The sequence below is a fragment of the Streptomyces sp. NPDC016851 genome (genome assembly GCF_055562795.1).
On sequence record NZ_JBVHEP010000004.1, the window covers coordinates 278,814 to 335,399 of the forward strand.

Consider the following 56,586-nt stretch of genomic DNA (forward strand, 5'->3'; position numbering starts at 1 on the left):
CCCTGCGGGGGGGGGCGGGCGCCCCCCGCCCCCCCCGCCCCCCCCCCCGCGCCCCCCCCCCCCCCCCCCCCCCCCCCCCCCCCCCCCCCCGGGGGGGGGGCCCCCCCGCTTCCATGTCAGCTCCCCGGCCCGAACCGCCGCACCCCCGAGGGCGTCACCACCGCGTGCACCGGCCGGTCGTGCGGCTCCCCGGGGACGTGCTCGACGACCTCCGAGTCGTACAACAGCACCACCAGCGCCGGACGCGCACCCGCCCGCTCCAGCCGCGCCAGCACACGGTCGTAGGAGCCTCCGCCGCGTCCCAGCCGCATCCCGCGCGCGTCGACCGCCAGCCCCGGCAGCAGCACGGCGTCGGCGGTGGTCACGGCGTCCGGCCCGAGGCGCTCGCCGGCGGGCTCGAAGAGAGCCATCCTGCCGCCGTGTTGGACGCGCGCGAGCGAGCCCTCACCCTCGTAGACGCCCCAGTCCAGGTCGTTGTCGGGCAGCAGGACCGGCAGCAGGACGCGTACGCCCCGGGCGCGCAACGCGTCCAGGAGCGCGAGCGTCCCCGGTTCGCTCCCCACGGAGACGTACGCCGCCACCGTCCCGGCCCGCGCCAACTCGGGCAGCTCCAGCGCCCGCCGGGCCAGCGCGGCCGACGTTTCCCGCAGGTCATCCGCCGTCAACCTGTTCCTCACCGCGAGGAGATCGAGCCGCAAACTCCGCTTGTCAGGCTCGCCCGGACGTCCGATGTGACTCAAAGGTTGCTCCCGTACCGTTGCAATACGCTCATATGAGCGCCTATGAACCGGAGCCGCAGATTCCATGCAAAGGCACCGGATATGGTGGCGGGCATGACTCAGTCGCACCCTCGGATCAGCAAGGCTGTCATTCCAGCAGCAGGCCTCGGTACCCGGTTCCTGCCGGCCACGAAGGCCACTCCCAAGGAGATGCTGCCGGTCGTCGACAAGCCGGCGATCCAGTACGTGGTCGAGGAGGCCGTCGCCGCGGGTCTCGACGACGTCCTCATGGTGACGGGCCGCAACAAGCGCCCCCTCGAGGACCACTTCGACCGCAACTACGAGCTGGAGTCGGCGCTTCAGAAGAAGGGCGACGCCAGCCGCCTCGCCAAGGTGCAGGAGTCCAGCGACCTCGCGACGATGCACTACGTCCGCCAGGGCGACCCCAAGGGCCTCGGACACGCCGTCCTGTGCGCCGCCCCGCACGTGGGTGACGAGCCCTTCGCCGTCCTCCTCGGCGACGACCTCATCGACCCCCGCGACCCCCTGCTCCAGCGCATGGTCGAGGTCCAGGAGCAGCGCGGCGGCAGCGTCATCGCGCTCATGGAGGTCGCCCCGGAGCAGATCCACCTCTACGGCTGCGCGGCCGTCGAGACCACCGAGGACAGCGATGTCGTCCAGGTCAGCGGCCTGGTCGAGAAGCCGGACCCGGCCGACGCCCCGTCGAACTACGCGATCATCGGCCGCTACGTCCTCGACCCGCACATCTTCGACATACTGCGCAAGACCCAGCCGGGCCGCGGCGGCGAGATCCAGCTCACGGACGCCCTCCAGCAGCTCGCCGAAGACGAGAAGATCGGCGGCCCGGTGCACGGCGTCGTCTTCAAGGGCCGCCGCTATGACACCGGCGACCGCGGCGACTACCTGCGTGCCATTGTCCGACTCGCGTGCGAACGTGAAGACCTGGGCCCGGACTTCCGGACCTGGCTTCGCAGTTACGTAGCCGAGGAGATGTAAGACGTTGAGCAGCGCCGCGACCCGCGTCACCGGCCAGGACCACTCCGGCCCCGACCACCTGTGGTCGGTGGAGGAGCACCTGGAGGACATCCTCGCCACCGTCCGCCCCCTGGAACCCATCGAGCTGCAGCTGCTCGACGCCCAGGGCTGCGTCCTCGTCGAGGACGTCACGGTGCCGGTGTCCCTGCCGCCCTTCGACAACAGCTCGATGGACGGCTACGCGGTACGGGTCGCGGACGTGTCGGGCGCGAGCGAGGAGTTCCCGGCGGCCCTGGAGGTCGTCGGGGACGTCGCCGCGGGCCAGGCCGAGCTGCTCCACGTGGGCCCCGGCCAGGCCGCCCGCATCATGACCGGCGCCCCGCTGCCGCCCGGCGCCGAGACGGTCGTGCCCGTCGAGTGGACCGACGGCGGGCTCGGCGAGGGCCCGGTGCGCGGCATGCGCGCCCGCAGCCTCGGCCCCGAGGGTGCCACGGGGCACGTGCAGGTGTACCGCCCGGCCGAGGCCCGCGCGCACGTGCGCGCGAAAGGCAGTGACGTGAAGGCCGGCGACCGCGCCCTGGAGGCCGGCACGATCCTCGGCCCGCCCCAGATCGCCCTGCTCGCCGCGATCGGCCGCGGCACGGTCCGGGTGCGCCCGCGCCCGCGCGTGGTGGTGCTCTCCACCGGCAGCGAACTCGTCCAGCCCGACACGGAACTGGGCGCCGGTCAGATCTACGACTCCAACAGCTTCGCCCTCACCGCCGCCGCCCGCGACGCCGGTGCCATCGCCTACCGCGTGGGCGCCGTCGCCGACGACGCCGAGACGCTGCGCTCCACCATCGAGGACCAGCTGGTCCGCGCCGACCTGGTGGTCACCACGGGCGGTGTGAGCGTCGGGGCGTACGACGTCGTCAAGGAGGCCCTGTCCCACGTCGCCGACGCGGACGAGGCGGGCAGCGGCATCGACTTCCGCAAGCTCGCCATGCAGCCCGGCAAACCCCAGGGCTTCGGCTCCATCGGCCCCGACCACACCCCGCTGCTGGCGCTGCCCGGCAACCCGGTGTCGTCGTACGTCTCCTTCGAACTGTTCGTCCGCCCCGCCATCCGCGCCCTGATGGGCCTGGAGGACGTCCACCGGCCCACGACCCGGGCGACCCTGACCGCCGAGAAGGCGCTGACCTCGCCGAAGGGCCGCCGCCAGTTCCTGCGCGGCACGTACGCCGACGGGCGGGTCACCCCGGTCGGCGGCGCCGGATCCCACCTGATCGCGGCCCTCGCCCACGCCGACGCGCTCATCGTCGTCCCCGAGGACACCGAGTCCGTCGAGCCCGGCACCGAGGTCGAGGTGGTCCTGCTCGGCTGAGAGGCGCTGGTTGGGGGTACCGTGTCGCGCACAGCAGGCCCGGACCGGGAGCGCCACACAGCATGAGCATGCAGGACCCCCCTACGCAGGACCGCCTGACGCACATCGACGAGGCGGGTGCCGCCCGCATGGTCGACGTGTCCGAGAAGGACGTGACCGCCCGCACCGCCCGTGCCAGCGGACGCGTCCTCGTCTCCCCCCGCGTGATCGAACTGCTGCGCGGCGAGGGCGTCCCCAAGGGCGACGCCCTCGCGACCGCGCGGATCGCCGGGATCATGGGCGCCAAACGCACCCCGGACCTGATCCCGCTCTGTCACCCCTTGTCGGTGTCCGGTGTGAAACTGGACCTGTCGGTCGCGGACGACGCGGTGGAGATCCTGGCCACCGTGAAGACGACGGACCGCACGGGCGTCGAGATGGAGGCCCTCACCGCGGTCTCCGTCGCCGCGCTCACCGTGATCGACATGGTCAAGGCGGTCGACAAGGGAGCGGTCATCACGGACGTACGGGTGGAGGAGAAGACGGGCGGCAAGTCGGGCGACTGGAGCCGGGCATGACCTACCGCGCTCTCGTCGTCACGGCCTCCAACCGGGCCGCCGCCGGGATCTACGAGGACAAGGGCGGCCCGCTGATCGCGCATGGCCTCAGGGGCTTCGGCTTCGAGGTCGACGGCCCCCAGGTGGTCCCCGACGGCGACCCCGTGGAGGCGGCCCTGCGCGCCGGTGTCGAGACCGGCTACGACGTCATCGTCACCACCGGCGGCACGGGCATCTCGCCCACCGACCGCACCCCCGAGGCGACCCGCCGCGTGATCGACCACGAGGTGCCGGGCATCGCCGAGGCCATCCGGGCCTTCGGCCGGGAGAAGGTGCCGACGGCGGCGCTCTCCCGGGGCCTGGCCGGAGTGGCGGGCGGCACGCTGATCGTCAACCTGCCGGGCTCCAGCGGCGGCGTGAAGGACGGACTGGCGGTCCTGGAGCCGCTGCTGGTCCACGCCGTCGAGCAGCTCCGCGGCGGTGACCACCCCAGACCCGGCAGTGGGGGTGCGAGCTGAACAGCCCATCCTGGCCCGTCGAGCTGGTGGACGGCGACGTCGTCCTCAGGCCGATAAAGCTGCGCGACCAGCGGGCGTGGCGCGAGGTCAACCGGCGCAACCGCGACTGGCTGCGCCCCTGGGAGGCGACCATTCCGCCGCCCACGCCCGGCGGGCCATTGGCGCACCGCCCGACCTTCCGCCAGATGGTCCGCCACCTGAGGTCGGAGGCGAACGCGGGCCGGATGCTGCCCTTCGTCATCGAGTACCAGGGGCGGCTGGTGGGACAGTTGACCGTGGCCGGAATCACCTGGGGCTCGATGTGCTCCGGGCATGTCGGCTACTGGGTGGACGAGGCGGTGGCCGGCCGGGGCGTGATGCCGACGGCGGTGGCGCTCGCCGTGGACCACTGTTTCCGCACGGTCGGGCTGCACCGCATCGAGGTCTGCATTCGCCCCGAGAACGGGCCGAGCCGTCGGGTCGTGGAGAAACTCGGATTCCGCGAGGAGGGGCTCAGGCCGCGTTATCTCCACATCGACGGGGCCTGGCGCGACCACCTCGTCTTCGCGCTCACGGCGGAAGAGGTGCCGGACGGGTTGCTGAGGCGCTGGCACCGGGCACGATCGCAGAGTAATCCGGGAATCCCGCACCACCCCGGAAATTGAATATGTGTTCGAAATTGATCGGCCGGTGACCGTCTTGGGGCATTGAATTCCCGGCCTGGGCGGTCTGCTGATCGCATCGGTCACAAAAAAAGTTCGAAATATCAGCCAGATCGTGCGACACACCGGCTCAATTGGCAGATGGCCTCACGCAAACCCCTCTACCGTGTGAGGCGTGAGCAGCAGCGGCCTCATCTACGCAGTCATTGTCGGGGCCTGGGCCGCCTACTTGGTGCCGATGTGGCTCCGTAGGCAGGACGAGCTGAACGAGGCCCGTCCGACGGAACGCTTCAGCACCGCCATCCGGCTTCTGTCCGGAAAGGCGGCCATGGAGCGCCGGTACGCCAAGGACCTGCGGGCGCGCTCCGCCGACGAGGGGGAGCAGGGCGCCGGCGACCTGGACGCCGTCACCGACTCGGTGGACGTCCGGGCCTTCGCCGTGTCCAAGACGCGTCCGCAGACCCAGGCGCCCGTACCGTCACCCGCCCCCGAGCAGCCGGCCCGCCCGGCACCCGGACCGCACCCGGCGAGCGCCGAACGCGGCCGGGGCCAGGTGCCCGCCGACCGGCGCGGCGCGACCCCCCGGGCGAACAACCAGGCGAGCCAGGCGAACCAGGCGGCCGCAGCGCGGGCCCGGCGCTCGAAGGTGCTCGCGCGCCGTCGGCGCACGACCACCATGCTGTTCCTCGCCTTCACCCTGGGCGCGATCGTCGCCGCGGTCGGGGGCCTGGCCTTCCTGTGGGCGCCCGGTGTGCCCGCCGTCATGCTCAGCGTGTACATCGCGTACCTGCGCTCCCAGGAGCGCCGCCGCTTCACGTACCAGATGGACCGCCGCCGGGCCGAGGCCGCGGCCCAGCGGCTGCGCGAGCGCCAGCGGCAGCCCCGCCGGCACGCCGCCACCGACGAAGAGGCCGACGAACCGGAGGCGGGACCCGAGCCGGCGACCGACCCCGGCCTGTCGGCCCTCGCGGCGGACCGGCGCGCACTCGTCGAGCAGACCGACCACGCCGAGTGGGTCGACCAGCAGCGCGAGCGGCAGCGGCGGCCGGGGCAGGGCGACAGCTGGGAGCCGGTGCCGGTGCCCCTGCCGACCTATGTGACCGCACCCGTCGCGCCCCGGGCCACCAACGACGTGGACCTCGCGGCGCCCGACACCTGGAGCTCGGCGCGGTCGAGCACCGTCACCCCCGATCACGAGGACGCCCCGGCCCCCGCCGACAGCGCGGCCCCCGGCGACGCGGAGGCCTGCACGGAGGAGAGGGCGGACGGCGGCGGCCGCAGTGACGCCCGCCGCGCGGCCTCTGCACGGCGGGCCCGGGAGCGCGGGCGTACCCCGCTGTTCGACCAGTACGAGGACGGGGACCGGCCCCGGGCCGCCAACGAGTAGCCCCGCGAAGCCGCAGGTGACCGCCCCTCGGGAACGGATTTCCAAGCAGGCCGATCGGGGTGCTAAAGTTTCACTCGTTGCAAGGGCCTGTGGCGCAGTCCGGTAGCGCACCTCGTTCGCATCGAGGGGGCCAGGGGTTCAAATCCCCTCAGGTCCACGCAGCTCAGAGCCCCGGTCGGGATCCCCGACCGGGGCTCTGACGTATGCGCACTACTTCTTGAACCGGCTTCCGTTAGGGAAGCGTGTACCCGGCTCGAGAAGGAGTGGAGTGAGCGTGGCTTCTCAACAGGCTCGGCAGTTCCTGGACCATATGCACGAGACCGTCTGGCAGGGCATGGGCCTGATGCCGAGACCGCGCTCGGCCGAGGACGACGCTGAGGCCGCGCGGCTCATCGACGAGTTGCTGCGGATGCGGACCGGGCTGGTCAGCCCCGAGCAGATCGAGAAGCTGCGCGCCGGTCTCCACGAGAACGAGAAGCAACTGCGCGCCATGACCGTGAGCAAGTACGAGAACGCGCGCACGTTACAGAGCCTGCACAAGATGGCCGACAGCGTCGAGCGGGCCGGCCGCGCCCTCGGTTTCCCGGTTCCGCAGCGTCCGCTGCTCGGCACTCTGCCCACCGGCCGGGTGAACGTGATGACCATGCTCGTGCCCGGCACCGGCGAACACCTGGTGCTGTTCGAGTCGGAGTTCTCCGGGTTCGCCTACCTGTCGGCGAAGGCCGTGGCGGAGGTGACGCCGTTCCGGCGGACCCCGGAGGGCGGGGCGGCCTTCGAGCTCGAACCCGACAAGGTCCGCGAACGGCTCGCACGCCACCCGGAGTCGGCCCGGCGGTTCGGCGAGCTGGTGCGCGCGTACCTGGAGACGGGCGTGCCGTTCAACGCGCCCCAGTACCTGCAGGACCCGGTGCGCAACACCTGGGCCGAAATGCTCTGCCGCTCCATGCAGTTGTTCGCGCTCGGCCACGAGTACGGGCACATCCTGAAGGGCCATCTCGGGCAGCAGCGCCCGGCGGCCTGGCTGGGCGGTTCCGAGTCGGGCGACGACCCGGAGGAGCTGGCCTGGAGCAACCAGGAGGAGATCGAGGCGGACGCCCAGGGCGTCTCGCTGTCGGTGGCAGCCGGGCAGTCCGAGGGTCACGACCTCCCGATCGGCTTTCTGGGGGCCGACTTCTACTTCACCATGACGCACGTCCTGGAGCGCGCCATCAGCGTGCTGCGCCATGGCCACGAGAACGTGAGCGAAGATGCCACGACGCATCCGCCGTCGGTGCTGCGGCGCATGATCCTGCGCCATGTGGTGAGCCGTCACCGCACACCGCAGGTCGACGCCGCGATCGGGCTCGGGGAGAACATGGAGCAGGTCGTCGAGATGCTCTGGCGTGACCTGCGGCCACGCCTTGTCGACGCGCACCGGGCCGGAGTGCGGCCCCTTCAGCGCTGGCAGGACTGACCACGCGTCACGCGGTGGGCCCGTACCAGACCACGCCCACCGAGGCGACGATGAGCGCGAGGGTGACGAAGGTCAAGGCGATCGCCACCCGCAGGTCCCGGACGGTGCGGTGGACGCGGGCGCGTTCGGCGGCCACCAGGTCGGTGAGCCGCTGGACGGTCTGCTCCTCCTTCGGGATGCCGAACGCCGAGCGGGAGGACAGGAAGGCACCCACGCACGCCGTGACGACCGCCAGCAGCAGGAGGACGCCGACGAGCACGCGGGCTCCCTGGGCGAGGCCGACGATCGAGTCCCGGCCCCGGACGACCGAGACCGCGGTGACGAGGGTGAGCATGGCGGCCAGTGCCGTACGCCAGTTGGACGCCACCTCCCGCACCGCACGCAACTCCTCGGCGGTTCGGGCGCGCACGGCCTCGGACAGCGTGTGGTCCTCGGACGGCTCGGCCGGGCCGGGTGTGACGCGCACGCCCATCGGTCAGCCACCCCACTCGACGTGCAGGGACCAGGACGCGCCGCAGCCGGTCACGCCCTCGGGCGAGCCCGGATGCGGAACGCCGCAGCAGCACGAGGCGAAGACGTCGTGCGAGCCGTTCGCCCCGGCCGCGCGGCGGGCGGCGCCGCGGAGCAGGGCGGCGATGCCGGGGCGCAGAGGGTCGTCGCGGTTGATCGCGCGGTAGCTGACGAGGGATTCGGCGTGGGCGAAGGAGTGGCGGCAGCGGGGGCAGGTCGCGGCGACGAGGATGAGCTCGGGGGCCGTCTCGTCGGGCTCGACCCGCACGGTCGCGGAAGCCGCCATGTCCGCGTTCCACTCGGCGCGGCTTTCCACGGCGTACTCGAGCACCTCGTCGGCCACGACTTCCCCCTCGCGCATCGACAACCGGACCAGGTTAGCGATCCGGAGGGAGGGGGATCGGCGACCCGGGGAAGTGTCTACAGCGTCTTCGCGAAGCAGCGGCTCGACTCGTAGTGCCGGTAGTAGCCGAACTTGGCGCACGGCTCGTAGCCGCTGGACGTGTACAGGGCTATGGCCTCCGGCTGCTTGAGGCCGGTCTCCAGGACCATGCGGATGCGGCCGGCCGCGCGGGCGTCCTCCTCCAGGGCGGCCAGGATGCGGCGGGCGATGCCCCGGCCGCGCATCTGCTCGATCACGTACATGCGCTTGACCTCGGCGTCGCCGTCCAGGTTGCCTTCGTCGTTCGTGTCCTGGGAGCGCCAGGCGCCCGAGGCGACGGGGGTGCCGAACTCGTCGTACGCGATCAGGTAGATGCCGTTCGGCGGCTCGAAGTCCGATGCGGCCATGACCGTCGCGTCGCCGTCGTCCCCGTAGCGGACGGCGTACTCGGCCTGGACCTCGTCGTTCAGCTTCATGGCGTCGGGGTGGTCGAAGGAGACCCGGCGTATCTGCATGACGGCTACCGTATTCGATCCGGAACTGGACCTCGTCCAGTGTGCCGGTATCGTGCCGGGGTGCTCACTGTGACCTCTGTGAATGTGAATGGGCTGCGTGCCGCCGCGAAGAAGGGCTTCGTGGAGTGGCTCGCGCGGACCGACGCCGACGTGCTGTGTCTCCAGGAGGTGCGGGCCGAGCCGGAACAACTGCCCGGGACCGTCCGGGACCCCGAGGGCTGGCACGTGGTGCACGCGCCGGCCGCCGCGAAGGGGCGGGCCGGGGTGTCCCTCTACAGCCGGCGTGAGCCCGACCGGGTCCAGGTCGGGTTCGGGTCGTCCGAGTTCGACGGCAGCGGGCGGTACGTGGAGGCCGATCTGCCGGGGGTCACGGTCGCTTCCCTGTATCTGCCCTCGGGTGAGGTCGGGACCGAGCGGCAGGACGAGAAGGAGCGCTTCATGGGCGAGTTCCTCGCCCATCTGAAGGGGCTCCGGGAGCGGGCCGCCGCCGAGGGGCGCGAGGTGCTGGTCTGCGGCGACTGGAACATCGCCCACCAGCGGGCCGACCTGAAGAACTGGCGCGGCAACACCAAGAGCTCCGGGTTCCTGCCCGAGGAGCGGGAGTGGCTGTCCCGGGTCTTCGATCCCGCGGACGGCGGGTACGTCGACGTCGTGCGCGCCCTGCACCCGGACACCGAGGGGCCGTACTCGTGGTGGTCGTACCGCGGGCGGGCCTTCGACAACGACACCGGCTGGCGGATCGACTATCACGTGGCCACCCCGGGTCTCGCCGGCCGGGCGGTCAAGGGGTTCGTGGAGCGGGCCGCCACGCACGCGGAGCGGTGGTCCGACCACGCGCCGGTGACCGTGGTGTACGACCGTCAGGGCACCGCCTAGGACCTGCGCATCCTGCGGTCCATCGCCAGGGACAGCTCCGCCTCCACCACGCTCCGGGCCAGCGGGCGCAGGCGGGGCAGGTCGTCCTCGGAGGCGTGGCGCAGGACCAGGCCGGTGAAGAGTTCGGCGAGGGCGTCGGCGTGGGTGCGGACCTGTTTGGCCGCGCCGAGGACCTCCGCGAGGGGGATGCCCTCGCGGACCAGGGCCGAGGAGACGTCCAGGAGGCGGCGGCTGATGTGGACGATCTCGTCGCCGTCGGTGCCGAGGTAGCCGAGCTCCATCGCGGCGGCGAGGTTCTCGGGGGTGGCCTCGCCCGCGAAGTGGTCGGCGAGTTCCTCGGGGGTGAGGTGGACCGGCTCCTCCTCGGTGGGGGCGCCGACGCCGAGCAGGTCACCGACGTCCCGGCCGTGGTCGAAGGCCTCCGCCAGCTCCGCGATGCCGCTGAGGGTGTGGCCGCGTTCCAGCAGGGCCGTGATCGTGCGCAGCCGGTTGAGGTGATGGTCGTCGTACCAGGCGATACGGCCTTCCCGGCGAGGCGGCGGGATCAGCTTGCGTTCGCGGTAGAAGCGCAGGGTGCGCACCGTGATCCCGGCCAGGCGGGCCAGCTCTTCCATGCGGTATTCACGCTTCTCGGCCACCTGGGCACCTTAAGGCGTACCGACGGTAACTTTCCTCGGCCGCCCCCTACCCATCAGTACGCGACTGTCCTACTCTCCCATTGCGCCAGTGTTCACTGGCATGGTTCTCGTGGTGTGTGGAGGTGTCGGCATGGGCGAACGCGAACACGAACGCGAGCATGTGCGGGTCGCTGTGGTCGGGTCCGGGTTCGGCGGGCTGGGGGCCGCCGTGCGGCTGCGCCGCGAGGGCGTCACCGACTTCGTCGTGCTGGAGCGGGCTAGCAGTGTCGGCGGGACCTGGCGGGACAACAGCTACCCGGGGTGCGCCTGTGACGTGCCGTCGCATCTGTACTCGTTCTCCTTCGCGCCCAATCCCGACTGGCCGCGCACCTTCTCGGGGCAGGAGCACATCCGCGCCTACCTGGAGCACGTGACGGACACCTTCCGGCTGCGGCCGCACATCCGCTTCGACTCGGAGGTGAAGCGGATGACGTGGAACGCCGAGCGGCTGTGCTGGGACATCGAGACCAGCAGCGGGAGTCTGTCGGCGGATGTCGTGGTGTCCGCCACCGGGCCGCTGTCCGATCCGAAGGTGCCGGACATCCAGGGACTGGACTCCTTTCCCGGCAAGGTCTTCCACTCGGCCCGCTGGGACCACGACTACGACCTGCGCGGCAAGCGCGTCGCGATGGTGGGGACGGGGGCCTCGGCCATCCAGATCGTGCCGGCCATCCAGCGCGAGGTGTCGCGGCTCACGCTCTTCCAGCGCACCCCGCCGTGGGTGATGCCCCGCGTCGACCGGGCCATCAGCGACGCCGAGCGGTGGCTCCACCGGCAGCTGCCCATCACCTCGCAGCTGCGCCGCGGACTGCTGTGGGGCATCCGGGAGTTGCAGGTCCAGGCGTTCACCAAGCGGCCGAACGAACTCGGCTTCGTCGAGCAGCTGGCCAAGCGCAACATGGCCCGCGCCATCAAGGACCCGGCGCTGCGGGCGAAGCTCACCCCCGACTACCGCATCGGCTGCAAGCGGATCCTGCTGTCCAGCGAGTACTACCCGGCGCTCGCGCAGCCGAACGTGGACGTCGTCGCGAGCGGGCTCACCGAAGTCCGCGGATCGACCCTCGTCGCCGCCGACGGCAGCGAGGCCGAGGTGGACGCGATCGTCTTCGGCACCGGGTTCCACGTCACCGACATGCCCATCGCCGACCGGGTCGTGGGCGCCGACGGGCGGACCCTGGCCGAGACCTGGAAGGGCGGCATGGAGGCCCTGCGCGGTGCCTCCGCCGCCGGCTTCCCCAACTGGATGACGATCATCGGGCCCAACACCGGCCTCGGGAACTCCTCGATGATCCTCATGATCGAGTCCCAGCTGAACTACCTCGCCGACTTCGTCCGCCAGCTCGACGTCCTCGGCGGCAGGGTCGCCCTCGACGCCCGGCCGAGCGCGGTGAGCGCCTGGAACCACCGGGTGCAGGAGCGCATGAAGCGGACCGTGTGGAACACCGGCGGCTGCACCAGCTGGTACCTCGACGCGAGCGGCCGCAACACCACCATCTGGCCCGGCACGACAGCCGAGTTCCGGCGGGCGACGCGGCGGGTGGACCTCGCGGAGTACGACGTCCTGCGGGCCCCCGTGACGACCACCGAGAAGGCTGCCGAGCAGAAGGCCGGGGTGGACGCGTGAGCCGCCTCCTGTCCGCCGACTCCGGGCCCTACGCCCCGCCCGCCCCCGCGCGCGAACTGACCGCCGTCTCCGCCGACGGCGCCCGGCTGCACGTCGAGATCCACGGGCCCGAGACAGCCCCCGCCGTCGTCCTCGCCCACGGCTGGACCTGCTCCACCGCCTTCTGGGCGGCCCAGATACGCGACCTCGCCGCCGACCACCGGGTCATCGCCTACGACCAGCGCGGCCACGGACGCAGCCCCGCGAGCCCCGCCTGCACCACCGACGCCCTCGCCGACGACCTCGAAGCCGTACTCGAAGCCACCCTCGCGCCCGGCGAACAGGCCGTGATCGCCGGGCACTCCCTGGGCGGCATGACCGTGATGGCGGCCTCCGGGAGAACCGCCTTCCGCGAGCACACCGCCGCCGTCCTGCTGTGCAGCACGGGCAGTTCACAGCTGGTCGCGGCGTCCACGGTCGTCCCCATGCGGCCCGGGCGGCTGCGGACCTGGCTGACCCGGCGGATCCTCGGCTCCCGGGCACCGCTCGGCCCGGTCACGCCCTTGGCCCGCCGGATCCTCAAGTACGGGACTATGGGCCCGGGTTCGGCCCCGCACATGGTCGAGGCCTGCGCCCGCATCGTGCACGCCTGCCCCCGCAAGGTCCGCTACGCCTGGTCCCACGTGCTGGACCTGCTCGACCTGGACCACGGCGTACGGGAACTGGACGTGCCCACGGCCGTGGTGGCCGGTACGGCGGACCGGCTCACGCCGCCGGTGCACGCCCGGGCCCTGGCCGCCGCGCTGCCGCACTGCACGGGGCTCATCGAGCTGCCCGGCATCGGCCACATGACGCCGGTCGAGGCGCCCGAGCTGGTCACCGGGAAGATCCGCGAACTCGTCCAGGCACACATCCAGGCACACATCCAGGTCGTATCCGAGGAGAGCGCATGAGCAGGGTGAGCCTCGAAGGCAGGGTCGCCGTGGTGACCGGGGCGGCGCGCGGCGTCGGGGAGTTGCTGGCCCGCAAGCTCTCCGCGCGCGGGGTGAAGGTGGCGCTGGTGGGACTCGAACCGGACGCGCTCAAGGAGGTCTCCGGGCGGCTGCACAGCGACAGTGACCACTGGCACGCCGACGTCACCGACCACGAGGCGATGGCCCGGGTCGCGCAGGAGGTCAAGGAGCGCTTCGGCCGGGTCGACATCGTCGTCGCCAACGCCGGTGTCGCCACGGGCGGTCCGTTCGCCGACTCCGACCCGGAGTCCTGGCGGCGGGTGATCGAGGTCAACCTGATCGGTTCCGCGGTGACGGCCCGCGCCTTCCTGCCCCTGCTGCTGGAGAGCCGGGGATACCTGCTGCAGATCGCGTCCCTCGCGGCGATCGTCCCGGCGCCGATGATGACCGCGTACTGCGCGTCCAAGTCCGGTGTGGAGGCGTACGCGCACAGCCTGCGCGCCGAGATCGGGCACCGGGGCGTGAAGGTCGGCGTCGGGTACCTGTCGTGGACCGACACCGACATGGTGCGCGGGGCCGACCAGGACGACGTCATGCGGGAGTTGAGGCAGCGGCTGCCCTGGCCGTCCAACAAGACGTATCCGCTCGGCCCGGCGGTGGACCGGCTCGTGGCCGGGATCGAGCGCCGGTCGAGCCACGTCTACGGGCAGTGGTGGCTGCGCGGCATGCAGGGCGTGCGCGGATATCTGCCCGGGGTCATCGGAACGGTGGGCCAGCGCGAGATGCGGCGGTTCGCGGACCGGCTGACCGGCATGCGCACGGGCCTCGTCGGGGCGGGCGGAGCGGCCGATGAGCAGCAGAGAACTACGCTCCGTAAGTGATCGACATGCGCAGCGTCACGGGCCGTGTGAATCTGGTCGAGCCAGATCCCCTCACCCCCAACGGGAGTGAACCCACATGGGTATGAAGGACCAGTTCCAGGAGAAGTCCGAGCAGTGGCAGAACCAGGCCAAGCAGAAGGCCGACCAGGCCCGTGAGCAGATGCAGGGCCGTGGTCGCCGGCGTGACGAGGACATGGACCCCTCGCAGCCGCAGCGCGACCGTGGTGGCGACCGCGACCGCGAGCGTGAGCGCGAGCAGGAGGACCGCTTCGACCAGGACTACGACGCCTGACGTTGCGTGCTGAAGGGAAGGGGTGCCCCGCGCGGGGGCACCCCTTCCTCACGTCCGAAACTCCCGGGCCTCCTCAGGTCCTGGGCGGCAGCTTCGGACGGGAGCGGTCCGGGACGTCGCTGTAGGTCGGCGGTTTCGCCGGCGGGTCGGTCTCCAGCAGCCCGAGCGCCAGCTCCACCGCGTCGGTCAGCTGGGCGTGGCGCCCCTCCGCCCAGTCCAGCGGGGTGCGCAGGACGTCGATGTCGGGGGCGACGCCCTTGTTCTCCACCGACCAGCCGTAGGCGTCGAACCAGGCCGCGTTCATCGGCACCGTGATGACCGTGCCGTCCCCCAGCTCGTGCCGGCCGGTCATGCCGACCACACCGCCCCAGGTGCGCTGCCCCACCACGGGGCCCAGCTTCAGCAGCTTGAACGCGGCGGTGATCATGTCGCCGTCGGAGGAGGTCGCCTCGTCCGCCAGCGCAACCACCGGGCCCCGCGGCGCGTTCGAGGTGTACGACACCGGCTGGGCGTCACGGGTCAGGTCCCAGCCCAGGATCGTGCGGCTCAGCGTCTCGATGACCAGCTCGCTGATGTGACCGCCGGCGTTGCCACGCACGTCCACGATCAGCGCGGGCCGCGACACCTCCATGCGCAGATCCCGGTTGAACTGCGCCCAGCCCGAACCGCCCATGTCCGGGATGTGCAGATACCCGCACCGCCCGCCGCTCAACTCCCGCACCACCGCCCGGCGTTTGGCCACCCAGTCCTGGTAGCGCAGCGGCCGCTCGTCGACGAGCGGGACGACGGCGACCCGCCGGGGCGGTCCCGTGCCCTCCGCGGGGGAGAAGGTCAGCTCCACCGTCGTACCGCCCGCGCCCGCCAGCAGCGGGTACGGGCCCGCGTCCGGATCCACCGGGCGGCCGTCGACATGGGTCAGGACCGCCCCCTCGCGGATGCCCGTACCGGCCAGCGGGGAGCGGGCCTTGGAGTCGGAGGAGTCGCCGGGCAGGATCCGCTTGACCATCCAGCCGCCGTCCCGGCGTACGAAGTTGGCGCCCAGCAGACCCTGCCGGCGCTGGTAGTGCGGCGGGCCCTCGTTGCGCCGGGCGGCGGTGACGTAGGCGTGGGAGGTGCCCAGCTCGCCCAGCACCTCGCGCAGCAGGTCGGCGAACTCGTCCGGGGAGGCGACCCGTTCGACCAGCGGACGGTACTGGTCCAGCACCCCGTCCCAGTCGATGCCGCACATGCCCGGCTCCCAGAAGTACGCCCGGATCAGCCGCCCGGCCTCCTCGTACGCCTGCCGCCACTGAGCCGCCGGGTCGACCACGTGCAGGATGCGGCGCGCGTCGATCCACACCGTCGTGTCCAGGTCGCCGGGCTCGGTCGCGGGCACCGCGCGCAGCTCGCCCTCGTCGACGATCACCAGCCGGGTGCCGTCGCCGCTGACCGCGAAGAAGTCCAGGTGCACGGCGAGTTCGGTCTTCTTGGCCTTGGTGATGCCGAAGTGCTCCAGGGTCGGCCGGCCGCTGGTGTCGTCCGGGTTCGCGAACGTCTCGCCCAGCGCGCCCGAGATCGGCCAGCGCAGCCACACCAGCCCGCCGCCGGCCACCGGGTGCAGCGCCGAGTACTTGGAGGCGGCCACCGGGAACGGCGTGACCCGGCTCTCCAGCCCCTCGACCTCGACGGTCACCGCCCCGTTGTCCCCGTTCTCGTCGTCCTCCACCGGATCCAGGCCCCCGGCGGCCGGGCGGCCCTCCGGGTTCACCGCGAACGGGGAGGGCGTCGCGGAGGACAGCGGCACGAGATACGGGCGGCAGCCCAGCGGGAAGGACAGGTCGCCGGTGTGCACGTCGTAGACGGGGTCGAAGCCGCGCCAGGAGAGGAAGGCGAGGTAGCGGCCGTCGCGCGTGAAGACCGGGTTCTCGTCCTCGAAACGGCCGTTGGTGACGTCCACGATGAACTTGTCTTTGATCCGAGCCATCTTGATCTGCCGCAGCGTCCTCCCGATGCCCGGATGCGACCAGGTCAGCCATCCCCCGTCCGGGGAGAACGCGAGGTCGCGCACGGGCCCGTTGATCGACCGGATCAGCTCGGTGACCTCGCCGTCGGACTCCTCGGTGACGTCCACGAGCAGCAGTCGTCCGTCGTGCGAGGCGACCGCCAGCCGCTCGCCCTCGAGGTCCGACACCAGCTCGCGGACCCGGCCCAGCGCGCCCGAGGCCAGCCGCCTGGGCTCGCGGTCGCCGCTCGCCCGGGGCAGGGAGGCGATCTCGATCGCGTCCTCGCCCTCCGCGTCCGTCACGTACGCCACCCGCCCGCTCGCGCCGAGCATCTCCGGCATCCGCACCCGGACGCCCGGGGTGTCGGTGAGGGTGCGGGCAGGCCCGTCCCGGTGGGTGAGCCAGTACAGGCTGCCGCGCACGACGACCGCGCCGGCCCGCCCGGTCTCGTCGACCGAGATGCCGTCGACGTGCTGGGCCGCGGGTACCTGGTACGGGCGCCGCCCCGGGCGCGGTCCGCTCAGCCGTACGTCCAGCCGGCGCGGCTCGGAGTCCGGTGACAGGTCGTCGACCAGCCACAGGTCGCCCGCGCACTGGTACACCACCCGGGTGCCGTCGCTCGCGGCGTGCCGGGCGTAGAAGGCGTCGTGGTCGGTGTGCCGGCGCAGGTCGGAACCGTCGTAGGCGCACGAGTAGAGGTTGCCGACGCCCTCGTGGTCGGAGAGGAAGGCGATCCTGCCGCCGACGAACATGGGGGAGTGCAGATGGCCGCCGAGGCCTTCGAGCAGCCGTTCGCCGTGCAGCCACAGCCTGCCCATGGCCCCGCCCCGGTAGCGCTTCCAGGCGGCCGGCTCGTGCGGCGGGGTGCCGGTGAGGAGGAGCGACTTGCGCTCCCCGTCCAGATCGGCGACCTGGATGTCGGCGACCGGCCCCCAGGGCAGCTTGCGGCCCGGGTCGCCGTCCGGGGAGACCTTGTACGCCCAGGTGAAGTACGAGAAGGGCTCGCCGTGCGAGGCCACGGCCAGGATCTCGCCCTCCGGGGTCCAGCCGCAGACCCGCGTGTCGGCGCTGCCCCAGTGGCTCACCTGCCGGGCCGGGCCGCCGTCCACCGGCGCGAGATGGACCTCGGGCACCAGGCTGCGCCAGCTCGTGTACGCGAGGTGCCGTCCGTCGGGCGAGAAGCGGGGGTGGCCCACCTTGGTGCGGTCGACGGTGAGCCGCCAGGCGCGGCCGGGGCCGTCCAGCGGGGCGAGCCAGAGGTCGTCCTCGGCCACGAAGCAGAGCAGGTCGTCATGGAGGTGCGGCAGACGCAGATAGGTCACGTCTTCATGCTTTGCCGGGGGACGGAGTGTAGCAAGTTCTGGCAAACCGGACCGCTGTCATGGTTGGGGCCGCGGCCGTGACCCAGGACACGTACGAAACGGTTTCGTTCCCATAAGGGGGTGCGCTATCTTCGTGGTGTACGAAACCGTGTCGTTCGGAGCAGGAAGGTGAGAGAGATGGCTGAGGTCGCCACCGCGCGTCGCAGTCGGATCACCCCCGAGCGTGAGGCCGAGCTGTACGCGGCCGTGCTCGACCTGCTCCGCGAGGTCGGCTACGACGCCCTCACCATGGACGCCGTGGCCGCCCGCACGCGCTCCAGCAAGGCGACGCTCTACCGCCAGTGGGGCGGCAAGCCGGAGCTGGTGGCGAAGGCGATCCGGCACAACAAGCCGGGCGGCATCGCCGACGTCGACACGGGATCCCTGCGGGGCGACCTGCACGCCCTCACCTCCCGTGAGGACGACTGCACCATGCAGCAGAACGCCGCGCTGATGCGCGGTCTGTTCATGGCGGTGCACAACAACCCGGACCTGCTCCAGGCCTTCAAGGAACTGCTCATCGAGCCCGAGATGGAGGAGTTCCACCGGGTGGTGCAAAGAGCGGTCGACCGCGGTGAGGTCGAGGCCGGCCGCCCGGCGCTGGACTACATCGTGCACATGCTCGTCGGCGCCTTCGCCACGCGCACGCTGATCGACGACCAGCCGCCCACGCAGGCGTTCCTCACCTCGTACATCGACGCCGTGGTCCTCCCCGCCCTCGGCATTCCCGTCGACTGACAAACCCCCTCAGTCAAACCCCCTCAGTCACATCCCCACCTGACGTCACCGCTCACGTCGTCGGGCTGATCAGCCCTGCCCAGAACCGACCCCACGACCTGACCGGGAGTACGCCCTCGTGGCCACATTCCTCTACAAGATCGGCCGGATGTCCTTCCGGCGGCGGCACTTCGTCGCCCTGATATGGGTGGCCCTGCTGACCCTCGCCGGTGTCGGCGCGGCCGGCGCCCCCGCCGCCGGCAACAGTTCGTTCTCCATCCCCGGCACCGAGGCGCAGAAGGCCTTCGACCTGCTGGAACAGCGCTTCCCCGGCACGAGTGCCGACGGAGCCACCGCACGCGTCGTCTTCAAGGCGCCGAGCGGCGAGAAGATGACCGACCCGGGCAACAAGGCGACCGTCCAGGAGACCGTCAAGGAACTCTCCGACGGCTCCGAGGTCGTCCGCGTCACCGACCCGTACCAGGCGAAGGCCGTCAGCAAGGACGGCACGGTCGCGTACGCGCAGGTGTCGTACAAGGTCTCCGGCATGGAGCTGGAGGACTCCTCCCGCGACGCCCTGGAGGACTCCGCGCAGGACGCCCGGAAGGCCGGGCTGACCGTCGAGATCGGCGGTGACGCGCTCCAGACGGTCCCGCACACCGGCACCACGGAGATCATCGGCATCGCGGTCGCCGCCGTCGTCCTCGTCATCACCTTCGGCTCGCTGATCGCGGCCGGCCTGCCGCTGCTGACGGCGCTCATCGGCGTGGGCATCGGCGTCTCGACGATCACGGCGCTGGCCAGTGCGCTGGACCTGGGCTCGACGACCTCCACCCTCGCGATGATGATCGGCCTCGCGGTCGGCATCGACTACGCGCTGTTCATCGTCTCCCGCTACCGGGCCGAACTCGCCGAGGGCCGCGAAAGGGAGGACGCGGCGGGCCGGGCCGTCGGCACGGCGGGCTCCGCGGTGGTCTTCGCGGGCCTCACGGTCGTGATCGCCCTGGTGGGCCTGTCCGTCGTCAACATCCCGATGCTGACGAAGATGGGCGTCGCGGCGGCGGGCACCGTGGCCATCGCGGTGCTGATCGCCCTGACCATGATCCCGGCGCTGCTCGGGTACGCCGGCCGCAGGGTGAAGCCGGCGGGAGAGAAGGGCAAGCTGCTCGGCCGTGCGAAGGCGCAGGGCAAGCAGGAAGGGCAGGACGGGCATGTCGGGCAGGAGAAGCCGGCCAAGCCGAACCTGGGCACGCGCTGGGCGAGCTTCGTCGTCCGCCGCCCGATCGCGGTGCTGCTGCTCGGCGTCATCGGCCTCGGCGCGGCGGCCGTCCCGGCGGCGAGCCTGGAACTGGGCCTGCCGGACGACGGCGCCCAGCCCACGTCCACCACGCAGCGCCGCGCCTACGACCTCCTCTCCGAGGGCTTCGGGCCGGGCTTCAACGGCCCGCTGATGGTCGTGGTCGACGCGAAGGGCAGCGACGACCCGAAGGCGGCCTTCACCCAGGTCGGCGACGAGATCAAGGGCCTCGAGGACGTCGTCACGGTGACGCCGCCGGCGCCCAACAAGGCCGGTGACACGGCGACGATCACCGTCATCCCGGACTCCAAGCCCTCGTCGGTCGCGACGGAGGACCTGGTCCACTCCATCCGGGACAAGGGTGCCGGGATCAAGGCCGAATCGGACGCGAACGTGCTGGTCACGGGGCAGACGGCGATGAACATCGACGTCAGCGAGAAGCTCAACGACGCCCTGATCCCCTACCTCGTGCTGGTGGTCGGACTGGCCTTCCTCCTGCTGATCGTGGTGTTCCGCTCGATCCTGGTCCCCCTGAAGGCGGCCCTCGGCTTCCTCCTGTCGGTGATGGCGGCCCTCGGCGCCGTGGTCGCGGTCTTCCAGTGGGGTTGGCTGGCGGGCCTGATGGGCGTCGAGCAGACCGGCCCGGTCATGTCGATGATGCCGATCTTCATGGTGGGCGTGGTCTTCGGCCTGGCGATGGACTACGAGGTCTTCCTGGTGACCCGGATGCGGGAGGCCTACGTCCACGGAGAGAAGGCCGGCCAGGCGATCGTGACCGGCTTCCGGCACGGCGCCCGGGTGGTGACGGCCGCGGCGGTCATCATGATGGCGGTCTTCGCCGGCTTCATCGGCTCGTCCGAGTCGATGGTCAAGATGATCGGCTTCGGCCTCGCGATCGCGGTCTTCTTCGACGCGTTCGTCGTCCGCATGGCCATCGTCCCGGCCGTCCTGGCCCTCCTCGGCCGCAAGGCCTGGTGGCTGCCCAAGTGGCTGGACCGGGCACTGCCCAACGTCGACGTCGAGGGCGAGGGCCTGCGCACGGACACCGACCGCGGCGAACAGGACAGGGAGCTGGCACGCACCTGACAGCACCCTGAAAGACCGGCCGGTGAGGGCCCCATGGGTACGGGGAGCCCTCACCGGCTTCTCTCTGTGCTCCAAGACCCCGGACAGTCAGCAGTAACTGGCGCTTCAGCAGCCTGGGCCGACTTCCTCACGTACGTCGCGCAGCAACTGTTGGGGCCGCCCGCTTCTTGGCCAGTGTCGTGCTTCCACGGCCTGCCTCAAGGGCGCTTCGCGTCGCCTTCGGCGATGGCCCTGCGGGCCACCCTTGACCCAGTCCGCTCCAGCACAGGAGAGAAGCGAGCGAGCGGCCCGGAAAGGCGGGTGGCCGAGCTCGGTCTGCGATCTCCGGCCCGTTGCCCGGCTGATCGGCGCGGGGCGGGCGCGCTCGCACCTCGCATGCACGCCGGGTGGGCCGAGCGGCGAGCGGTGGGTGGGCAGTGCGGTGGCGCGTCGGGGAGTGGCGGCAGGCCGGGGCGGTTCGGGACGGTCGGTGGGGGTCGGGGAGGGGCTTTGGAGCAGTAGTGGAGCGATTGGGCGCACCCCACGTGCATTGACCCATGCAGGCAGAGTCCGTGATGGCTCAAACGCTCCGATGACAGGCCGCACCCATGAGAGACCGGCCGGTGAGGGCCCCCTGGGACGGGGAGACCTCACCGGCTGGTCCTTCTCGTGGGTGTTTCTCAGGCGTGCGGGTGGAGGACGACCTTGGTGTAGCCCTCGACGCGCTTGTCGAACTTCTCGTACGCCGTCGGCGCCTGGTCGAGAGGAAGCTCGTGCGAGACGACGAAGCTCGGCTTCGCACGGTCCTCGATGATCAGGTCACGCAGGTGACGGTTGTACCGCTTGACGTTGCACTGGCCGGTGCCCATGCGGAGCCCCTTCTCGAAGAGGCGCCCGATGGAGACCATCAGCATGCCGTGCTTCGCCTGCTCGTCCGGCCCGCCGGGATCGCGCGGGACGTACAGGCCGGGCACGCCGAGCGCGCCCGTCGGCCGGACCGTCTCGACGAGCGCGTTCAGTACGGTCGCCGGTTCCTCGCGGTCCTCGCCCTGCGCCTGCGCCTGGTAGCCGACGGCGTCGATGCCCTTGTCCGTGCCCCGGCCTCCTTCGGTCTGCTCCTTGATCTGCTCCACAGGGTTGCCCTGGGAGAAGTCGATCGGCACGGCTCCGATCTCCTCCGCCTTCTGCAGCCGCTCCGCCACGCGGTCCACCACGAACACCTTGCTCGCGCCGCGCAGCATCGCGGAGTAGGCGGCCATGAGCCCGACCGGTCCGCCGCCGTAGACGGCGACGCTGTCACCGGGACGTACGTCGGCCAGTTCGTTGCCGTGGTAGCCGGTCGGGAAGATGTCGGCGAGCAGGACGAAGTCGGTCTCCTTCTCGGTGCCCTCGGGAAGCTTGAGGCAGTTGAAGTCGGCGTACGGCACGCGCACGTACTCCGCCTGGCCTCCCACATAGGGCCCCATCGCGACATAGCCGTAGGCGCCGCCGGCGAAGCCCGGGTTCACGGTCAGGCAGAAGCCCGTGAAGCCGGCCGTACAGTTCTTGCAGAAGCCGCATGCCACATTGAAGGGCATCACCACCCGGTCGCCGCGACTGAGCGAGGTGACCCCCTCTCCTGCCTCCTCGACGACCCCGAGGTTCTCGTGGCCGAACACGATCCCCGGTTCCGCGGCGGTACGGCCCTCGTACATGTGCAGGTCCGAGCCGCAGATGGCGGTCGAGGTGACACGGACGATCACATCGTTCGGGTGCTGGATCCGTGGGTCCTCCACTTGCTCTATCGCTACCTCGAAGGGGCCTTTGTACACGACAGCCCTCATCGTCACGCACCTCCAACTGTGCCGTGGGTCATATACCAGGCTGGTGCATGATGAGACGATTTGCATCCACAGAGGAAAGGAAGCAGGGCCTTGTCAGGACGTATCGGCACATTGCTCGTAGCGGTCCCCGGCCTGTCGGGCGTCGTCTACCCGGAGGGAACGCGCGTGACGATCCGGGGCACCGGAGGATCCGTCGACGGTTTCGTCGACGGGGACTGGCTGCCGCTCGCGTGGTGGGAGTTCGCGGACGTCCGGCCGGAGGACGCCACCGGCTGAAACCGCCTCGCGTGCCTCGTACACGTACCGCTAGCGTGCCCGCATGACGACGACAGACGCCACGGACGCCGAGAACCCCGGAGCACACCCCCGTTTCGCCGAGGCCCTGCGGGAGCTGGGGATCGGGGACCTCGTACCCCAGGTCCGCCGCTTCCCGGAAGCCACCCGTACCGCCGCCGAGGCCGCCGCCGCGCTCGGGTGCGATCTGAGCCAGATCTGCAAGTCGCTGATCTTCGCCGCGGACGGCGTGCCGGTGCTCGTCCTCATGGACGGGGCCTCCCGGGTCGACCTCGACCTCGTGCGCAAGGAGCTCGGGGCGGACAAGGTCACGCGGGCCAGGGCCGAAGTCGTGCGCGAGACCACCGGGTACGCCATCGGCGGGGTGCCGCCCTTCGGGCACCGGACGAGGACGCGTGTCCTCGCCGACCGGTCCCTGCTGGCCCACGATGTCGTCTGGGCCGCCGCCGGGACGCCGTACACCGTGTTCCCCATGCCGCCCCGCGACCTCGTCGCTCACGCCGGCGCCACCCTCGTGGACGTGCGCGAGCCCTCCGCGTGACACCCCTGGTCACCGCCGCCGTCCTGCTCGCCGCCGTCACCCACGCCAGCTGGAACGCGATCGCCCACAAGATCACCGACAAGCTGGCCGGGTTCGCGCTGATCTCGGGCGGCGGGGTGGTCATCGGGCTGGCCCTGGCCCCCTTCGTGGCGTTTCCGGCGGCCCGGGCATGGCCGTACCTGCTCGGCTCCGCCGCCATCCACATCGCCTACTACGCGCTGCTGATGAAGTCCTTCCGGCTGGGCGACTTCGGGCAGGCCTATCCCATCGCGCGCGGCACCGCGCCGCTCGTCGTGACCGTGCTCGCCGCCGTCTTCGCGCACGAGGTGCCCGACGGGTGGGCCGCCGCCGGTATCGCCCTGTCGTGCGCGGGGCTGACCGGCGTCGCCGTGTGGGGACTGCGCGGGCGCCGGCCCGACTGGGCGGCGATCGGGGCGGCCCTGGCGACCGGGCTCACGATCGCGGCGTACACCGTCGTCGACGGACTCGGCGTGCGCGCCTCCGGCTCCTCCCTCGGGTACATCGCCTGGCTGATGGCCGTGCAGGGGCTCGTGATCCCCGCCTACGCCGTGAGCCGCTGGGGGCGGGAGACCGTCGCCGTGCTCCGGCCGTTCGCCGGGATCGGGCTCATCGGGGCCGCCCTCTCCGTCGCCGCCTACGCCCTCGTCCTGTGGGCCCAGACCAGGGCCGAACTCGCGCCCATCGCCGCCCTGCGCGAGTCGTCGATCATCGTGGGCGCGGCGATCGGGGCCGTCTTCTTCAAGGAGCGGTTCGGGGCGCCGCGAATCGTGGCGGCCGGGCTGCTCGTCGCCGGGATCGGGCTGATGCTGCACACCGGATAGGCCGTGCCAGGCGGGTGCGTCCAGCCAGTGGGAGGAGCACCCTGGAACTAAGGTTCCGGAGGTGATCGTCATGATGCACACCACAGTGGGATGGCATGTCGAGATGGAGTTCCGGGAGGACGACCAGCACACCCGGGCGGTGGCGCTGGTCCGGCTGCCCGACGGCTCCGAGGTACGGGCGCACGGGCACGCGAGCCGGCACCGGACCGACGTCAATCAGCCCAGAGTCGGGGAGGAGATCGCCGGCGCCCGGGCGCTCAACGAGCTGGCCATGCGACTGCTGACCAAGGCGCACGAGGAGATCGACCAGGCGTCGGGGCGGACCTCCCACCCGATCCACGTCTAGCCCCAGCCCGCGTCTAGAGCCCCAGCGCTCCCCGCACTGCCCGCACCAGCCCCTGCGCCCGCGGATCCGCCGTCACCGTCTTGCGGAAGCCGTTGGTGACATAGCCGAACGCGATCCCGGTGTCCGGGTCGGCGAAGCCCAGGGCGCCGCCGCGGCCCGGGTGGCCGAAGGAGCCCGGCGTGAGGAAGGGGGAGGCGCTGCTGTGCAGCATGTAGCCGAGGCCGAAGCGGGTGCCGACCACCAGGACGCGGTCGGGGCCCGCCGACTCCTCGGCCCGGGCCCGTGCGACCGTCTCCGGCGTGAACAGGCGTGCCGCGCCGGCGGTGTCGCCGATCAGCGTCGCGTAGAAGCGGGCCAGTCCGTCCGCCGTCGCGATGGCGTTGGTCGCGGGGAGGGCCGCCGCGCGGTAGGCCGGGTCGTTCTGGTCCGGGAACGGGGTGATCGCGGCGAAGGCCCGGCGGGTCAGGGAGGCCGGGTCCTCGTAGGCCGCGGTGACCGAGCGCTTCGGGCGGGTGCGCAGGCCGCCGGCCGGCTCTGGTCCCTCGACGCGGCACGCGCGTCCGACCCGGCCGGCCTCCGCGTCCGGCAGACCCAGCCAGAGGTCCAGGCCCAGCGGGCCGGTGAGCTGCGCGGCGAGCCAGGCGCCGGCGCCCTGCCCGGTCACGCGTCGCACCAGTTCGTCGAGGAGCCAGCCGTAGGTGAGCGCGTGGTAGCCGTGGTCGGTGCCGGGTTCCCAGGCGGGAGCCTGGGCGGCGACCGCCTCCGGGCCCCGCAGCGGGTCGAGGGCCTCCTCGGGGGTGAGGGGCCGGTCGAGCACGGGCAGGCCGGCCCGGTGGTTCAGGACGTGCCGGACCAGCACCCGCTCCTTGCCCCGCGCCTTGAACTCCGGCCAGTAGTGGCCCACCGGCGCGTCCAGGTCCAGTTGTCCGCGCTGGTGCAGCAGCAGGAGTACGGCGGCGGCGACACCCTTCGTCGCCGAGCGCACGACCTGGGCGGTGCCGCGCTCCCAGGGGTCCGTGCCGTCGACGTCCCTCGTGCCGGCCCACAGGTCGACGACCCGCCGCCCGTCCCGGTAGACGGCGACCGCCGCGCCCCGCTCCCCGAGCTCGGCGAAGTTCCGCACGAACGCGTCCCTGACCGGCTCGAAGCCCTCGGCCACTGTGCCGTGCACGTCCACGTCCGTACTCCTCGTCTCGCCGACTCCATCCCCTTTCAACCAAGCACGATCGTCACGTCGATGTTCCCGCGGGTCGCGTTCGAGTACGGGCAGACCTCGTGGGCCGCGTCCACCAGCTTGCCCGCGAGGCCCGGGTCGAGGACGGGCAGCGAGACGCTCAGGGCGACCGCGAGACCGTAGCCGCGCTGCTTGTTGGGGCCGATGCCGACCTTCGCGGAGACCGTGGAGCCGGTCAGGTCGTAGCCCTCGCGGTTGCCGACGAGGATCAGCGCGTTGTGGAAGCAGGAGCTGTAACCGGCCGCGAAGAGCTGTTCCGGGTTGGTGCCGGCGCCGTCGCCGCCGAGCTGCGGGGGCATCGCGACCTTGAGGTCGATCTGGCCGTCCTGGCTGGTGACATAGCCCTCGCGGCCGCCGTGGGCGGTGGCCTCGGCCACGTACATGATCTTCGTCGGGCGGGTGTCGACGGCGGCGGCGTCAGTCATGGCTGGATCCCCCAGAACAGGTGCGCACTAATACATCGCGCACAAGGTACCGGCCAGTAGGAAAGCGTCTGCTCAGCAGGGGGTGATAACCGGGGGTAACGGGCGATCAGTGCGGGCGGTTCGGGGCCGCCTGCGATTTCTCCGCCAGCCGCCACAGCTCTTCGCGCAGACGCGCGACCTCGGGTGGAGCGAGCCCCGTCGCCGCGAGCAGTGCGCCCGGTACGCTCGCCGCGCGCTCCCGCAGTTCCTCCCCGGGCTCGGTGCAGGCGACCAGCACCGAGCGCTCGTCGTGCGCCGCGCGCTCCCGGCGGACGAGTCCCAGGCTCTCCAGCCGCTTGAGCAGCGGCGACATCGTGCCGTAGTCGAGCCTCAGCGCGGCGGCCAGCTCCTTGACCGTGGTCTCACCGCGCTCCCACAGGACCAGCAGGACCAGGTACTGCGGATAGGTGAGGCCGAGCTCGTCGAGGAGGGGGCGGTAGGCGGACGTCACCGCCCGCTGGGCCGCGTACAGCGCGAAGCAGAGCTGGTCGTCCAGCAGCAGCGAGCCCTCGGTCTCCTCGTTCGTCACGCGCCCATTGTCACCGAACGCGGATCGAAGCCGAACGGCAGCTCCAGCCGGTGGGCGCGCATCAGCTCCTCGTCGGAGAGCAGTTCGCCGGTCGGGCCGTCCGCCGCGATCACGCCCTCACTGAGGATCAGGGAGCGCGGGCACAGCTCCAGGGCGTACGGCAGGTCGTGCGTGACCATCAGTACGGTCACGTCCAGCGACCGCAGGATGTCGGCCAGTTCGCGGCGGGAGGCGGGGTCGAGGTTGGAGGAGGGCTCGTCGAGGACGAGGATCTCCGGCTCCATGGCGAGGACGGTCGCGACGGCCACCCGGCGGCGCTGCCCGAAGGAGAGGTGGTGCGGCGGGCGGTCCTTGAACTCCGCCATGCCCACCCGCTCCAGGGCCCGGTCCACGCGCTGCTCCAGCTCCGGCCCCTTCAGTCCGGCTGCCGCGGGCCCGAACGCCACGTCCTCCCGGACGGTCGGCATGAAGAGCTGGTCGTCCGGGTCCTGGAAGACGATGCCGACCCGGCGCCGGATCTCCGCCATGTGCTGCCTGCCGACGGGCAGTCCGGCCACCTTCACCGTGCCGGTGCCGCCGCTCAGGATGCCGTTGAGGTGGAGCACGAGGGTCGTCTTGCCGGCGCCGTTCGGACCGAGCAGCGCGACCCGCTCGCCCCGCGCGATCGAGAAGTCGACCCCGAAGAGGGCCTGGTGCCCGTCGGGGTAGGCGAAGGCCAGTCCGGCCACGTCCAGGGAAGGCGTCACATCAGCAGTCACAGGGTCCATCCCAGCAGACACACGACGAGGGCCGCGCAGGGCAGGGCGAGGGCGTACGACCACTGCGCCCGGGACGCGGTCACCTCGTCGATGACCGGCATGGAACCGGCGTACCCGCGACTGACCATGGCCAGGTGCACGCGTTCGCCGCGCTCGTAGGAGCGGATGAACAGGGCGCCCGCGGACTTGGCCAGGACGCCCCAGTGCCGGACGCCCTTCGCCTCGAAGCCGCGGGACTCCCGGGCGATCCGCATGCGCCGCATCTCGTCGGTGATGACGTCGCCGTAGCGGATCATGAAGGAGGCGATCTGCACGAGGAGCGGCGGGAGCTTGAGCCGCTGCAGGCCGAGGAGCAGTTCGCGCAGTTCGGTGGTGGCCGCGAGGAGGACGGAGGCGGCGACGCCGAGCGTGCCCTTGGCGAGTACGTTCCAGGCGCCCCACAGGCCGTTGACGCTCAGGGAGAGACCGAGGACGTCGACCCGCTCGCCCTCCGCCACGAACGGCATCAGCACCGCGAACGCGACGAACGGCACCTCGATCAGCAGCCGCCGCAGCAGGAACCCGGCGGGCACCCGCGCGACGTACGCCACGGTCCCGAGCAGGACGGCGTACAGCCCGAAGGCCCACATGGCCTCGCGCGGCGTCGACACCACGACCACCACGAACGCGAACACGGCGGCGAGTTTGGTGTGCGGCGGCAGACCGTGCACGGGCGAGTGCCCGTGCCGGTAGAGCTTGTGCGCGTGCCCTGCTCCCATGTCAGGCGCTCGTGGTGCTCGTGGTGCTCGTCGCGTCCGTCGCGTCCGTCGCTCCCGGCGTGTCCGTCGTGTTCGACGGGGAGGCGTCGCCGTCACGGCGGCGGCGGACGGCCCAGAAGACCGCGCTGCCGGCGACGACCGTGACGCCCACGCCGATGGCGCCCGCCAGCCCGCCGGACAGACGGGCGTCGTCGACGTCCTTGACGCCGTAGTCGGCGAGCGGGGAGTCCGCGACGGTGTGCTCCTCGGCCTTCTTGTCGATGCCGTGGTCGGCGGCGACCTTCTCCAGGCCGTCCGGGTTCGCGGAGGCGTAGAAGCTGACGAACCCGGCCAGGACCACGGAGGCGGCCAGGCCGGCGGCCCACACCTTCCGGTGCGAGGTACGGGCGGCCACGGGCGCGGGCTCGGAGCCGGGCGCGTCGACCAGCTCCCCGTTCACCCGCAGCTTGAGCTTCTGCGTCAGGCCGCGCGCCCCGTAGACCAGGTCCGGGCGGACGGCGATGACCGAGCCGACGGTCAGCGCGGTGATCACGGCTTCGCCGATGCCGATCAGGACGTGCACGCCGACCATGGCGGTGGCGACCTTGCCGATCGACACGTCGGTGGTGCCGCCGACCGCGTACATCAGCGTGAACGCCAGGGCGGCGGCCGGGACGGAGACCAGGGCGGCGACGAACGAGGCCACGGTGACCGACCGGCGGGTGCGGGGCAGCACCTTCACCAGGCCGCGGAAGAGGGCGTAGGCGACGACCGTGGTGACGATCGCCATGTTGGTGATGTTCACCCCGAGCGCGGTCAGGCCGCCGTCCGCGAAGAGGATGCCCTGCATGAGCAGGACGACGGAGACGCACAGGACCCCGGTGTAGGGGCCGACGAGTATCGCGGCGAGCGCACCGCCGAGCAGATGGCCGCTGGTCCCCGCCGCGACGGGGAAGTTCAGCATCTGCACGGCGAAGATGAACGCCGCGACGAGTCCGGCCAGCGGCGCCGTCCGCTCGTCGAGTTCGCGGCGGGCGCCGCGCAGGCTCACGGCGACGGCGCCCGCGGCGATCACGCCGGTGGCGGCGGAGGTGGGCGCGTTGATGAATCCGTCGGGTACATGCACCGTTCGATGATGTGGCTTGATGCGAACGCTTTGCAAGAGCGGGTTGCTTGTTTTACCTCACGTGCGATATATCCGGCCTCCGGGGGCGCGATCCGGAAAATATGCGACATTGGAGAGGGGGTGGACGCACAGTCTCCGCACAGGTAGCGCACGGTGAAGGGTCCGTCCGATGTCCGTAGTCGAGCAGTACGCGCGAGCCCACATCGTCACGGACGCGGCCGTCCCGCTGACCGACGAGCTGCAAGCGGTTCCGGTGACGCTGCGGTACGACCCCGACCGCGATCCCCGCAGCGTCCGGATCCGGCTGCCCGGAGCCGGGGGGCGGGAGTGGACCTTCGACCGCCGGCTGCTGGAGGAAGGGCTGCGGGCCCCCACGGGCAGCGGTGAGGTGCGGGTGTGGCCGTGCGGCCGGGTACAGGCCGTCGTGGAGTTCCACTCCGCGCAGGGCGTGTCGGTGGTGCAGTTCGAGCGGCAGGCGCTGCTGCGGTTCCTGCGGCGGACGTACACGGCCGCCGCGGAACCGGTCACGCACTGAGCCCGGCTCGGGCGTCAGGCCCTGAGGCTCAGCCGCCCGCCTTCAGCAGCGCCGCCACGATCGGACCGGCCGTCGAACCGCCGTGCCCGCCCTGCTGGACCACACCCGCCGCCGCCAGGTCGCCCCGGTAGGCGGTGAACCAGCCGTTCGGCTTTTTCTGGCCGTCGACCTCGGCGGACCCGGTCTTCGCGCCGGCGTCGCCGCTCACCCCGGCCATCGCCTCCGCGGCCGTGCCGTAGTCGGCCGTGTACGCCATCAGTTCACGCAGCTGGGACAGGGTGCCCGCCGACATCGTGCGCGAGGCCGTCGCGAGCTTGCGGCCGTCCACGTCCGGGGAGACCAGGTACGGCTGGCGGAAGGTTCCGGACTTGACCGTCGCCGACACCGACGCCATGTTCAGCGGGTTCATCCGGACGCCGCCCTGCCCGATCAGCGAGGCGCCCATCTGGGCCGCCGACTGCACCGGCACCGCGCCGTCGAAGGACGGCACACCGATGGCCCAGTTGTTCATCCCCAGGCCGAAGACCTGCTGGGCCTGCTTGGTCAGGTCGTCGTCCTTGAGCTTGGGCGCCTGGCTGATGAAGGCCGTGTTGCAGGAGCGGGCGAAGCTCGCCTTGAACGTGCCGTCCTTGATCTCGAACTTCTTGTCGTTCTGGAACTTCCAGTGCCCGTACGTGAAGTACTTCGGGCACGGGTGCTTCTTGTCCGCCGAGGCCAGGTTCTTTTCGAGCAGCAGCGACGCGGTGATGACCTTCATCGTGGAGCCGGGCGCGAGGGAGCCCTGGAAGGCGGTGTTGAAGCCGGGGGAGGCGTTGGCCGCGGCCAGGATCTCGCCGGTCGAGGGCCGCACCATGGCCACCGACGACCGGGCCTTCTTCGCGACCTGCTTCTCGGCCGCCGCCTGGAGGGCCGGGTCCAGCGTGGTCTTCACCGTGCCCGGCGTGCCCTTGCTCAGCTCCAGCAGGGTCTTGTCGGACAGGTCGTCCGACTTGGCGGACTTCCCGCGCACGACCCGCAGCTCGATGCCGGCCTTGCCGCCGGCCTCCTTGCCGTACTTCTCGCGCAGCCCGTCCAGGACGGGGCCGAGCGAGGCGTACTTCTTCTTGGTCAGTTCGCCGCCGTCCCGGTCGAGTGCCTTGACCGGGGGCGTGCCCGCCTCGCCGGTGACCAGCTCGTCGCCGTCCCTCAGGTCGGGGTGGACGACCGCCGCGTGCCAGTCGACCAGCGGCTTCCCGTCGCTCGTACGGCGGACGACGGTCAGCGCGCTGTCGTACGCCAGCGGCTTCTCGGTGTCCTTGTACGACACCGTGCCCTTGACGGAGAACGGCACCTTGTCACCCGTGGGCTTGCCCGGGGTGAGGGTGACGTCCTTGATGTGGGCGTCCTTGGCGTAGCCGGTGAGCAGGGACCTGGCCGCCGCCGAGTCGTCGGTGGCCGCGGCTGCCTGCGTGACCTTCCCCGACTGCCAGGCGGTGAGGAAGGTCCGGGCGGTGGTGGTGACCTCGGTCGCCGACAGGGGTCCCGTCTTCACCTCGGGCTTCTGGTCCGTGGAGGCCGCGCGGGTGCCGTCGTCGGCCGACGCGCCGGCGCCGTACAGCGCGTAGGCGCCGACCCCGGCACCGCCGACGACCACGGCGATCACCCCGCCGATCACGGCGGGCCTCGTCTTCCCTCGCTCGGCGACGCGCCTTCTGTTGCCCACTGCTTTCGTTCCTCCACGAATCCCCAGGGTCCCCGTTGCCCTCGGCTGTCCCAACGACGGCCACCACCCTAGGGTCCCGTCCCGCGGAGGTGAGATCAGCCAGCGGTTCGTAGCAGGGCTGCGACAATCGGCCCGGCCGCGTCGCCGCCGTGGCCGCCCTCCTCGGTCATGGCCGCCGCCGCGATGTCGTTCCGGAACCCGGTGAACCAGCTGTTGGACTTGGCGTTCCCGTCGACCTCGGCGGAACCGGTCTTGGCGCCGATGTCGCCGCCGAGCCCTGCCATGGCCTCCTGGGCGGTGCCCCGGGTCGCGGTGAGCCGCATCATCTGCTTCAGCTGGGCGACGGTGCTCGCCTTCAGGCCCTCGGCCTGGGCCAGCTGCCGGTCGTCCAGCCTCGGCGAGACGAGATAGGGCTGACGGAAGGTGCCGGTGATCGCGGTCGCCGTCACCGAGGCCATGTTCAGCGGGCTCATCTGCACCTGGCCCTGCCCGATGGCACCGGCCGCGCGGTCCGGTCCGCCGACCGCGGGGACGCTGCCGTCGAAGGAGAAGATGCCGGTCTTCCAGTTGTCCTGCCCGAGCCCGAAGCGCTGCTCGGCCTCCTGGTTCAGCGAGGCGTCCGTGAGCGGCTGCTCGTCGATGAGCTTGATGAAGGCGGTGTTGCAGGACCGCATGAAGCTGTCGGCCAGGGTGGCGTTCTCGTTGGGCTCCATGCCCTTGAGGTTGTTGAAGGTCTGGCTCTGCCACGTCGCCGTGGCCGGGCAGGGTGCCGGGCCGCTCATCGAGGTCACGCCGTTGTCGATGAGCATCGCGGCGGTGATGATCTTCATCGTGGAACCGGGTGCGGTCCGGCCCTCGAAGGCCGCGTTGAAGCCGTCCGTGCGGTTGTTCGCCACGGCCAGCACCTCACCGGTGCTCGGCTTGACGGCCACCACCGACGACTGGGCGAACCGCTTGACCGCCTTCTCGGCCGCCGCCTGCGCGCTCGGGCTGATCGTGGTCGTGAGCTTGCCGGGCTTGCCCTCGGCGAGGGTCAGCAGCGGGGTGTCGGGAGCGCTCCCACTGTGCCGGACGACCAGCTCGATTCCGGCGGAGCCGCCGGCCTTCCGTCCGTACTTGTCGCGCAGGGCGTCCAGAACGGGGCCGAGGGAGGGGTACTTCTCCTTCGTCAGCTCCGAGCCGTCACGGCCGACCGCCTCGATGGGCGGGCTGTCCGACAGCTCCGTGACGAGGGTGTCGTCCTTCTTCAACTCCGGGTGCACGACGGACGGCTGCCAGTCGACCAGCGCCCGTCCGCTGGTGAGACCGCGCACGACCGTCAGCTTGCTGCTGTAGCTCAGCGGCTTCGACTTCCCGCCGTAAGTCACCTTCGCCTTCACCGTGTAGGGCACGGTGGTGCCGGCCGCCGCGCCGGGCGTGATCTTCACATCGGTGATGTGCGCGTCGTCCCCGAAGGCGGTCAGCAGCTGCTCGGCGGCCGCGTCGTTGTTCGTGTACGACGCCGCCGTCGCGGCCTCGCCCTTCTCCCAGGCCGCGAAGAACTCGGCCGTGGTCTTGCTGACCTCGTCCTTGCCGGGCGGCCCCGACTTCTCCTCCGCGGCCACCCCGCTCGTACCGCCCCCGTCCCCGCTGAGCGCGCTCATGATGTTGTAGGCCCCGTACCCGGCCCCGCCCACCATCACCGCGAACACACCGCCTATGACAGCGGCCTTGACCCCCCTGCTCATGAGGTGGTCCCCTCCCCGTTGAGCTTCACACGCTCCTTTGAACGTGTTCAGAAAGCTCATATCCGTGAGCACTCTATGCACAAGCGGTTACTACCGGCACGGGCGTTTCGATTTTTTGACCGAAGACGGCCGGTGGACCCAGCACTGGTAAACCTTCGGCCACGAACTACGGCCGGTGTACGGAGACGACCTCGTACGGTACGAGGTCGAGCGTCGCGATCTTCAGTACCTGCTCCATGCACGCCCGCACATCGGCGTCTTCGCGCGCGGCAGCCAGGTCCGCTTGCGAGCGCCACTGGTTGTAGTTGGCCACTCGAGTGCCCTCAAGACCTCGGTGGATATTGGCCTGCACATAGCCAGGCTGCTTCGGCATGACCTCCCGCGCCATGTACTGGAGCAGCTCGATGAGACGTTGCTGGTTCTCGGGAGCAACGGTGAAGACATTGATGTAGGTGACCAGGTCGCCGCCCGTACTGATCTCGGTCATGCCCCATATCTCCTCGCAGGTCCTGTGAGGCGTGGTGTCCGTCACAGGAAGCGACACGGGTGCACTCTCCTGGGCGCGATCCTTGGACGCCGGGTGATCTGGACCGCCGGCCGGGGCGACGGCACGCAGCGCCGCTTCGACCCGGCGGTTGCTGGTCATGGATGCCGTGATGGCCGTCATCGCCAGGAGGAGGACGGCGGCGGCGTAGAGCGGGGTGCGGATGTCGTAGGCGGTGGCCAGCCAGCCGCCGAGGAAGGCACCGATGGGGGCGGCGCCCATGGCCAGCATGCGGGAGGTGGAGGCGACCCGGCCCATGAGGTGGGCCGGGACGATCGTCTGCCGGAGGGAGGGCCCGAGCACCATCGTGGCGCCCATGCCGGCCCCGCAGACGGCGAGCGCCAGCCCGGCCACGTACGGGTTCGGGGCAGCGGCCAGGACCAGGATGGCAAGCCCCTCGACGGCGGCTGTGCAGGTCAGCGCGGTGCCGGTGCCGAGTCGTCGGCCAAGGTGGGAGGCGATGCCCGCACCGAGCAGGCCGCCGGTGGCCTCCGCCGTGAGGAGCAGGCCGAAGCCGTAGGTGTCGATGCCGAGGCGGTCGTGCGCTAAGAGGGCGAGGACGGTCTCCACGGCGAGGAAGGCGACGTTCCCGACCGCCGGGCGCAGCGCGAGCCCGAGCAGCAACCGGTCCCGGAAGACGTACGAGGCCCCGGCCCGCGCCTGCCGAAGCAGCGACTCGCGAACCTCCGGCACCGGCCGGGGCATGGCGGGCAGTGTACGGACGAGCAGTGCGGAGAGCGTGAACGACACCGCGTCGGCGAGCAGCGGAGCCGCCCGCCCGAGTGCGAGCAGTGCACTGCCCGCAGGCGGCCCCGCGAAGCCGGACATGGCGGTCTGGGCGCCGCGCAATCGGGAGTTGGCGCGCTCCAGGAGGGCGGGGTTGCGGCCGAGCAGATCCGGCAGATAGGCCGTGGCGGCCGTGTCGAAGAAGAGTCCGCCGAGGCCGAGCAGGAAGGCGACGGCCGCGAGCAGCGGAATGCTCAGCACGTCGAGTACGGCCGCTGCCGCCGGTATCGCGAGCAGTACCGCACGCGCCGCGTCCATGACCCACATCGTGCGCCGGCGGTCCCAGCGGTCCACCAGCGCACCGCCGAGCACCCCGAAGAGCAGCCACGGCAGCGTCCCGGCGGCCGTGACGACGGCGAGCGCCACCGGATCCCGCGTCAACGTCAGCGCGAGCAGCGGCAGCGCGGCATGCGACACGCCGTCACCGAGCGAGGACACCGTCTGCGCGGTCCACAGCCTTCCGAACCCGGCCGGTAACTTCCGGACATCTGAGGTCACTTGGTGTCCCCCTCGGCCTGCTCGCGCGGTGCCGGGTGGAACAGTGCGAAGACGAGTGACGCGTCCGCCAGCGACGGATCGGACAGCGCCTGGTACTCATCCGCCAGTGCCTGCAGCCGCGCCCCCAGCTGCGCGAACTGCTCCTCGGTGAGCCGCAGATGAGCCATCCGTACGTGCCGCTCGCCGTCCGCCGGCGACGCCTCCAGGTCCGCCACCGCATGGCGCATCAGCACATCCGGCCCTCCCTCGCCCGGATCCGGCAGCACGATCGCCCGCGCGGCCATCGCGTAGTACCGCTCGGTGACACCCCGCACCTTCCGCGTCCGAACCACCTTCACCAGGCCGGCCCGCTCCAGCAGCCGTACGTGATAGCTGGAACTCCCCTTCGCGAGGCCCACCCGCTCGGCGATCTGCGTGATCGTCGCCGGCTCGAAGCGGAGCACGGCCATGATCCGGTGGCGCGTGAGGTTGGAGACGGCGCGCAGTTGCTCGTCCGTGGTGACGCGAAACGTCTCGGGGAGATCATCGGTAGGCATGCGAGCAATGGTTAACAGTTCTTGACCATTGGGCAAGGGGATTTCGCGCGGACCACCGCCATGGCGTGACGTGCTCCCTCACACCAGGACGGTCGTCAGCCCGGCTACACCCACGTGTCCAGCCACATCCGCGCCCGCCAGTCGTCGATGGGGATGGCCTGGCCGGTGTACAGGGGCCAGAAATAAATGAAGTTCCACGCGATCAGCAGGACGAGGACGCCCGCGGCCGTGGCGCCGACGACGCGGCGGGTGTCGGTGGAGCGGGGAGGGCCGATGATCGCGCCGAGGAGCATGGCGACCGCCAGGCACAGGAACGGCAGGAAGACGATGGCGTAGAAGAAGAAGATCGTGCGCTCCTGGTACATGAACCAGGGCAGGTAGCCGGCCGCGATGGCGCAGGCGATGGCGCCCGCGCGCCAGTCGCGGCGGAACAGCCAGCGCCACAGGACGTAGAGGACCGCGAAGCAGGCGACCCACCACAGCAGCGGCGTGCCGAGGGCCAGGACCTCGCGGGCGCACTTCTCGCCGGCGTCGACCGGGCAGCCGTCCTTGCCGGGCGCCGGCGACTCGTAGAAGTACGACACCGGGCGGCCCAGGACCAGCCAGCTCCACGGGTTGGACTGGTAGGTGTGCGGCGAGGACAGGCCGACGTGGAACTCGTACACCTGGTGCTCGTAGTGCCACAGGCTGCGCAGCCAGTCGGGCAGGAAGGTCCAGTTGCCGCCCTTGCCGTCGGTCGCGGCCCAGTTGCGGAAGTAACCGCCCTTGCCGTCCGTGGCGGAAAGGATCCAGCCGGTCCAGGACAGCACGTAGGTGACGATCGCGACCGGGACCGTGGCGAGGAACGCCAGGCCCGTGTCGCGCCTGAACACCGCCGAGTACGGGTGCCGGGCGCCGGCCACCCGGCGCGAGCCGACGTCCCACAGGACCGCCATCAGGCAGAACGCCGCCAGGATGTACAGGCCGTTCCACTTCGTGGCGAAGGCCAGGCCCAGCATCAGGCCCGCCGCCCAGCGCCAGGGGCGCCAGCCCAGGCGGGCCGTCTCGGCGACGTACCGGTCGGGCCGGACCCGGCCGTCGGCGTCCACCGGGAGAGCCGCGGCGAGTTTCCCGCGGGCCTTGTCCCGGTCGATGAGCAGACAGCCGAACGCGGCCAGCACGAAGAACATCAGCACGCCGTCGAGCAGCGCCGTGCGGCTCATCACGAAGTGCAGGCCGTCCACCGCCATCAGCGCGCCCGCCAGGCACCCCAGGAACGTGGAGCGGAACAGCCGGCGCCCGATCCGGCACAGCAGCAGCACCGACAGCGTGCCGAGCAGCGCCGTCATGAACCGCCAGCCGAACGGGTCGAAACCGAACAGCAGCTCGCCGAGCCCGATGACGTACTTGCCGACCGGCGGATGCACGACGTACGCCGCGTCCGTCGGGATCGTCACGTGCCCGCCCGACGAGAGGACCAGGTCGTTGGCGTTCTTGTCCCAGTTGACCTCGAAACCGCGGTGGACGAGCGCCCACGCGTCCTTGGCGTAGTACGTCTCGTCGAATATCACCGCCTTGGGGTTGCCCAGGTTCCAGAACCGCAGCGCGCCCGCCAGCAGAGTGACGAGCAGAGGGCCGATCCAGCCCGACCAGCGCACCAGCCGCCCCGCGAGCGTGTGCGGGATGCCGAGCGCGGCCCACAGGCGCGGGCCGGGCTCGGTGTACGGCGGCACCAGCCGGTCACGGACGTCACCGGCGTCGCTTCGGGGCTGCTGGTAGCCGAAGCGGCGCAGCCGCTGCTGCCAGGACGGCCGCTGCTCGTGCGGCGCCTGGCCCTGCCGGGTGTCCGTGGAGGACGCGGTACTGGTCACCGCGCCATCGTAGGGAACCGTGCTGTGTGAGTCCCGTGCATGGCCGGTATGCGTCCCCGTCCTCCGCCCCTGGGCGGAGTGTGCGTCCCCGGTCCCTGGGAGGATGGAGGGCGTGACCGGAACCCTCGTACTCGCAGGCACCCCCATCGGCGACACCGCGGACGCCCCGCCCCGGCTCGCCGAGGAACTGGCCGGAGCCGATGTCGTCGCCGCCGAGGACACGCGGCGGCTGCGGCGGCTGACCCAGGCGCTCGGCGTCACACCCAAGGGGCGGGTGGTGTCGTACTTCGAGGGCAACGAGTCCGCGCGGACCCCGGAACTGGTCGAGGAACTGGTCGGCGGGGCGCGTGTGCTGCTCGTCACGGACGCCGGGATGCCGTCGGTGTCGGACCCCGGGTACCGGCTGGTCGCCGCCGCCGTGGAGCGCGACGTCCGGGTCACCGCCGTGCCCGGGCCGTCCGCCGTGCTCACCGCGCTCGCGCTGTCCGGGCTGCCCGTCGACCGGTTCTGCTTCGAGGGGTTCCTGCCGCGCAAGGCGGGGGAGCGGCTGGGGCGGCTGCGGGAGGTGGCCGGGGAGCGGCGCACGCTCGTCTACTTCGAGGCTCCGCACCGGCTCGACGACACGCTCGCGGCGATGGCCGAGGTCTTCGGGGCCGAGCGGCGGGCCGCGGTGTGCCGGGAGCTGACCAAGACGTACGAGGAGGTCCGGCGGGGCGGGCTGGAGGAGCTCGCCGCGTGGGCCGCGGAGGGTGTGCGCGGGGAGATCACCGTCGTGGTGGAGGGGGCGCCTGAGAAGGGGCCTGAGGAGATCGGGCCCGAGGAGCTCGTGCGGAGGGTCCGGGTGCGGGAGGAGGCGGGGGAGCGGCGCAAGGAGGCCATTGCCGCGGTGGCGGTTGAGGCCGGGGTGCCGAAGAGGGTGGTGTTCGATGCGGTGGTTGCTGCGAAGAATGCCGGCTGACCGTCGTGTGTGGTTGCTCGCGCAGTTCCCCGCGCCCCTTTGGGGCGCATCTCATGGGTGGGCAAAGGCGACGGGGAGCTGGGGCAAGGAACCCCCAAAACGGCGCCAATAGTCGACAGGTCTGCTGCCATCGGTCCAGCCGAGCAGTCCACTGGGGTGCGGGGGCGGAATCGCCCTCACGCCACAGCGGAACAGGAGCTGGCATGAGTGAGATCACAGGGCAGACCGGGCTCCGCGCCGGTGCGAGTGCCGTCGTCAACGAGTCGTACTCCTTCGCGTGCATGCGCTGCGGGTACGGCTGGGAGCAGTCGTACGAGATAGAGCACCACACGGACGCCGCGGGGCACGAGTTCGTCCTCTACGTGGCGGACGGCCAGGTCGTGCCCTCCCCGCTGAGCAAGCCCACGTGCCAGAACTGCGACGGACACCTCGTGCGGATCATGCGGCCCGGGCGGGTCGAGTCGGCGCGCAACGCGGCGCACCGGCCCCACCGCGTGCCCCCGCAGGCCGGCCCCGTCCAGGCCCCGGCGGCCGACGCCGAGGCCGAGGGTGAGCGCGAACAGGCCGAGGACCACCACTGGCACCTGTCCGACCTGCTGCACCCCTTCCAGCGCAAGGCGAGCTGACCCGTCAGGCTCCCCTTGTCGACGCCCTCCCCGGTCCTCCCCCATCGGGGAGGGCGTACCCCTTTCGTAGGATCGGGGCATGCCCTCGAATGACTCCGGCAAGCATGCCGCGCCCCCGCTCCCGGAACCCCTCCGGGTGCCGGTCGCCGACTCCCACACCCACCTGGACATGCAGTCCGGCACGGTCGAGGAGGCGCTGGCGAAGGCGGCGTCCGTCGGAGTGACGACCGTCGTGCAGGTCGGCTGCGACCTCAAGGGCTCCCGCTGGGCGGCCGACACGGCCGCGGCGTACGACGCCGTCCACGCGGCGGTCGCCCTGCACCCGAACGAGGCGCCCCGGATCGTCCACGGCGACCCGGACGGCTGGTCGAGGCAGGGCGCGCGCGAACCCGGCGGCCAGGCGGCCCTGGACGAGGCGCTCGCCGAGATCGACCGGCTGGCCGCGCTGGAGCAGGTCAAGGGCGTCGGTGAGACGGGCCTCGACTACTTCCGCACCGGCCCCGAGGGCAAGGAGGCGCAGGAGAGGTCCTTCCGCGCCCACATCGAGATCGCCAAGCGGCACGACAAGGCCCTGGTCATCCACGACCGCGAGGCCCACGACGACGTTCTGCGCGTCCTGAAGGAGGAGGGCGCCCCCGAGCGGACCGTCTTCCACTGCTACTCCGGCGACGCCGAGATGGCTCGGATCTGCGCGAGCGCGGGCTACTTCATGTCCTTCGCCGGCAACGTCACCTTCAAGAACGCCCAGAACCTGCGGGACGCGGTGGCGGTGGCCCCGCTGGAGCTGCTGCTGGTGGAGACCGACGCGCCCTTCCTCACGCCGGTGCCGTACCGCGGCCGGCCCAACGCCCCGTACCTCGTGCCGATCACGGTGCGGGCCATGGCCGAGGTGCGCGGCATCGACGAGGACACGCTGGCGACGGCTCTCGCGGCGAACACGGCACGGGCGTTCGGTTACTGACCGTTCCTAAAGACTGAGCGGGAGTGAGTCCTGTTGCCAGGGCTCATGCTCACGGTGGGGTGTGGTCAGGGGCTGCTGCCAGTGCTGAGCACCCCACCGGGAGGTGTGGGCCGGATCCACCGCGACGATCGCGATGTTCTGCTCGGCGGCCATCGACACCAGCCGCGCCTTCAGCTTCGCGGTGGGGAAGCGGGAGATCAGACGGCGGAACCGCTTGTTACGGCCGTGCCGCTCCCGGCTGGTGCCGTCGGTGAAGTCGAGGTCCTCGATCGCAATGGCGGCAGCCCCGCGGCGGTGGGTGTGGTGCAGCAGCCGGGTCAGCGCATGGCGGATCTGAGCGTCCCGATGGGCGGCGGTGCCGGACAGGTCGTAGAAGAAGCGCTGGGGTTCGCCGACGGGGTTGCCGTGCACATCCAGCCGCCAGGCGGCCAGGTGGTCATCGTTCATGTCCACCGCCACCACCCCCTTGGCCAACGCCGCATCCATCGGCAGGACCGGGACAGCTGGGCGCTGCCAGGAAGCGGTGACATACCAGCGGTGACGGACCGGGTCGTGGTGGATGCGGTAGGCCACCGCCCGGTTGTCCGTAACCCGGTCCGCTCATTCCTCGCCCCGGTGCTTAAACACCACGGTGGCGTCAAGGACGTAGCGGCCGTGCGGGGCGTTGGCCAGACGCGCCAGGGCGGCCGGCAGCCTGATCGAGACCTGCCCGGAGTCGGTGATGCGGATGGTCTCGTTGCCGAAGCGTTTGCCGGACTCCCCGTCGGCGGCCAGGAACATCCGCGCCGCCTCCCACCGCTGACGCCAGGCCGCCTCCTCCAGCCCGGCCTGGTCCAGGTGGTGGCGCAGATGAGCGAGCTGCTTGCCGCCCCGCACCACATGCACCCGGCCCGCCGCCCAGTCCGCCTCCACAGCCGTCAGCCGGTCTTTCAGCGTGTGCAGGCGGCGGGCCTTGGCGTGCCACTCCGCCCGCGAGCCGTACCCGCGCACCAGCCCTTCGCGCTTGTTCGCCTTGGCGCCCAGCGGACGCGCCAGCCGGGCCTCGATCGCGGTGATCTGCCCACGCAGCCACGCCATCTCCGCCATCTGTCCGCGCCGGGCCAGCGCCCACTGGTCATGGGTGGCCTTGGTGATGCTGCCCGCCCACCGCGCCGACGAGTCCCCGGTCAGCTCCCGCTTACGAGCAGCCCACGTGGCGGCATCATGGGCCAGCCCCTGGCGGGAGCGCACCGCGAGATCCCGGGATGCCAGCGCGCCCAGGAACGTACCGACCTCGGCCAATACGGCCGCGTCCGCCTCCGAGACCCGCAATCGGGCTCGGATCGCCACCCCTGAGGGGCCGGGCACCGCAAACGGCGCTGCCACCTTCCGCAGCCCGCCCACGTCACCCCCGGCCCGATGTCGACGATCCGGCACCGCATCCAACGAGCCCCAGCCGCAAAGGTCACCCATTCGACAGGCAAACTTCGGTTCCCCTGACTCCGGAGCCGGCTGGGTCTCCTCGTCGGCAGTACCGGCACTCACTCACACTCGCTCATACACGCATACGCTCGACCAAGCGGCAGCAGTAACAACCCTTCCGCCCGCCTCACCGTACGACTGTGCGTAGTCGCGTCGCTTTGGAGAGTGACGAACGCTCCGCTAGGTTCTGTGGGCCCGATCCGGACCCCTCTGGACCCCCTCCGGCCCCTGGAGCGTGTCGGCGTGAGCAACTCGCGGTACGAGACATACGAGACGTACAACACGTACGAGACGTACGAGGCGCACAAGGCCTACGAGCCGTCCGGCCCGGCCTACGCGGACACGCTGTACGGCGGTTTCGACGCGCCGCCCGCCGATCCGCACAGTGCCGAGACGCTCGGGTACGGGACGACGCCCGGGGCGCCCGCCGCCTACGAGGACACCTACCGGCCCGCCTACGAGGTGCCTCCCCCGCGCACCTCGCGCGCGGAGGCGCGCGCCGAAGCCCGCGCCGAGTCGCGCGCCGGCTCGCACCGGCGGTCCGCGCGCCGGCGCAAGGCGCGGTACGTCGAGCGGCCGGGCGACGGCTCCATGCGGCGGCTGCTCCCGCAGGCCCTGGTCGTCGCCTTCCTGGCGGGCGGCACCACGGCGTTCGTCGCCAAGGACAAGGCGATCGAGCTGAACGTCGACGGCAAGGCGCGCACGCTGCACACCTTCGCCGACGACGTCACCGAGCTGCTGGCCGAGGAGGGCGTCGACGTCGGCGCCCACGACGCGGTGACGCCCCGCCCCGGCACGGAGATCGCCAGCGGCGACGAGGTCGCCGTGCGCTACGGCCGCCCCGTGCGGCTCACCCTCGACGGACAGCGCAGCGAGGTGTGGACGACGGCGCACACCGTGGAGGGTGCGCTCCGGCAGCTGGGGGTGCGACAGGAGGGCGCGTACGTGTCCACCTCGCGCTCACGGCGTATCGGGCGGGAAGGTCTCGCGCTGGACGTGCGGACCGAGCGCACCGTCACGATCATGGCCGACGGCCGGGCCCGCACCGTCCGCACCAACGCGGCGACCGTGCGGGAGGCCGTGGAGGAGGCCGGGATCACCCTGCGCGGCCAGGACACCACGTCGGTCCCGCAGGGGAGCTTCCCGCGCGACGGGCAGACCGTCACGGTGCTGCGGATCACCGGCGGCAGGGAGGTCCGTGAGGAGCCGATCCCGTTCCAGGTGCGGCGGACCGACGACCCGACCCTGTTCCGCGGCACGGAGGTCGTCGAAGAGGCGGGCCGGCCCGGCCTGCGCCGGGTCACCTACTCCCTGCGCACCGTCAACGGCGTCAAGCAGAAGCCGCGCCGGATCAGGTCCGAGGTGGTGCGCGAACCGCGCCCGCAGCTGGTGAAGGTCGGTACCAAGCCGCGACCGGCGTCCGTCGAGGGCGCCGACCACCTCGACTGGCAGGGCCTCGCGGCCTGCGAGTCCGGCGGCCGCCCCGACGCGGTCGACTCGTCGGGCACCTACGGCGGCCTGTACCAGTTCGACACCCACACCTGGCAGGCCCTCGGCGGCAAGGGCCGCCCCCAGGACGCCCCGGCGGCGGAACAGACATACCGCGCGAAGAAGCTGTACGTACGGAGAGGGGCGAGTCCTTGGCCGCACTGCGGCGGGCGTTTGCGCGGATGACGCCTTAGCTGCGGGCAATCGTGCCGCCAAGGGCGGCACGGGTGGGCGCAGCGGCACCCCGCACCGCCGGGCTGCGCAACGCCCCCACCCCCAACGCCGAGCACCAAGAAACCCGGCCCCCCAAACCCCCCGTACCCTTGTCCCCGTGACCAGCCCCACCCCCGACGCCCTCCTCGGCCCCGCCGACGTCCGCGAACTCGCGGCATCCCTCGGCGTACGCCCCACCAAACAACGCGGCCAGAACTTCGTGATCGACGCGAACACCGTCCGCCGCATCGTCCGCACCGCACAGGTCCACTCCGACGACGTGGTCGTCGAGGTAGGCCCGGGCCTCGGGTCACTGACGCTCGCCCTGCTGGAGGTCGCCGACCGCGTCACCGCCGTCGAGATCGACGACGTGCTCGCCGCCGCGCTGCCCGCGACCATCACGGCTCGCATGCCCGACCGCGCCGACCGCTTCGCCCTCGTCCATTCCGACGCGATGCACGTCACGGAGCTGCCCGGCCCCGCCCCGACCGCGCTGGTCGCCAACCTCCCCTACAACGTGGCCGTCCCGGTCCTGCTGCACATGCTCGAGGCCTTCCCGAGCATCGAACGCACCCTGGTCATGGTCCAGTCGGAGGTCGCCGACCGCCTCGCCGCCCCGCCCGGCTCGAAGGTGTACGGCGTCCCGTCGGTCAAGGCCAACTGGTACGCCGAGGTCAAGCGGGCCGGTGCCATCGGACGGAACGTCTTCTGGCCCGCGCCCAACGTCGACAGCGGCCTGGTCTCCCTCGTCCGCCGGGCCGAGCCGCTGAAGACGACGGCCTCCAGGCGTGAGGTGTTCGCCGTCGTCGACGCCGCCTTCGCCCAGCGCCGCAAGACGCTGCGGGCCGCGCTCGCCGGCTGGGCCGGGTCCGCCGCCGCCGCGGAGGCCGCCCTCGTCGCCGCCGGGGTCTCCCCGCAGGCGCGGGGCGAGTCGCTGACCGTGGAGGAATTCGCGCGGATCGCGGAGCACAAGCAGCACCAGCACCAGCAGGAGGAATCCGCGTGAGCGTGACGGTCCGGGTCCCCGCCAAGGTCAACGTCCAGCTGGCGGTCGGCGCCGCCCGCCCCGACGGCTTCCACCCCCTGGCCAACGTCTTCCTCGCGGTCGGCCTCTACGACGAGGTCACCGTCACCCCGGCCGACGAGCTCCGCCTCACCTGCGAGGGCCCGGACGCCGGCCAGGTCCCCCTGGACCGTACGAACCTGGCCGCCCGGGCGGCCGAGGCGCTCGCCGGGCGGTACGGCCGTACGCCCGACGTCCACATTCACATCGCCAAGGACATCCCCGTCGCCGGCGGCATGGCGGGCGGCAGCGCGGACGGCGCCGGCGCGCTGGTCGCCTGTGACGCGCTGTGGGGGACCGGCGCCTCCCGGGAGGAACTGCTCGAGATCTGCGCCGAGTTGGGCAGTGACGTGCCGTTCAGCCTGGTCGGCGGGGCCGCGCTGGGCATCGGGCGGGGCGAGCAGCTGACGCCCCTGGAGGTCGGCGGCACCTTCCACTGGGTGTTCGCGATGGCCGGCCGCGGCCTGTCCACCCCGGCCGTGTTCCGGGAGTTCGACCGGCTCGGCGAGGGCACGGACATCCCCGAGCCCGTCGCCTCCCAGGAACTCCTCGCCGCCCTGGCGAAGGGCGACCCGGACGCACTCGCCGCCGCCGTCTCCAACGACCTCCAGCCCGCCGCCCTCTCCCTCTTCCCGGAACTCGCCGGCACCCTGGCCACGGGCCGGGCCGCCGGCGCCCTTGCCGCCCTGGTCTCCGGCTCGGGCCCGACCACGGCGTTCCTCGTCCGCGGCCCGGAGTCGGCGGCGGCGGTCGCGCAGGCGCTGGTGGCCTCCGGCACGTGCCGGACCGTACGGACGGCGTCGGGCCCGGCACCGGGGGCGACGGTCGCCGGGCGTCACACGACGAGGTAATCCCGTGCGGCGGCCGGTTCCCGGCACTTAGGCTCCCCCGGTTGTTCTCGAACACTCGAACAGTGGGGGCGAAGGCGTGGAGGAACTGGTCACGGCCGTACGGCGCGGAGACGTGGACGAGGTCCGGGCCCTGCTGGAGTCCGGGGCCGACCCCGACACCCTCGACGACGGCCTCCCGGTCCTGTGCCGGGCGGTGGCGGCGTACGACGAACCCGTGGCCGAAGCGCTGCTGGAGGCCGGAGCCGACCCCCTGCGCCGGCTGCCCGACGGCAGCACCCCGCTGCTGCGGGCCGTGGACAGTGGGTCACATCACATGGTCGACGCGCTCGCCTCCCACCGGGTGCCGCTCCCCGCGCCGGAGCGCGAGGGGCTGCTGGCCCGGGCCCGCCGTTGGACCGAGGCGGGCGTGGAGGCGGAGCTGCGCCGGCTCACCGGCCTCACGGGGCCCGTCGAGCGGAGCCGGGTCGAGGACGACGAGGTCGGCTGCTGGTGCGAGCAGCTCACGCTCGGCGGGATGACCGTGCGCGACGAGCACCGGGCGGTGCTCACCTCCATGGAAGAGCGCTACGGGATCCGTACGTCCTTCGACGAACTGGTCGCGCGTGCCCTCGCCCACCCCGACCGGGACCACATGGTGTGGTCCGACGTGGTGTTCACGCTGGGCCGCCGGGTCGACGAGGAGACCTGGCAGTGGAGCAGGGACCTGCTCAACCACCCCGACCGGCTGCACCGCCTCCTCGCCGCCGACCTGCTGCTGTCGCTGATCTTCGGAGACCTCGTCACGGGACGCGCCCCGTTCTGGGAGCGGGGGAGGGAGCTCGTGCCCTGGGCCGAACAGGAGGAGGACCCGGAGGTGCTGGCGGTCATCCTCCAGGCGATGACCCACGACAGCGCCCCGGAGATCGAGGAGGCCGGCCTGTCGCACCTCGCCCACCCGGACCCCCGGGTACGCGCCCTGGTGACGGACGCCCTGCAGAAATCCGAGGACGGCCGGTCCCTGGCCCGCCCCGAGAGCCTCACCGCGGTGCTCACCCTGGCCCGTGACGAGGACCCCGGCGTACGCGAGGCGGCGTGCCGCTGGCTCGCGAACTACCGGGGGCGCGAGCCCGAGGTCGGGGACGCGCTGGTCGCACTCACTCATGACCAATGGCAGCCGGTCCGCATCGAGGCCGTGTCCGGCCTGGCCTACCGCGACGATCCGCGCTGTGTGGAGGCCGAGCACCGGATCGGTCCCGTCGTTGCCGACGCGGAGCTGCCGTACGACGAGAGGCTGATGGACGTGTGGCGGTACCAGCGCCGTCAAGAGGCCGCCGGGGGCTCCTGACGGCCCCGGACGGAGCACCGCCCCGCCCGACTACCCTGGAGGGTCGATCGTCCCCCCTGTCAGGAGAGAAATGGCCGTCAACCTGGTCAATGTCGAGAACGTCAGCAAGGTGTACGGCACCCGCGCCCTGCTCGACGGCGTCTCCCTCGGCGTCTCCGAAGGGGAACGCATCGGCGTCGTGGGCCGCAACGGCGACGGCAAGACCACGCTGATCCGCATGCTCGCCAGGCTGGAGGAGGCCGACACCGGGCGCGTCACGCACTCCGGCGGACTGCGCATCGGCGTGCTCACGCAGCACGACTCCCTCGACCCGGAGGCCACCGTCCGCCACGAGGTCATCGGCGACATGGCCGACCACGAGTGGGCGGGCGTCGCCAAGGTCAGGGACGTGCTGACCGGCCTGTTCGGCGGGCTCGACCTGCCGGGGTTCCCCAAGGGGCTCGACACCGTCATCGGTCCGCTGTCCGGCGGTGAGCGGCGCCGCATCGCGCTCGCCAAGCTGCTCATCGAGGAGCAGGACCTGCTCGTCCTCGACGAGCCCACCAACCACCTCGACGTCGAGGGCATCGCCTGGCTCGCCCGGCACCTGCAGAACCGCCGGTCGGCGCTCGTCTGCGTCACCCACGACCGCTGGTTCCTGGACCAGGTGTGCACGCGCATGTGGGACGTCCAGCGCGGAGACGTCTACGAGTACGAGGGCGGCTACTCCGACTACGTCTTCGCCCGGGCCGAGCGCGAGCGCATCGCCGCCACCGAGGAGGTCAAGCGGCAGAACCTCGTCCGCAAGGAGCTGGCCTGGCTGCGCCGCGGGGCACCCGCCCGTACGTCCAAGCCGCGCTTCCGCGTCGAGGCCGCCAACGAGCTCATCGCGGACGTACCGCCGCCCCGGGACAGCAGCGAGCTGATGAAGTTCGCCTCCACCCGGCTGGGCAAGACCGTGTTCGACTTGGAGGACATCACCGTCCAGGCCGGTCCCAAGGTCCTCCTCAAGCACGTCACCTGGCAGCTCGGGCCCGGCGACCGGATCGGTCTCGTCGGCGTCAACGGCGCCGGGAAGACGTCCCTGCTGCGGGCCATGGCCGAGGCGGCCCGGACCGACGGCGACGCCCAGCCGGTGGGTGGCCGCATCCGCGTCGGCAAGACCGTCAAGCTGGCCTACCTCTCGCAGGAGGTCGCCGAACTCGACCCGGCCACGCGCGTGCTGGAGGCCGTGCAGCAGGTGCGTGAGCGCGTCGACCTGGGCAAGGGGCGGGAGATGACGGCCGGGCAGCTGTGCGAGACGTTCGGCTTCACCAAGGAGAAGCAGTGGACGCCGGTCGGGGACCTCTCCGGCGGTGAGCGGCGGCGGCTCCAGCTGCTGCGGCTGCTCATGGACGAGCCCAACGTCCTCTTCCTGGACGAGCCCACCAACGACCTCGACATCGAGACGCTGACGCAGCTGGAGGACGTGCTCGACGGCTGGCCCGGCTCGATGATCGTCATCTCCCACGACCGGTTCTTCATCGAGCGCACCACCGACCGGGTGTTCGCCCTGCTCGGCGACGGCACCCTGCGGATGCTGCCACGCGGCATCGACGAGTACCTGGAGCGGCGGCAGCGCATGGAGGAGGCCGCGGCCGCCTCGACGCCCGCCGCGGCGCCGCGGACCGCCGCCCCGGAGAAGAGCGCCGCCGACCAGCGCGCCGCCAAGAAGGAACTCCAGAAGATCGAGCGGCAGCTCGACAAGGTCTCCGAGAGGGAGACCAAGCTCCACGCCCAGATCGCCGAAAACGCCACGGACTTCTCGAAGGTGGCGGAACTGGACGCCGAGCTGCGCGAGTTGGCCGGTCAGCGCGAGGAGCTCGAGATGCGCTGGCTGGAACTCGCCGAGGACGCGTGAAGGGTGCGTGAAGGCGCATAACGACGGCATCACGGGCCGGTCCTCCCTTGGGAACAGGGGGTGATACGGCCCGGCCCGTTGTCGGAACGGGGTGATAGAAAGAGCCGTCTTAGAACTTTATGAAGCGACTCTGAGCCCATCGCGTACCTCAGGGCGTGGCTAAAAATCAGTGATCGAACGGGGGAGCCGCTGATGACTCAGCCGCCCAATCAGCCACCGCACGGTGGCTTCGGAGCACCGCAGAACCAGCCGCCGCAGGGTGGTGGCTTCGGGGCACCGCAGACCCCGCCGCCGCCCCAGGGGCCGCCCCAGACGCCGCCGCCGCCCCCGCAGGGGCCGCCGCAGCCGGGATACGGCTATCCCCAGCAGCCCCCGCAGCAGCCGGGGCCGTACGGGCAGCCGGGACCCTACAACTCCGGCCCCTACGGCCAGCCGCAGCAGCCGGGCCCGTACGGCCAGCCCGGCTACGGCTACCCGCAGCAGCCGCAGTACCCGGGCGCGCCCGGCACCCCGCCAGGGGGCGGCTCCGGCAACCCCTTCAAGGGCAAGCCCGCCCTGATCATCGGCGCCGCCGTGGCCGTGCTGCTCGTGGCCGGCGCCACCGTGTGGGCGGTCACCGGCGACGACGGCAAGGACGAGAAGAAGCCCGTCGCCCAGCCGACCGACGACGGCAAGCCCGCCTCCTCCGCTCCGGTCAACCCCGGTGACGGCGGCGGCGACGGCGGCGAGGACCCGGAGGACCTCAACGAGGGCCGCCAGGCGGGCGAGGCGAAGGTCCTCTGGTACAAGGAGGCGCCCGACGCGCCCGGTTCCGGCGCCGACGCCGCCGGCATGTGGATCACCGACAAGACCGCGGTGAAGGCGGCATACAAGCAGCTCTCCGCCTACAACGTCGCTGACGGCAAGCCCACCTGGGACGCGATCACCTTCCCGCAGAAGATCTGCGCGACGACCCCGCAGAAGACGTCCGACGACAAGATCTTCGTCGCGTACATGAGCGGCGGCAGCGACCGCGCCAAGTGCAACCAGCTCCAGGAGATCGACCTCAACACCGGCGACAAGGGCTGGAAGCAGGAGATCGCCGACGGCGCCCTGTTCGACTCCACGCTCTCCGTCGAACTGTCCATCACCGGCAAGACGCTGATGGTGGGCCGCTCCCAGTCCGGCACGGCCTACGACGTCACCAGCGGCGACAAGCTCTTCGACAAGAAGAAGTACGGCGCCGCCTGCTTCCCGTCCGCGTTCGCCGGCGGCGAGAAGCTGATCGCCGTCTCCTCCTGCGGTGCCGGCACCTCGAAGGAGCACGACGAGGTCCAGGAGCTCGACCCGCGAACCGGCGACGCCAAGTGGACCCAGCCGTTCGACAAGGGCTGGCGGGTCGCGCGCACCTACTCGGTCAGCCCGCTGGTCGTCTACAGCACCAACAAGGACAAGAAGGCCTGGAACATCTCCACCTTCACCTCCGGCGGCAAGTTCCGCTCGCAGGTCGCCTTCGACGAGGACTTCGCCCCCGAGTGCGGCTGGGCCATCCTCGAACGCGACCTCCAGGGCTGCCAGGGCGTCGCCGTCGACGACACCACGCTCTACCTCCCGACGGAGGCGACCACCGGCGCCAACGAGATCGTCGCGGTCAACCTCGCCGACGGCAAGGAGAAGTGGCGGGTGAAGTCCCCGGCCGACGAATCGATGCTGCCGATGAAGGTCGAGGGCGGCAAGCTCATCGCCTATGTGCAGCCGTCGTACGACGCGGGCGGCCAGATCGTGTCCATCCCGACCGGCGGCAGCGGCCACAAGCCGGTCAAGCTGCTCCAGAACCCGCAGGGCGCGGCGGACATCGAGAACGGCTTCTTCTCCAAGGACACCGACTGGGTCGACGGGCGCTTCTACATCTCGACCACCCGGCTGAGCGGAAACGACGACACGAAGGAGAAGTTGATGCTCGCCTACGGCAAGTGACTCTTCCCCTCCCGCTTTCGCCTTCGCTTTCGTCGTCCGTCCCCTTCCCCGAGGTACTCACGCCATGACCCAGCCGCCGCCTCCGCCGCCTCAACAGCCCCCGCCGGGGGGTGGCTTCGGGCCGCCCCAGGACCAGCCCCCGCAGGGCCCGCCGACGGGCGGGCCGAACCTCGGGAAGACCCCGCAGCCGGGGTACGGCTACCCGCAGGCCCCGCAGACGCCTCCACCGGCCGCCCCGCAGGCTCCGCAGACGCCGCCCCCGCCGCCCGCGCAGCAGCCGCAGCAGGGGTATGGCTATCCGCAGGGGGCTCCACAGGCGCCCCAGCCGCCCCAGTCGCCGCAGGCGCCGCCCGGCTACGGCTATCCCGGCCAGCAGCCGCCGCAGGCGCCTTACGGCCAGCCGGGATACGGGCAGCCGGGATACGGGCAGCCCGGTTACGGCTATCAGCAGCCGACCATGCCGCTCCAGCCGCAGCCGGGACAGCCGGGCGGGGGACGGAAGTTCAACGCGCAGCTGGCCATCATCGTCGCCGCGGTCGTGGCGATCGCCCTGATCGTCGGCGGCGGCGTCTGGTACTCCACGTCCAAGGACGACGGCAAGAAGGACGACACGGCCAGCTCCGGCGGCACCACCGGCGGCACGGACGACAACAACGGCGGCACCACCTCCGGCGGCAAGGAGAAGGCCCCGGCCGACACCGGCGCCAAGGTCCTCTTCCAGGTCCCGATGCCCGAGGTGAAGAACGACAGCACGGTCGTCGTCTCCGGCTCGTGGCTCACCGACAAGACGTACGCCAAGAGCGGGGTCGCCGAGATCGTCGGCTACGACCGCGACAAGGGCGCCGAGCAGTGGACGATCCCGCTGGACGGCCCGGTCTGCCAGGCCAGCCGCCACGTCACCGACGACAACATGACGGCGATCCTCTACCAGCCGGCGATGCCGACCAAGGCCGACCCGTCGCACGGGTGCAGCCAGATCGCCCTGATCGACCTCGACGCCGGCAAGAAGCTGTGGACCAAGACCCTCAAGACCGGTGACCAGCTGATCAGCTTCGACAACGTCACGATCAGCGGCGACACCGTCGCCGTCGGCAGCACCAGCGGCGGCGGCGCCTTCGACGTCTCAGGCAAGCTCCTGTGGAGCCCGAAGCCGACCGACTCCTGCTACGACGCCGGGTACGGCGGCGGCGAGAAGCTGGTCGCGGTGCGCAAGTGCGGCACGTACGAGCAGCGGCAGTTGCACATCCAGACCATCGACCCGAAGTCCGGGAAGGTGATCTCGGAGTACAAGATGACCCAGGGCATCGAGTACGCGAGCATCGTGTCGACCAACCCGCTCGTCGTGGCCGCCGACGTCGGCGACTCAGCGGGCGACGGCAGCGGCATCTCCGACTTCTTCTCCATCGACAACAAGACCGGCAAGCTGCGCACGCGCATCTCCGCGCCGGGCGAGCAGTTCGCGGCCCGCTGCGAGGGCGTCACCCGCATCGAGCACTGCAACCTGCTGGCCGTCGGCAACGACCGGCTGTACCTGCCGACCGAGGAGCACGACGGCACCGGCGAGTACAGCCAGACCAACGAGATCGTCGCCTTCGACCTCACCACCGGCAAGCAGACCGGGCAGCGGGCCGACGCGGGCGACGGCTACACGATCTCGCCGCTGCGCATGGACGGCGGCAACCTGATCGCGTACAAGCGGCCGCCGTACGACAAGGGCGGTCAGATCGTCAGCATCGACGGGGGCAGCTTCAAGCAGACGAAGCTGCTGGAGAACCCGGCGAACGACTCGGTGCGGGACGTGGAGGCGGGCATGTCGCCGGAGTACTCCGAGTTGCTGTACGGCGACGGGCACCTGTTCATGTCCAAGGTGTACGCCAGCAAGCGGACCAGCAGTACGAGGGAGAAGGAGTACCTGGCGGTCGGCTTCGGTACGAGCTGATCGTTCGGTGTCCGCTCGGTGATCGACTGAGTGCGGATACGGTCCCGTCCCTGTTCAGGGGCGGGACCGTTCGCGTTTGGTTCGGTCAACCTCGTATGAGAGGAATTTCGACGATCGGGGCGATTCTCGCCGGTAGGGGGAGCGCAACGTCGAACAAGCGTGTAGCTTCCGGGGGCATGAAGGCGGGGGAGCCGGGGGGCTTCCATCTGGGGGGACCGGGGTGACTGGGGGGTTACTCGATGGGAGTGCGGCTCATGGTGGTCGACGACCACCGACTGCTGGCGGAGGCGCTGGCCTCGGCGCTGAAGCTGCGGGGGCACCGGGTGCTGGCCGCGGCGGCGCCGGCCGCGGGGGCGGCGGAGCTGGTGATCACGCGGGCGCCGGAGGTGTGCCTGCTGGGGACGGCCACGCCGGCGGAGCCGGGGATCTTCGACCCGGTGGTGCGGATCAAGCGGGAGCGTCCGCAGGTGGCGGTCCTGGTCCTGGGGCCGGTGCCCAGCCCGCGCGGCATCGCGGCCGCCTTCGCTGCCGGCGCGTCCGGCTACGTACGTCATGACGAGCGCATAGAGGGGGTCGAGCGGGCGATCATGAAGGCCCGGGCGGGGGAGGCGGCGGTGGCGCCGCAACTGCTGCAGGGCGCGTTCAGCGAGTTGCTCAACCCGGCGGCCCAACCGGACGACGAGGGCCAGCGGTTGCTGTCGATGCTCACGCCGCGGGAGGTGGAGGTCCTGGTCCGCGTCGCCGACGGCGAGGACACCCGCCTGATCGCGGCGGGCATGGGCATCGCCCCCTCCACGGCCCGCACCCACGTCCAACGGGTCCTGATGAAACTGGGAGTGGGCTCCCGCCTGGAGGCAGCGGCCCTGGCGGCACGGACGGGCCTCTTGGACAGGGCAACCCCACTCACCCGGGCCCCGGATCCGGAGCCGTAGCCGCCCAGCTGCGGGCAGTCGTGCCGCTGGGGCGGCACGGGTGGGCGCAGCGGCACCTCGTCGCGCCGAGTTGCGCACCCACCCGGCCCCAGCACCGGCGCCGAGTACCGGACGACGCAGGGCTACTCCACGCGTTCCTCGTCCCCCGGCTCCACACCCGGCGGCGGAGGTGCCACCGGCCTCAGCTTCAGCCAGACCAGGAAGAACACCCCCAGCGCGAGCATCCCCAGCCCGGTCCACAGGTTGATGTTCACGCCCTCCGCCTTGTCGAGGTCGGCATCGGACGCCGTGATCCCCGCGATCGTGACGATCACCCCGTAGACCACGAACAGCCCGCCGATGATCCGCCGGATGTCGAACAGCCGCGCGGCCGTCGCCGACTTGCCCTGCAGCTCGGTGACTTCCCGCTGCACGTCCTTCTCGGAGTAGAACTCGGACATGTTCTGTCAGCCTCCCTGGGTCAGAACGAGAACGGGATGTAGCAGGCCGCGGCCAGGACGACCGCGCCCCAGCCCAGCAGCGCCGGCTTGCGGTACCAGGCCTCGTCCCCCGGCGCCGGCGGCTCCGCCATGCCGGGCGAGGTCGTGCCGTAGACCAGCCCCTGGAGTTCCTCGGCCGGCTTCGGCGCGGTGAAGAGCGACACCACCACCATGACGACCGCGCCCGCGACGAACCCCGCGATGGCCGACACGAAGTTGGCCCCCTGGTCGGAGGGGATGTCGACGATGCCCTGCTTGTAGAGGACGAAGTAGTTGACCATCGCGGCCGTGGTGCCGGCGAGCAGACCCCAGAAGCCCGACTTCATCGACGTCCGCCTCCAGAACATGCCGATGATGAAGACGACGAACATCGGCACGTTGAAGAAGGAGAACAGCGTCTGGAGGTAGCTCATGATGTTGGAGAAGGACGACGCCAGGAACGCCGTGCCGATGGAGGCCAGGACACCGATCGCGGTGATCAGGCGGCCGAAGCGGACGTAGTACTCGTCCTGGCGCCCCTTCACGACGTACTTCGCCCAGATGTCGGTCGTGAACACCGTGTTGAACGACGACACGTTCGCCGCCATGCCCGCCATGAACGCCGCGAGGAGACCGGTCACGGCGATGCCCAGCACCCCGTTGGGCAGCAGCTGCTCCATCAGGTAGGGGATCGCGTCGTTGTACTGCAGGTCGGAGCCGGACGTACCGATCTTCGGGACCAGCACCGCGGCGACCAGACCCGGGATCATCACGAGGAACACGATGAAGATCTTCGGGAACGCGGCGATCAGCGGTGTGCGCTGGGCCGCCGAGAGGTTCTTCGCGGACAGGGCGCGCTGCACCTCGGCGAAGTTCGTCGTCCAGTAGCCGAAGGAGAGGACGAAGCCGAGGCCCAGGACGATCGTCAGCCAGTTCGCGCCCAGCGGGTTGTCACTGCCGATGCCCGTGCCGCCCCAGGAGGTCATGAAGTCGGCGCCGCGGGACTCGGTGAGGGAGTCGGACAGGCCGTCCCAGCCGCCGACGCTCTTCAGGCCGAGCACCGTGATCGGGATGAGCGCGGCGAGGATCACGAAGAACTGGAGCACCTCGTTGTAGATCGCCGAGGACAGACCGCCGAGGGTGATGTACGCCAGGACGAAGAAGCCGGCGACCACGATCGCCACCCACTGCGGCCAGCCGAGCAGCGCCTCGACGACGATGGCCAGGGCGTAGAGGTTGACGCCGGCGATGAGGATGGCGGCGCAGGCGAAGAGGCCGGAGCTGAGCAGGTGCGCCGCCTTGTCGAAACGCAGCAGCAGGAACTCGGGGACCGAGCGGACCTTGGAGCCGTAGTAGAAGGGCATCATCACCAGGCCGAGGAAGACCATGGCCGGGATGGCGCCGATCCAGTACCAGTGCGTGGTGTAGACGCCGTACTGCGCGCTGTTGGCGGCCATGCCGAGGATCTCGGTGGCGCCCAGGTTGGCGGCGATGAACGCGAGGCCGGTGACCCAGGCGGGCAGGGAACGGCCGGAGAGGAAGAAGTCGAGGCTGGTCTTCACCGAGCGGCGGGCGGCGAAGCCGATGCCGAGGACGACGACGAAGTAGATGCCGAGGATCGTGTAGTCGAGCCAGTTCGTGGGGAGTCGCAGCTCGGCTGCCAGGTGGGTGGGGGGATGCATGAGCCCTCGCTTCGTTGCGCGAACCGATACCTCGCGGAATCTACGCCTCCGCCTTCAGATATTGAACACGTCGGCTGATGCTCTTTGTTTGATTGTGATGTTGACGATTGGGGGAGGTCGTGTTTTGATATGTTTGGTTATGTTTGAAGGATGAGGAGTCCGGCGTGAAGAAGACCTCGACCCGGCTGGCCGACGGTCGCGAGCTCATCTACTACGACCTGCGTGACGACAGCGTGCGGGACGCGGCCGACCGCCGCCCGCTGGACCGCACCGTCACCACGTCCGAGATCCGCCGCGACCCCCTGCTCGGCGACAGTGTCGCCGTCGCCTCGCACCGCCAGGGCCGCACCTACCATCCGCCGGCCGACGAGTGCCCCCTGTGCCCCTCCGAGGGCGACCGGCTGAGCGAGATCCCGGACTCCTCGTACGACGTCGTCGTGTTCGAGAACCGCTTCCCCTCGCTGGCCGGCGACTCCGGCCGCTGCGAGGTCGTCTGCTTCACGTCCGACCACAACGCGTCCTTCGCGAGCCTGAGCGAGGAGCAGGTCGGCCTGGTGCTGGAGGCGTGGACGGACCGTACGTCGGAGCTGTCCCATCTCCCCTCCGTCGAGCAGGTGTTCTGCTTCGAGAACCGGGGCGCCGAGATCGGCGTGACCCTCCAGCACCCGCACGGACAGATCTACGCCTACCCCTTCACCACCCCGCGTACCGCCCTGATGCTGCGTTCGGTCGCGGCCCACAAGGAGATGACGGGCGGGGAGAACCTCTTCGACGCCGTCCTGGAGCGTGAACTCGCCGAGGAGCGGGTCGTCCTGGAGGGCGACCACTGGGTGGCCTTCGTGCCGTACGCGGCGCACTGGCCGTACGAGGTCCACCTCTACCCCAAGCGCCGCGTGCCCGACCTGCTCGGGCTGGACGAGGCCGCGCGCACAGAGTTCCCCAAGATTTATCTGGAACTCTTGAGGCGCTTCGACCGGATCTTCGGTGAGGGTGAGCCCCCGACCCCGTACATCGCGGCCTGGCACCAGGCCCCGTTCGGCGCGCTGGAGGAGTTCGACGGGGTCGTGCGCGAGGACTTCGCGCTCCACCTCGAGCTTTTCACCATCCGCCGCACTTCCGGCAAGCTGAAGTTTCTCGCGGGTTCCGAGTCCGGCATGAACGTGTTCATCAACGACGTGCCGCCGGAGCGCGCGGCCGAG

Annotated in this window: 51 protein-coding genes, 1 tRNA gene and 2 pseudogenes (1 of these 54 cut by a window edge); 32 read left to right on the plus strand and 22 right to left on the minus strand. The window is 71.3% G+C overall.

Going from position 1 to position 56,586, the window contains the following annotated elements; all coding sequences use genetic code 11:
• Positions 1-116: 116 nt before the first annotated feature.
• Entirely contained in the window at positions 117-740 is a 624-nt protein-coding gene (locus ACZ3I3_RS09030; RefSeq protein ID WP_467363723.1) for a 5-formyltetrahydrofolate cyclo-ligase, read from the minus strand.
• A gap of 93 nt (positions 741-833) precedes the next feature.
• Here ACZ3I3_RS09030 and galU point away from each other — a divergent pair, with 93 nt between their 5' ends.
• The 8 genes from galU (at position 834) to ACZ3I3_RS09070 (ending at position 7,613) form a co-directional block, all read left to right on the plus strand.
• The gene (galU, locus tag ACZ3I3_RS09035) at positions 834-1,736 is read left to right on the plus strand and encodes a UTP--glucose-1-phosphate uridylyltransferase GalU (RefSeq protein ID WP_467363725.1); all 903 of its coding nucleotides are present in this window, start codon (positions 834-836) and stop codon (positions 1,734-1,736) included.
• Positions 1,737-1,740: 4 nt separating this feature from the next.
• A complete protein-coding gene (glp, locus tag ACZ3I3_RS09040; RefSeq protein WP_467363726.1) occupies positions 1,741-3,078 on the plus strand; it encodes a molybdotransferase-like divisome protein Glp in 1,338 nt (445 codons plus the stop codon).
• 62 nt (positions 3,079-3,140) lie between these two features.
• Positions 3,141-3,635, plus strand: coding sequence for a cyclic pyranopterin monophosphate synthase MoaC (gene moaC, locus ACZ3I3_RS09045; RefSeq protein WP_029180854.1), 495 nt, complete (start codon positions 3,141-3,143; stop codon positions 3,633-3,635).
• Positions 3,632-4,132 (plus strand): MogA/MoaB family molybdenum cofactor biosynthesis protein, encoded by a 501-nt coding sequence (locus tag ACZ3I3_RS09050; protein ID WP_020276509.1) that lies wholly within the window; start codon positions 3,632-3,634, stop codon positions 4,130-4,132. Before moaC ends, ACZ3I3_RS09050 begins: the two co-directional genes overlap by 4 nt.
• 23 nt (positions 4,133-4,155) lie before the next feature.
• Entirely contained in the window at positions 4,156-4,776 is a 621-nt protein-coding gene (locus tag ACZ3I3_RS09055; protein WP_467364007.1) for a GNAT family N-acetyltransferase, read from the plus strand.
• A 172-nt stretch (positions 4,777-4,948) separates the two neighbouring features.
• Complete coding sequence (gene sepX / locus ACZ3I3_RS09060; protein WP_467363728.1) at positions 4,949-6,160, plus strand: divisome protein SepX/GlpR; 1,212 nt, start codon at positions 4,949-4,951, stop codon at positions 6,158-6,160.
• Positions 6,161-6,243: 83 nt separating this feature from the next.
• Positions 6,244-6,317 (plus strand) — tRNA-Ala (locus tag ACZ3I3_RS09065).
• A gap of 117 nt (positions 6,318-6,434) precedes the next feature.
• Positions 6,435-7,613 carry a M48 family metalloprotease gene (locus tag ACZ3I3_RS09070; protein WP_467363729.1) on the plus strand — a complete coding sequence of 393 codons (1,179 nt, stop codon included), beginning with the start codon at positions 6,435-6,437 and terminating at the stop codon, positions 7,611-7,613.
• 7 nt (positions 7,614-7,620) lie between these two features.
• On the opposite strand, the gene ACZ3I3_RS09075 is transcribed toward ACZ3I3_RS09070, so the two are convergent.
• From ACZ3I3_RS09075 to ACZ3I3_RS09085, 3 genes are read right to left on the minus strand one after another with little or no spacing between them, the layout of a single operon-like run.
• A complete protein-coding gene (locus ACZ3I3_RS09075; RefSeq protein ID WP_467363730.1) occupies positions 7,621-8,085 on the minus strand; it encodes a hypothetical protein in 465 nt (154 codons plus the stop codon).
• Between the two features lie 3 nt (positions 8,086-8,088).
• Positions 8,089-8,484: a hypothetical protein gene (locus ACZ3I3_RS09080; protein WP_467363732.1), complete on the minus strand. Its 396-nt coding sequence runs from the start codon at positions 8,482-8,484 to the stop codon at positions 8,089-8,091.
• Positions 8,485-8,543: 59 nt separating this feature from the next.
• The gene (locus ACZ3I3_RS09085) at positions 8,544-9,020 is read right to left on the minus strand and encodes a GNAT family N-acetyltransferase (protein WP_467363733.1); all 477 of its coding nucleotides are present in this window, start codon (positions 9,018-9,020) and stop codon (positions 8,544-8,546) included.
• A 60-nt stretch (positions 9,021-9,080) separates the two neighbouring features.
• On the opposite strand from ACZ3I3_RS09085, the gene ACZ3I3_RS09090 reads away from it, so the two are divergent.
• Positions 9,081-9,896 carry an exodeoxyribonuclease III gene (locus tag ACZ3I3_RS09090; protein ID WP_467363735.1) on the plus strand — a complete coding sequence of 272 codons (816 nt, stop codon included), beginning with the start codon at positions 9,081-9,083 and terminating at the stop codon, positions 9,894-9,896.
• On the opposite strand, the gene ACZ3I3_RS09095 is transcribed toward ACZ3I3_RS09090, so the two are convergent.
• Positions 9,893-10,534, minus strand: coding sequence for a MerR family transcriptional regulator (locus tag ACZ3I3_RS09095; protein ID WP_467363736.1), 642 nt, complete (start codon positions 10,532-10,534; stop codon positions 9,893-9,895). The genes ACZ3I3_RS09090 and ACZ3I3_RS09095 overlap by 4 nt on opposite strands.
• A 130-nt stretch (positions 10,535-10,664) precedes the next feature.
• Here ACZ3I3_RS09095 and ACZ3I3_RS09100 point away from each other — a divergent pair, with 130 nt between their 5' ends.
• The 4 genes from ACZ3I3_RS09100 to ACZ3I3_RS09115 all read left to right on the plus strand — a co-directional run bounded on the left by ACZ3I3_RS09100 (position 10,665) and on the right by ACZ3I3_RS09115 (position 14,302).
• Entirely contained in the window at positions 10,665-12,197 is a 1,533-nt protein-coding gene (locus tag ACZ3I3_RS09100; RefSeq protein WP_467363737.1) for a flavin-containing monooxygenase, read from the plus strand.
• Positions 12,194-13,129: an alpha/beta fold hydrolase gene (locus ACZ3I3_RS09105; RefSeq protein ID WP_467363738.1), complete on the plus strand. Its 936-nt coding sequence runs from the start codon at positions 12,194-12,196 to the stop codon at positions 13,127-13,129. Before ACZ3I3_RS09100 ends, ACZ3I3_RS09105 begins: the two co-directional genes overlap by 4 nt.
• On the plus strand, positions 13,126-14,010 hold the full coding sequence (locus tag ACZ3I3_RS09110; RefSeq protein WP_467363739.1) for an SDR family oxidoreductase: 885 nt from the start codon (positions 13,126-13,128) through the stop codon (positions 14,008-14,010). The genes ACZ3I3_RS09105 and ACZ3I3_RS09110 overlap by 4 nt, the downstream gene beginning before the upstream one ends.
• A 76-nt stretch (positions 14,011-14,086) precedes the next feature.
• Positions 14,087-14,302: a hypothetical protein gene (locus tag ACZ3I3_RS09115; RefSeq protein WP_467363740.1), complete on the plus strand. Its 216-nt coding sequence runs from the start codon at positions 14,087-14,089 to the stop codon at positions 14,300-14,302.
• A gap of 73 nt (positions 14,303-14,375) precedes the next feature.
• On the opposite strand, the gene ACZ3I3_RS09120 is transcribed toward ACZ3I3_RS09115, so the two are convergent.
• Positions 14,376-17,606 carry a S41 family peptidase gene (locus ACZ3I3_RS09120; RefSeq protein WP_467363741.1) on the minus strand — a complete coding sequence of 1,077 codons (3,231 nt, stop codon included), beginning with the start codon at positions 17,604-17,606 and terminating at the stop codon, positions 14,376-14,378.
• Between the two features lie 177 nt (positions 17,607-17,783).
• Between ACZ3I3_RS09120 and ACZ3I3_RS09125 the strand changes: the two genes are divergently transcribed.
• Together ACZ3I3_RS09125 and ACZ3I3_RS09130 are read left to right on the plus strand one after the other, a co-directional pair.
• Positions 17,784-18,383: a TetR/AcrR family transcriptional regulator gene (locus ACZ3I3_RS09125; protein ID WP_467363742.1), complete on the plus strand. Its 600-nt coding sequence runs from the start codon at positions 17,784-17,786 to the stop codon at positions 18,381-18,383.
• Positions 18,384-18,501: 118 nt separating this feature from the next.
• Positions 18,502-20,745, plus strand: coding sequence for an MMPL family transporter (locus ACZ3I3_RS09130; RefSeq protein ID WP_467363743.1), 2,244 nt, complete (start codon positions 18,502-18,504; stop codon positions 20,743-20,745).
• 659 nt (positions 20,746-21,404) lie between these two features.
• Here the strand turns inward: ACZ3I3_RS09130 and ACZ3I3_RS09135 are convergent.
• Positions 21,405-22,547, minus strand: a complete 1,143-nt coding sequence (locus tag ACZ3I3_RS09135; protein WP_467363744.1) for a glutathione-independent formaldehyde dehydrogenase — start codon at positions 22,545-22,547, stop codon at positions 21,405-21,407.
• Positions 22,548-22,637: 90 nt separating this feature from the next.
• Here ACZ3I3_RS09135 and ACZ3I3_RS09140 point away from each other — a divergent pair, with 90 nt between their 5' ends.
• From ACZ3I3_RS09140 to ACZ3I3_RS09155, 4 genes are all read left to right on the plus strand, one after another.
• Complete coding sequence (locus tag ACZ3I3_RS09140; RefSeq protein WP_150481382.1) at positions 22,638-22,823, plus strand: hypothetical protein; 186 nt, start codon at positions 22,638-22,640, stop codon at positions 22,821-22,823.
• Positions 22,824-22,866: 43 nt separating this feature from the next.
• Positions 22,867-23,382 carry a YbaK/EbsC family protein gene (locus tag ACZ3I3_RS09145; protein WP_467363745.1) on the plus strand — a complete coding sequence of 172 codons (516 nt, stop codon included), beginning with the start codon at positions 22,867-22,869 and terminating at the stop codon, positions 23,380-23,382.
• The gene (locus tag ACZ3I3_RS09150; protein WP_467363746.1) at positions 23,379-24,224 is read left to right on the plus strand and encodes an EamA family transporter; all 846 of its coding nucleotides are present in this window, start codon (positions 23,379-23,381) and stop codon (positions 24,222-24,224) included. Before ACZ3I3_RS09145 ends, ACZ3I3_RS09150 begins: the two co-directional genes overlap by 4 nt.
• A 70-nt stretch (positions 24,225-24,294) precedes the next feature.
• Positions 24,295-24,570: a DUF1876 domain-containing protein gene (locus ACZ3I3_RS09155; protein ID WP_467363747.1), complete on the plus strand. Its 276-nt coding sequence runs from the start codon at positions 24,295-24,297 to the stop codon at positions 24,568-24,570.
• Positions 24,571-24,583: 13 nt separating this feature from the next.
• On the opposite strand, the gene ACZ3I3_RS09160 is transcribed toward ACZ3I3_RS09155, so the two are convergent.
• From ACZ3I3_RS09160 to ACZ3I3_RS09185, 6 genes are all read right to left on the minus strand, one after another.
• Positions 24,584-25,747 (minus strand): serine hydrolase domain-containing protein, encoded by a 1,164-nt coding sequence (locus tag ACZ3I3_RS09160; RefSeq protein ID WP_467363748.1) that lies wholly within the window; start codon positions 25,745-25,747, stop codon positions 24,584-24,586.
• 35 nt (positions 25,748-25,782) lie between these two features.
• Positions 25,783-26,229: an organic hydroperoxide resistance protein gene (locus ACZ3I3_RS09165; protein WP_467363749.1), complete on the minus strand. Its 447-nt coding sequence runs from the start codon at positions 26,227-26,229 to the stop codon at positions 25,783-25,785.
• Between the two features lie 106 nt (positions 26,230-26,335).
• Positions 26,336-26,797 carry a MarR family winged helix-turn-helix transcriptional regulator gene (locus ACZ3I3_RS09170; RefSeq protein WP_467363751.1) on the minus strand — a complete coding sequence of 154 codons (462 nt, stop codon included), beginning with the start codon at positions 26,795-26,797 and terminating at the stop codon, positions 26,336-26,338.
• Positions 26,794-27,564 (minus strand): energy-coupling factor ABC transporter ATP-binding protein, encoded by a 771-nt coding sequence (locus ACZ3I3_RS09175; RefSeq protein ID WP_467363753.1) that lies wholly within the window; start codon positions 27,562-27,564, stop codon positions 26,794-26,796. Before ACZ3I3_RS09175 ends, ACZ3I3_RS09170 begins: the two co-directional genes overlap by 4 nt.
• Positions 27,552-28,313, minus strand: coding sequence for a cobalt ECF transporter T component CbiQ (gene cbiQ / locus ACZ3I3_RS09180; protein WP_467363755.1), 762 nt, complete (start codon positions 28,311-28,313; stop codon positions 27,552-27,554). Before cbiQ ends, ACZ3I3_RS09175 begins: the two co-directional genes overlap by 13 nt.
• Before the next feature lies 1 nt (position 28,314).
• Positions 28,315-29,418, minus strand: coding sequence for an energy-coupling factor ABC transporter permease (locus ACZ3I3_RS09185; RefSeq protein WP_467363756.1), 1,104 nt, complete (start codon positions 29,416-29,418; stop codon positions 28,315-28,317).
• Positions 29,419-29,587: 169 nt separating this feature from the next.
• Here ACZ3I3_RS09185 and ACZ3I3_RS09190 point away from each other — a divergent pair, with 169 nt between their 5' ends.
• The gene (locus ACZ3I3_RS09190) at positions 29,588-29,953 is read left to right on the plus strand and encodes an SsgA family sporulation/cell division regulator (protein ID WP_467363758.1); all 366 of its coding nucleotides are present in this window, start codon (positions 29,588-29,590) and stop codon (positions 29,951-29,953) included.
• 28 nt (positions 29,954-29,981) lie between these two features.
• Here the strand turns inward: ACZ3I3_RS09190 and ACZ3I3_RS09195 are convergent, their stop codons facing one another.
• From ACZ3I3_RS09195 to ACZ3I3_RS09220, 6 genes and pseudogenes are all read right to left on the minus strand, one after another.
• Complete coding sequence (locus tag ACZ3I3_RS09195) at positions 29,982-31,655, minus strand: penicillin-binding transpeptidase domain-containing protein (RefSeq protein WP_467363760.1); 1,674 nt, start codon at positions 31,653-31,655, stop codon at positions 29,982-29,984.
• Positions 31,656-31,750: 95 nt separating this feature from the next.
• On the minus strand, positions 31,751-33,382 hold the full coding sequence (locus tag ACZ3I3_RS09200) for a penicillin-binding transpeptidase domain-containing protein (protein WP_467363762.1): 1,632 nt from the start codon (positions 33,380-33,382) through the stop codon (positions 31,751-31,753).
• 166 nt (positions 33,383-33,548) lie between these two features.
• Positions 33,549-33,869 (minus strand): antibiotic biosynthesis monooxygenase family protein, encoded by a 321-nt coding sequence (locus ACZ3I3_RS09205; protein WP_059417547.1) that lies wholly within the window; start codon positions 33,867-33,869, stop codon positions 33,549-33,551.
• A gap of 60 nt (positions 33,870-33,929) precedes the next feature.
• Positions 33,930-35,210, minus strand: a pseudogene (locus ACZ3I3_RS09210) (MFS transporter); the annotation flags it as partial.
• The gene (locus ACZ3I3_RS09215) at positions 35,207-35,746 is read right to left on the minus strand and encodes an ArsR/SmtB family transcription factor (protein WP_467363764.1); all 540 of its coding nucleotides are present in this window, start codon (positions 35,744-35,746) and stop codon (positions 35,207-35,209) included. The pseudogene ACZ3I3_RS09210 and the gene ACZ3I3_RS09215, both read right to left, overlap by 4 nt.
• 104 nt (positions 35,747-35,850) lie before the next feature.
• Complete coding sequence (locus ACZ3I3_RS09220; RefSeq protein ID WP_467363766.1) at positions 35,851-37,596, minus strand: dolichyl-phosphate-mannose--protein mannosyltransferase; 1,746 nt, start codon at positions 37,594-37,596, stop codon at positions 35,851-35,853.
• A gap of 112 nt (positions 37,597-37,708) precedes the next feature.
• On the opposite strand from ACZ3I3_RS09220, the gene rsmI reads away from it, so the two are divergent.
• The 3 genes from rsmI to ACZ3I3_RS09235 all read left to right on the plus strand — a co-directional run bounded on the left by rsmI (position 37,709) and on the right by ACZ3I3_RS09235 (position 40,141).
• Positions 37,709-38,554: a 16S rRNA (cytidine(1402)-2'-O)-methyltransferase gene (rsmI, locus tag ACZ3I3_RS09225; RefSeq protein ID WP_467363768.1), complete on the plus strand. Its 846-nt coding sequence runs from the start codon at positions 37,709-37,711 to the stop codon at positions 38,552-38,554.
• Between the two features lie 203 nt (positions 38,555-38,757).
• Positions 38,758-39,180, plus strand: coding sequence for a hypothetical protein (locus tag ACZ3I3_RS09230; protein ID WP_467363769.1), 423 nt, complete (start codon positions 38,758-38,760; stop codon positions 39,178-39,180).
• A gap of 79 nt (positions 39,181-39,259) precedes the next feature.
• On the plus strand, positions 39,260-40,141 hold the full coding sequence (locus ACZ3I3_RS09235) for a TatD family hydrolase (protein WP_467363770.1): 882 nt from the start codon (positions 39,260-39,262) through the stop codon (positions 40,139-40,141).
• Between the two features lie 48 nt (positions 40,142-40,189).
• Here the strand turns inward: ACZ3I3_RS09235 and ACZ3I3_RS09240 are convergent.
• A pseudogene (locus ACZ3I3_RS09240) lies at positions 40,190-41,524 on the minus strand (IS200/IS605 family accessory protein TnpB-related protein); the annotation flags it as partial.
• Positions 41,525-41,845: 321 nt separating this feature from the next.
• On the opposite strand from ACZ3I3_RS09240, the gene ACZ3I3_RS09245 reads away from it, so the two are divergent.
• The 8 genes from ACZ3I3_RS09245 to ACZ3I3_RS09280 all read left to right on the plus strand — a co-directional run bounded on the left by ACZ3I3_RS09245 (position 41,846) and on the right by ACZ3I3_RS09280 (position 53,247).
• On the plus strand, positions 41,846-43,276 hold the full coding sequence (locus ACZ3I3_RS09245) for a ubiquitin-like domain-containing protein (protein ID WP_467363772.1): 1,431 nt from the start codon (positions 41,846-41,848) through the stop codon (positions 43,274-43,276).
• Positions 43,277-43,421: 145 nt separating this feature from the next.
• Positions 43,422-44,309 carry a 16S rRNA (adenine(1518)-N(6)/adenine(1519)-N(6))-dimethyltransferase RsmA gene (rsmA, locus tag ACZ3I3_RS09250; RefSeq protein ID WP_467363774.1) on the plus strand — a complete coding sequence of 296 codons (888 nt, stop codon included), beginning with the start codon at positions 43,422-43,424 and terminating at the stop codon, positions 44,307-44,309.
• Positions 44,306-45,217: a 4-(cytidine 5'-diphospho)-2-C-methyl-D-erythritol kinase gene (locus ACZ3I3_RS09255; RefSeq protein ID WP_467363776.1), complete on the plus strand. Its 912-nt coding sequence runs from the start codon at positions 44,306-44,308 to the stop codon at positions 45,215-45,217. The genes rsmA and ACZ3I3_RS09255 overlap by 4 nt, the downstream gene beginning before the upstream one ends.
• Before the next feature lie 76 nt (positions 45,218-45,293).
• Positions 45,294-46,541, plus strand: coding sequence for a HEAT repeat domain-containing protein (locus ACZ3I3_RS09260; protein WP_467363777.1), 1,248 nt, complete (start codon positions 45,294-45,296; stop codon positions 46,539-46,541).
• Positions 46,542-46,611: 70 nt separating this feature from the next.
• A complete protein-coding gene (locus ACZ3I3_RS09265) occupies positions 46,612-48,420 on the plus strand; it encodes an ABC-F family ATP-binding cassette domain-containing protein (RefSeq protein ID WP_467363779.1) in 1,809 nt (602 codons plus the stop codon).
• Between the two features lie 192 nt (positions 48,421-48,612).
• Positions 48,613-50,376: an outer membrane protein assembly factor BamB family protein gene (locus tag ACZ3I3_RS09270; protein ID WP_467363780.1), complete on the plus strand. Its 1,764-nt coding sequence runs from the start codon at positions 48,613-48,615 to the stop codon at positions 50,374-50,376.
• Between the two features lie 64 nt (positions 50,377-50,440).
• The gene (locus ACZ3I3_RS09275; protein ID WP_467363781.1) at positions 50,441-52,315 is read left to right on the plus strand and encodes an outer membrane protein assembly factor BamB family protein; all 1,875 of its coding nucleotides are present in this window, start codon (positions 50,441-50,443) and stop codon (positions 52,313-52,315) included.
• A gap of 239 nt (positions 52,316-52,554) precedes the next feature.
• Positions 52,555-53,247, plus strand: a complete 693-nt coding sequence (locus ACZ3I3_RS09280; RefSeq protein WP_467363782.1) for a helix-turn-helix transcriptional regulator — start codon at positions 52,555-52,557, stop codon at positions 53,245-53,247.
• A gap of 122 nt (positions 53,248-53,369) precedes the next feature.
• Here the strand turns inward: ACZ3I3_RS09280 and ACZ3I3_RS09285 are convergent, their stop codons facing one another.
• Positions 53,370-53,687: a hypothetical protein gene (locus ACZ3I3_RS09285; protein ID WP_467363784.1), complete on the minus strand. Its 318-nt coding sequence runs from the start codon at positions 53,685-53,687 to the stop codon at positions 53,370-53,372.
• Between the two features lie 20 nt (positions 53,688-53,707).
• Positions 53,708-55,387 (minus strand): sodium:solute symporter family protein, encoded by a 1,680-nt coding sequence (locus tag ACZ3I3_RS09290; RefSeq protein WP_467363786.1) that lies wholly within the window; start codon positions 55,385-55,387, stop codon positions 53,708-53,710.
• 164 nt (positions 55,388-55,551) lie between these two features.
• Here ACZ3I3_RS09290 and galT point away from each other — a divergent pair, with 164 nt between their 5' ends.
• On the plus strand, positions 55,552-56,586 hold the 5' portion of the coding sequence (gene galT, locus ACZ3I3_RS09295; protein ID WP_467363788.1) for a galactose-1-phosphate uridylyltransferase. Its footprint extends 27 nt past the window's final position; only the first 1,035 of its 1,062 coding nucleotides appear in the window; the start codon lies at positions 55,552-55,554; the stop codon falls past the right edge of the window.

Coding starts and splice junctions, on each gene's coding strand:
- cbiQ (WP_467363755.1), bottom strand. CDS start 28,313: ATGGGAGCAGGGCACGCGCACAAGCTCTACCGGCACGGGCACTCGCCC.
- ACZ3I3_RS09175 (WP_467363753.1), bottom strand. CDS start 27,564: ATGGACCCTGTGACTGCTGATGTGACGCCTTCCCTGGACGTGGCCGGA.
- ACZ3I3_RS09155 (WP_467363747.1), top strand. CDS start 24,295: ATGATGCACACCACAGTGGGATGGCATGTCGAGATGGAGTTCCGGGAG.
- moaC (WP_029180854.1), top strand. CDS start 3,141: ATGAGCATGCAGGACCCCCCTACGCAGGACCGCCTGACGCACATCGAC.
- ACZ3I3_RS09145 (WP_467363745.1), top strand. CDS start 22,867: ATGACGACGACAGACGCCACGGACGCCGAGAACCCCGGAGCACACCCC.
- ACZ3I3_RS09110 (WP_467363739.1), top strand. CDS start 13,126: ATGAGCAGGGTGAGCCTCGAAGGCAGGGTCGCCGTGGTGACCGGGGCG.
- ACZ3I3_RS09200 (WP_467363762.1), bottom strand. CDS start 33,382: ATGAGCAGGGGGGTCAAGGCCGCTGTCATAGGCGGTGTGTTCGCGGTG.
- ACZ3I3_RS09190 (WP_467363758.1), top strand. CDS start 29,588: ATGTCCGTAGTCGAGCAGTACGCGCGAGCCCACATCGTCACGGACGCG.
- ACZ3I3_RS09265 (WP_467363779.1), top strand. CDS start 46,612: ATGGCCGTCAACCTGGTCAATGTCGAGAACGTCAGCAAGGTGTACGGC.
- ACZ3I3_RS09050 (WP_020276509.1), top strand. CDS start 3,632: ATGACCTACCGCGCTCTCGTCGTCACGGCCTCCAACCGGGCCGCCGCC.
- ACZ3I3_RS09285 (WP_467363784.1), bottom strand. CDS start 53,687: ATGTCCGAGTTCTACTCCGAGAAGGACGTGCAGCGGGAAGTCACCGAG.
- ACZ3I3_RS09270 (WP_467363780.1), top strand. CDS start 48,613: ATGACTCAGCCGCCCAATCAGCCACCGCACGGTGGCTTCGGAGCACCG.
- ACZ3I3_RS09275 (WP_467363781.1), top strand. CDS start 50,441: ATGACCCAGCCGCCGCCTCCGCCGCCTCAACAGCCCCCGCCGGGGGGT.
- ACZ3I3_RS09205 (WP_059417547.1), bottom strand. CDS start 33,869: ATGACCGAGATCAGTACGGGCGGCGACCTGGTCACCTACATCAATGTC.
- ACZ3I3_RS09115 (WP_467363740.1), top strand. CDS start 14,087: ATGGGTATGAAGGACCAGTTCCAGGAGAAGTCCGAGCAGTGGCAGAAC.
- ACZ3I3_RS09125 (WP_467363742.1), top strand. CDS start 17,784: ATGGCTGAGGTCGCCACCGCGCGTCGCAGTCGGATCACCCCCGAGCGT.
- ACZ3I3_RS09235 (WP_467363770.1), top strand. CDS start 39,260: ATGCCCTCGAATGACTCCGGCAAGCATGCCGCGCCCCCGCTCCCGGAA.
- ACZ3I3_RS09085 (WP_467363733.1), bottom strand. CDS start 9,020: ATGCAGATACGCCGGGTCTCCTTCGACCACCCCGACGCCATGAAGCTG.
- ACZ3I3_RS09165 (WP_467363749.1), bottom strand. CDS start 26,229: ATGACTGACGCCGCCGCCGTCGACACCCGCCCGACGAAGATCATGTAC.
- galU (WP_467363725.1), top strand. CDS start 834: ATGACTCAGTCGCACCCTCGGATCAGCAAGGCTGTCATTCCAGCAGCA.
- ACZ3I3_RS09080 (WP_467363732.1), bottom strand. CDS start 8,484: ATGCGCGAGGGGGAAGTCGTGGCCGACGAGGTGCTCGAGTACGCCGTG.
- ACZ3I3_RS09230 (WP_467363769.1), top strand. CDS start 38,758: ATGAGTGAGATCACAGGGCAGACCGGGCTCCGCGCCGGTGCGAGTGCC.
- ACZ3I3_RS09075 (WP_467363730.1), bottom strand. CDS start 8,085: ATGGGCGTGCGCGTCACACCCGGCCCGGCCGAGCCGTCCGAGGACCAC.
- ACZ3I3_RS09135 (WP_467363744.1), bottom strand. CDS start 22,547: ATGAGGGCTGTCGTGTACAAAGGCCCCTTCGAGGTAGCGATAGAGCAA.
- ACZ3I3_RS09280 (WP_467363782.1), top strand. CDS start 52,555: ATGGGAGTGCGGCTCATGGTGGTCGACGACCACCGACTGCTGGCGGAG.
- ACZ3I3_RS09290 (WP_467363786.1), bottom strand. CDS start 55,387: ATGCATCCCCCCACCCACCTGGCAGCCGAGCTGCGACTCCCCACGAAC.
- ACZ3I3_RS09215 (WP_467363764.1), bottom strand. CDS start 35,746: ATGCCTACCGATGATCTCCCCGAGACGTTTCGCGTCACCACGGACGAG.
- ACZ3I3_RS09100 (WP_467363737.1), top strand. CDS start 10,665: ATGGGCGAACGCGAACACGAACGCGAGCATGTGCGGGTCGCTGTGGTC.